This is a genomic window from Streptomyces sp. NPDC042371 (assembly GCF_056437465.1).
Genome location: NZ_JBWKAP010000002.1, coordinates 55,412 through 113,082, shown reverse-complemented (window position 1 = coordinate 113,082; position 57,671 = coordinate 55,412). Strand labels below are relative to the sequence as shown.

The window sequence follows — 57,671 nt, the reverse complement described above, 5'->3', positions numbered from 1 at the left end:
TGGGCGACCGTGTCTGGGGCGTCTTCCCTGAGGGCGGCGCCCTCGCCCGTACCGCGGTCACCGACCACCGGTCCGTCGCCCCCCTGCCGCGGGCCCTGACGTTCGCCGAGGCCGCCGCGGCGGCCACCCCGTACCTCGCCGCCTGGCACGCCCTGGTGGACGAGGGCGGACTACGGGCGGGGGAGCGGGTGCTGGTCCACGCGGCCGCCGACCCCGTCGGCCTCGCCGCGGTCCAGATCGCCCGGCACCTGGGCGCCGAGGTGTTCGCCGCAGCGCCGCAGGCCGCCCACGACGTCCTGCGCGGCCTCGGCCTCGACGGCACCCACCTCACCGGGCCCGAGCCCGGCGACATCGCGCAGAGGGTGCCGGCAGGGCTCGACCTCGTAATGGACCCGCACCGCAGCACCGGCGCCGAGGTGTCGGCCGCCCTGCTGCTCGCCGCCGGAGGACGGTTCGTGGCCGCCGACGCGCGCGCCGCGCTCACCGTCCCGGACGCCGGGCGGCGGCAGGCGGTCCTCGCCGAACTCTCCGGCCTGCTCGACTCCGGGGCGCTGCGGGCGCTGCCGGTCACGGCCCACGACATACGGTCGGCCGAGACGGCGTACCGAAGCTTGTCCGAGGGCCTGTCCGAGGCCACGGACGGCGATGTGAACCACCCCCTCGGCCGCACCGTCCTGACCGTCCCCCGCCCGATCGACCCGGACGGCACCGTCGTCGTCACCGGCGCGAGCGGCACCCTCGGACGGCTCGTCCTGCGGCGTCTGGTCGCCGAACACGGCGTGCGCAACGTCCTGTTGCTCAGCCGCAGCGGCACCGAGGCGCCCCGTGACCTCCTGGACGTCCTCGACGCCCTGGAGGTCGGGGACGACGGCATCCGGATCCGTTCCGTCGCCTGCGACGTGGCGGACCGCGAGCAACTCGCCGCGGCCCTCGCGGCGATCCCCGAGGAGCATCCGCTGACCGCGGTGGTGCACACCGCGGGCGTCCTGGACGACGGGGTCCTCGCGGCCCTCACACCGGAGCGCCTCGCCACAGTGCTGCGGCCGAAGGCGGACGCGGTGCGTGCCCTGCACGACCTGACCGCCGACGCGGACCTCGCGGCCTTCGTGGTGTTCTCCTCGGTCGCCGGAGTGTTCGGCTCGGCGGGACAGGCCAACTACGCCGCCGCCAACGCCTATCTGGACGCGTACGCCGCCCGCAGGCACGCGGCGGGCGCCCCCGCGGTCTCCGTCGCCTGGGGCATGTGGGCGCAGACCAGCTCGATGACGGCCGGTCTGGGCGCCGCCGACCTCGGCCGGATCGCCCGCACCGGGCTGCTGCCCACCTCCACCGAGGAGGGCCTTGCCGCCTTCGACCTGGCGCTGACCGCGGCCACCCCCAACCTGGTCCCGGTACGCGTCGACACCGCCGCGCTCCGGACGGCGGACACCGTGCCGCCGCTGCTGCGGGACCTGGCGCCCGCCCCGCAGCGCAGGACCGCGACGAGTGCGCCGACGGCACCCGCCGAGTCGCTGGAGAGCAGGCTGCGCGGCCTCCCGGCCGAGCAGCGCACCGCGCTCCTGCTCGATCTCGTCCTGGCGGACGTCGCCCAGGTGCTCGGGCACGGCGACCCGCGCGGCCTCTCCGCCGACGGGGCGTTCCGCGACCTCGGGTTCGACTCGCTGACCGCGGTGGAACTCCGTAACAAGATCAGCGGCCGGGTCGGCGTGAAGCTCACCGCGACCGCGGTGTTCGACCACCCGAGCCCGCGCGCCCTGGTCGACCACATCGCCGCCCGGCTCACCCCGGCCCCGGCCCCGGCACCAGCGCAGGAAGCGGCTCCGGACACCGAACAGCCCGGCTACGAAGGGATCCTGGCCGACCTGGCCAGGATCGGGACCAGGCTCAACGGGCTGCACCTCACCGGCGGCCAGCGTGCCGCCCTGGCCGAGACCGTCCGCTGCCTGACCGAACCCCCGGCGCAGGGGTACCCCGCCCCGGCCGACGACGAGCCGGACCCCGCGGACCTGGAAGCCGCCACGGCCGCGGAGGTCCTCGACTTCGTCACCAAGAACCTCGGCATCTCCATCACCGGGGAGTCCACGCCCGACACACCCGCCACACCTGCCGTATCCGGCACATCGGCCAAACCCGCCATACCCGCCATAGACCAGAGTTGAGAGTGAGTTCATGCCCACCGAAAGCGAACTGCTCCAATACCTCAAGGCGGTCTCGCAGGAACTGCACGCCACACGAGGGCGGTTGCAGACCCTCGAGGACCGTCGCAGCGAACCCGTGGCGATCGTCGGGATGAGCTGTCGGCTGCCCGGCGGGGTGTCCTCGCCGGACCACCTGTGGGACGTCGTCCTCAAGGGCGAGGACATGATCGGGAACTTCCCGGCCGACCGCGGCTGGGACGTCGAGGCCCTCTACGACCCGGAGCCCGGCAACCCCGGCAAGACCTACACCCGCTCCGGCGGATTCCTGCACGACGCGGCGGACTTCGACCCGGCGTTCTTCGGCATCACGCCCCGCGAGGCCCACGGGATGGACCCGCAGCACCGCCTCATGCTGGAGGCGTCGTGGCAGGCCCTGGAGAGTGCGGGCATCAACCCGCAGACCCTCAAGGACACCGCCACCGGCGTCTTCGCAGGGTCCTTCCACCACGACTACGACCCCGGCGGCGGCAGCGTCGGCAGCCTCGTGTCCGGACGCGTCTCCTACGCGCTGGGGTTGCAGGGCCCCGCCGTCACCGTCGACACGGCCTGCTCGTCCTCGCTGGTCGCGCTGCACCAGGCCGTGCAGTCGCTGCGCGAGGGCGAGTGCTCGCTCGCCCTGGCGGGCGGTGTGACGGTGCTGTCCACGCCCGGCGTCTTCATCGAGTTCTCCCGCCAGCGCGGCCTCGCCGCCGACGGCCGCTGCAAGTCCTACGCCACCGCCGCCGACGGCACCGGCTGGGGCGAGGGCGTCGCCGTCCTGGCCCTGGAGCGCCTGTCCGACGCGGAACGCAACGGCCACCGGGTCCTGGCGGTCGTGCGGGGCAGCGCGGTGAACCAGGACGGCGCGTCCAACGGCCAGACCGCGCCCAACGGCCCCGCCCAGCAGCGCGTGATCCAGGACGCCCTGGCCGCCGCGCAGCTCGGCTCCGCGGACGTCGACGTCGTCGAGGGCCACGGCACCGGCACGACCCTCGGCGACCCGATCGAGGCGCAGGCGCTGCTGGCCACGTACGGCCAAGGGCGGGACGTGGAACGGCCGTTGTGGCTGGGTTCCGTGAAGTCCAACATCGGGCACACGCAGGCCGCGGCAGGTGTCGCGGGCATCATCAAGATGGTGCAGGCGATGCGGCACGGCGTCATGCCCAGCACCCTCCACGTGGACGAGCCCTCGCACCACGTCGACTGGACCGAGGGCCAGGTCCGCCTCCTCACGGAGAACCGCCCGTGGCCCGAGGGCGACCGGCCCCGCCGGGCCGGGGTGTCGTCCTTCGGCTACAGCGGGACGAACGCGCACGTGATCCTGGAGGCGGCTCCTGCGCCCGAAGGGGCCGTGTCTGAGGGTGAGTTGGTCCCCTCGGGTGAGGGTTCCGCGGTGGTGCCGTGGGTGTTGTCGGCGCGGAGTGAGGCGGCTCTGGCGGAGCAGGCGGAGCGGTTGCTTGCGCGGCTCGATGAGGGCGGGGCGCTGGGTCTGCGGGACGTGGGCTTCACGTTGGCGAGTGGGCGTGCGGTGTTGGAGCACCGTGCGGTCGTACTCGGCTCGGACCTTGGTGAACTGACCTCGGCTCTGGAGGAGTTGGCGGCCGGACGTCAGGCTTCGAGCGTGGTCTCGGGGCGTGCCGGGGCGAATGCCTCCGGTGGTGCGGTGCTCGTGTTCCCGGGGCAGGGCTCGCAGTGGGTGGGCATGGCTCGGGAGCTGTTGGAGTTCTCGCCGGTGTTTGCGGCGCGGATGGCTGAGTGTGGGGCTGCGCTTGAGCCGTTTGTGGATGGCTGGGGTTTGTTGGATGTCGTCCGGGAGGGCGATGAGGAGTTGCTGCGCCGGGTGGATGTGGTGCAGCCGGTGTTGTTCGCGGTGATGGTGTCGCTGGCGGAGCTGTGGCGTTCGCTGGGGGTGCGTCCTGCCGCTGTCGTCGGGCATTCGCAGGGTGAGATCGCCGCCGCGTGTGTCGCGGGCGCGCTGAGCCTGGGTGATGCGGCGCGTGTGGTCGCTCTTCGCTCGCGGGCGATTGTGCGGCTGGCTGGGCGGGGCGGGATGGTGTCCGTTCTGGCGCCTGAGGCTCAGGTTGTGGGGCGGTTGACTGACGGTCTTCAGGTGGCTGTGGTCAATGGGCCTGAGCAGGTTGTGGTGTCGGGTTCGCCGGGCGAGCTGGATGCGTTCATGGCCGCCTGTGAGGCCGATGGTGTGCAGGTGCGGCGGATCGCGGTGGATTACGCCTCGCACTCGCCGCAGGTCGAGGACCTTCGGGATGAACTGCTTGAGGTCCTCGCGGAGATTCAGCCGAAGAGCAGCCAGGTCCCGCTGTTCTCCACGGTCACCGGTGACGTGATTGATACGGCGGTGATGGACGCGGAGTACTGGTTCACGAATCTGCGTCAGACCGTCCGGTTCGACTCCGCCCTGCACCGCCTCCTGGAAGCCGGACACCGCGTCTTCGTCGAGTCCAGCCCCCACCCCGTCCTGCTCGGCGCCGTCGCGCAGTACGCCGACCACCTTCGTACGACGGGCGTGACCGCCGTCGGAACGCTCCGCCGCAACGAGGACGAGAAGGCCCAACTGCTGCGCGCTCTGGCCGAGGTGTTCGTGGCCGGAGCCGACGTGGACTGGGCGCCGTGGCTGGCGGGCGGTGAACTCGTCGAGCTGCCGACGTACGCCTTCCAGCGCCGCCGGTACTGGCAGCCCGCCGCGGCCGCCTCCGCCGACCTCGGCTCCGCGGGCCTGGAAGCCGTGCGGCATCCGCTGCTCGGCGCGGCCGTCCGCCTCGCCGACAGCGACGACGTCGTCCTCACCGGGCGCCTGTCCCGCGCCGCACAGCCGTGGCTCTCGGACCACGCGGTCTTCGGCACGGTGATCCTGCCGGGTACCGCCTTCGTCGAGATGGCCCTGCGCGCCGCCGACGAGGTCGGCTGCGACACGGTGCGGGACCTGACGCTGACCGCGCCGCTGCGGTTGCCCGAGCAGGGCGAGGTCGACATCCAGGTGCAGATCGGCGGCGCGGACGGCGCCGGGCGCCCGCTCGACGTCTACGCCCGCCCCCGCCGCTCCGACGGCACCGGACAGTGGACCCGGCACGCGAGCGCCCTCCTGGCCGACGCCGGGTCGCCGCGCGACGGCGCGTCGGCCGACAACCCTCTGTACGGCGCCGCATGGCCGCCCGCGGGGGCCGAACGGCTGGACGCCGCCACGCACTACGACACGATGGCCGACGCAGGTCTGGAGTACGGGCCCGCCTTCCAGGGCCTGTCCGACGTGTGGCGGCTCGACGGCGAGATCCTCGCGCAGGTCGCCCTGCCCGGGCGGCAGGCGGAGGAGGCGCGGCGCTTCGGCGCGCACCCCGCCCTCCTCGACGCCGCACTGCAGGCCGCGGCCGTGGACGGCCTCGACGGCGCCACACCGCTGCCCTTCTCCTTCGGCACGGTCACGCTGCACAGCCGGGGCGCGAGCGAGGTGCGCGTACGCATCGTGCCCACCGGCGACGACACGTTCACGGTGGAGGCGGCCGATCCGTCCGGCACGCCGGTCGCGCGGATCGACTCCCTCCTCGTACGACCGGTGGCTGCCGGTGATCTCGCCACCCCGGACAACAGCACGCAGTCGCTGCTGTCCCTCACCTGGTCGCCGTACGCGCCGGGTGACGGTGACGGGGAGAAGGCCGCGGGTCCGGAGACCTCGGACGCAACGATCCTCGACGTCGCCGCCTTCACCGCTGCCGGAGACGACGACGCCGCCCGTGCGCGGGCCGTCCTCCACGACACCCTGGGCCGGATCCAGGAGTGGCTGGCGCAGGACCGGCCCGCCTCGGCGCGGCTGGTCGTGCTGACCCGTCGCGCGGTGCTCACCGGAGCCGAGGCGCCCGACACCGCGCTCGACCTCGCCCACGCCCCCGTCTGGGGTCTGGCCAGGGCCGCACGCGCCGAGAACCCCGGCCGCGTACTCCTCGTGGACACCGAAACCGACACCGACGGGCTGGACCCGCAAACACTGTCGGACGTCCTGCGCTCCAAGTCGCACGAACTCGCCGTCAGAGACGGGAAGTTGTACGTACCCGTCCTCCGCGCCCAAGACGCGCAGACGGCCCCCGGGGCCGCGCCCGCCGCCGCACTCGGCACGGGCACCGTCCTGATCACCGGCGGCACGAGCGGCCTCGGCGCGCAGGTGGCCCGGCACGCCGCCCGGCTCGGCGCCCGGCACCTCCTCCTGCTGTCCCGCCGCGGCCCCACCGGCGACGGCGTCGCCGCCCTGAGCGACGAACTCACCGCCGCGGGAGCCCGCGTCACCGTCGTCGCCTGCGACGCGGCCGACCGCGAGCAGCTGGCCCGCGTCCTGCGCCACCTGCCCCAGGAGTATCCGCTGACCGCCGTCGTCCATGCCGCGGGCGTGCTCCGCGACGCCGTCGTCGAGTCCATCGACGCGGACGGCCTTGACGCCGTGCTGCGGCCGAAGACCGACGGCGTCTGGAACCTGCACACGCTGACCGCAGGGGCGGAGCTGTCCTCCTTCGTGGTCTTCTCCTCCCTCGCGGGCGTCCTCGGCGGCGCGGGCCAGGGCAGTTACGCGGCCGCCAACGCGTTCCTCGACGCGCTGATGCAGCAGCGCCGCAGGGCCGGACTGCCCGGACTCTCCCTGGCCTGGGGCCTGTGGGCCGAGGCGACCGGCATGACCGGGCACCTCGGCGACGCCGATCTGGAGCGGATCAACCGCGGGGGCATCGCCGCACTCTCCACCGAGCAGGGGCTCGCGCTCCTGGACGCGGCGCTCACCCGGGACGCGGACGACGCGCTGCTCCTGGCGGCGGCCCTCAACGAACCCGTCCTGCGCACCACCGAACCGGCGCTGCTGCCCCCGCTCCTCGTCGGCCTGTTCCCGCCGCGCCGCCGCCTCGCGGGGTCCCGTGAGGGGCGCCGGGCGGACGCGGGCGGACGGCTCTCGCTCGACTCGCGGGACGCGGTCGTGGACCGGCTGCGGTACCGGTTCGCCGCGACGATGGGCTTCGACACCGCGGAGCTCGACACCGGCGCGGCACTCGTCGGGCAGGGCCTGGACTCCGTGATGGCCATGCAGATCCGCAGCCTGATCGAGGCGGACTTCGGCCGGTCCGTGCCGATCGCCTCGCTGTTCAACGGCGCCAGCGTGGACTCCATCGCCGACGAGCTGATCGCGGGAGCGGAAGGCGCGGAGGGAGCGGTAGGTACATCTGAGGCGGCGTCGCCGGACGAGGCCGTCGAAGAGACCGTCGGCGAAGTCGTACGCCACCCGGCCACCCGCGACGTCGTCCGGCTCCTCCGTGCCGAGCAGCACGGCACGCCGGGCGTCACGCACCACATCGGACTCGCCGTCCGGCTCACCGCGCCGACGACCCCGGAGCGGCTCGCCGAGGTCGTCTCCTCGCTCGCCGCCCGACACGCCGCGCTGCGCACCGCGATCGTCCCGGACGCCGACGGCGGCCAGGAGTTGGAGGTGCGTCGCTCGCTCGACGGCGACCTGGTGCGCTGGTCGGACGTCGCCGAGGACACCGACGTCGACGAGCGGCTGTGCGCGCTGATGGAGCCGCCGTTCGACCTGGCCACCGCCCCGCTGTGGCGCTTCGAGCTGCTCGCCCGTCCGTCCGGCGAACAGATCCTCGTGTTCGGCGCGCACCACGCCGTCTCCGACCTGGCCTCGCTCATGCTCGTGGCGCACGGCCTGGGCGCCGGACTCGCCGGTGCCGAGCCGCCCGCCACGGTCACCAACCGCGACATCGACCTGCTGCTGCGGGCCCAGGGCGGGACCGACGCGCAGTCCGGGGCCCAGTCCGGGCCCGGGGCGTCGGGCGACTGGCGTGCGGACTTCGTGGGCGCCCGCAGGCTCGACCTGGAACTGGCCGCCCCGCGCCCCGCGCAGCGGTCGTTCCGCTCGGCCATGCACCTGGCGGACCTGCCGAAGGACCTCCAGGAGCAGGTGGAGGGCCGGGCCAGGGCGCTCGGCATCACGCCCGCCGCGTTCTGGCTCGGCGCGCTCACCGCGCACCTCGCCCGGGTGCGCGACCGCGACCGGTTCGTCCTCGCGGTCCCCGTGGACACCCGCATGCACGTGTCCGCCCTCGACGCCGTCGGATACTTCGGGCTGCCGATCCCGTACGCCGCCCAGGTCGACGCCACGGACACCGCCGAGGACGTGCTGCGGCGCACCGACAGTCGGCTCAGCAGGGTCCTGGAGCGCGGCGTCACGTTCTTCGACGCGATGTCCGCCCTCGTCCAGGAAGGCCTGTACCGGCAGGACGCGCCCCTCGTCGAGGTCTACTTCAACTACATGCCGCCGCAGGCCGGAGCCGCGGAGGGGCTGCGCATCGTCCCCGCGGGCACGGGCTACTCCGACCTGGACCTGATGGTCACGGTGATGCCGGGCCTCGGGAAGGTCGGCCTCGAATACAACACCGACGTACTCGACGACGCGGCCTGCGCGTCCCTGGCCGAGGAATTCCTCGTCCTCGCCGGGCAGTTCGCGGCGGACGCGACCATGTCTGCGACCCAGCCGACCGTCACCGCCCCCACGGGCGAGACCGAAGCCCTACCTACCCCCGTCCCCGCCCCCGAGGCCAACCCCACCCCCACCCCCCAGATCGCCCTCGCCGCGACCTTCGCCCTCGGCAACCTCCCCGCCATGCTGTCCTTCGCCGTGCAGGACGCCGGAGCCGATGACGGGCCCCTCGACGTGGCGGAGGCGCCGTACCACCAGGTCCTCGCGAGCCTGCACGACCCGGGCAGCGTGTTCGTCCAGGCCTCGACGGCCGTCGGCCTCGTCCTGCTGCGGCCCGGCGACCTGACCCGGTTCACGGACGCCGGGAGCGGGCCGGAGCACGTGCTGCTCGACCAGCTCGCCGACGAGTACCCGGCCGCACTGCGCTCCCTCGCGGAGCGCACCCGCAAGCCACTCGTCGTCGCCTTCCTCCCGGAGAGCGCCGACGACGGCCGCCCCCGCGACTGGGAACGGCAGGTCACGCGGCGACTCACGGACGTGCCCGGCATCGCCGTCCTGCCCTCGGACTCGTGGACCGACGACGACTACCCGGTGGCGGACGTGTTCGACGCCCACACCGACGCCATGGCCCACCTGCCCTTCCAGGACGAGTTCCAGGCACTGGTGGCGCTGCGCCTCGCCGACGTCCTCCAGCAGGTCCGCCGCCGGGCGCCCAAGGTGATCGTCGTCGACGGCGACGAGACGCTGTGGAGCGGCATCGCCGGTGAGGTCGGCCCCGAGAACGTCGACTTCACCGGGGCCCGCGCGCTGCTCGCCGCCCGGCTGCTGCAGTGGCGGGAGGCGGGCGTCCTGCTCGCCATGGTCTCCAACAACGACGAGGAGACCGTGCACCGCATCCTCGACCGCCCCGACAGCCCGCTGCGCCGCGAGCACTTCGCCGCGATCTCCGCCGCCTGGGAACCCAAGTGGACACGGATCGTCAGGATCGCCGACGAGCTGCGGCTCGGCCTCGACAGCTTCCTCTTCCTCGACGACAACCCCGTCGAGATCGCCGGGGTCCGCGCACAGCTCCCGGAGGTGCTCTGCCTCACCTGCCCGAGCGCGGACGAGCTCGCCGACTTCGTCGCCAGGCTCTGGCCGATGGTGCCGCGGGCCGCGACGGCGGAGGACTCCGCACGGGCCGACTTCTACCGTCAGGAGCAGGTGCGCGACGAGGCCCGCGCCCAGCTCGGCTTCGCCGACTTCCTGGAGAACCTCCGGCTCGAACTCGACATCGATCCGGTGACCGAGGAGACGGCCGAGCGCACCGTCCAGCTCAGCAGGCGCACCAACCAGTTCAACCTGCGGCCCCGTCCCCTGGACCCCGCCGAACTGGCGCGGCTGCAGCAGAGCGGCGAGGTGTGGACGGCGACCGCGCGGGACCGCTTCGGCGCGTACGGGCAGATCGGCGTCCTGGCCGTCACCGTCGACGGCGACGCGCTCGAAGTCGTCGCCTGGATGATGAGCTGCCGGGTGCTCGGCCGGGGCGTCGAGGACCGGCTGCTGCAGTGGCTGGCCGACCGGGCCGAGGCCCACGGCTGCACCACGGTGCGCCTGATCGCCGACCACACGCCCCGCAACATTCCCGCCCGACGCCTGGTGTCCCGCCTGGGCGGCGGCGACGTCGAAGCGCCCCGTCTGGAGACGGCGGTGGGGCTCGCACAACTTCGGGAGTTCCGTTCCTGGGACTCCGCATCCGATCACGCAGCGGAGGACAGCAATGCCTGAGGCGGCCAGCGGCACGAGTCGCAACCGCAGTGTCAACCGGCGTCCCGAGGAGGAGGCGATCGAGCGGCGCGGCCCCGGAAGGGCCGCCGCGTCCGATCTCCTCGCGCATTTCCGGAAGCCGCCGGCCGGACCTGCCGCCGCGCAGCCGTCCGCGCCATCCGAGCCGTCCGCGCCGCCTGCCGGAACGACGACGCCAACGAATCCCACGAACCCCAATAACCCCACAGCGGCACGCCCGGGCCGAGGCGTTGCGGAGGTCGCCGCGGACATCGCGGCCCGCGCCGCCCGCTTCCTGCCCGGCGGCGCGCCCGACTCCGAGACGGACCTGTTCGACGCCGGTCTGTCCTCCGTCGACGCCGTCGAGCTCGTCGCGCTGATGGCGCGGGAGCTGGACGTACAGCTGACGCTCGACGACGTCTTCGCCGACGCCAGGCCGCGGCGCCTGGCCCAACGCTGGGCCAAGGCCCTCGGCCTGCCCACGACGGCCTCCGCGGCGGCTCCCGCGCAGACGCCCGCGCCGACGCCCGCCGTGCTCCCCGCCACCCCGGCGAGCACACCGGCCCGCCCGAACACGTCTTACACGCCGACCACCTCCATCGCCCCGGTCGTCGTCCGCGCATCGGACGACGGCGCGAACGAGGACCTGGAGGCGATCCTCGCCGACCTCGCGCTCGCCGACCGGCTGCCGTTCAGCCGCCAGGCCGACCCCGTGCCGCCCCGCCGCATCCTGCTGACCGGCGCCACCGGCTACCTCGGCAGCCACCTCCTGCTCGACCTGCTGCGGCAGGGCGACGCCCACGTGGTGTGCCTGGTGCGCGCGGCCGACGACGCGGCGGCCGAACGGCGCATCGGCGACGCCCTGGCCAGCTTCGACCAGCCGTGGACCGCCGAGGTGCGGCGCCGCGTCACCGTCCTCGCGGCCGACCTCAGGCAGCCGTGCCTGGGGCTGTCGCAGGAGGTCTGGGACGGTCTCGCCCAGGACGTCGACTCGATCGTCAACGTCGCCGCCGCCGTCGACTTCCTGCGCGGCTACCCCTCGCTGCGCCAGACCAACGTCCTCGGCCCGCTGGCCCTCGCCGAACTGGCGATGACGGGCCGCGCCAAGCCGCTGCACCACATCTCCTCGGTCGCCGTCTTCAACGAGGTCGGCATCGAGAAGATGGGCGAGGACGACCCGGTCGCGCACATCGACCGGCTCTTCGCCGGTTACGACAAGTCCAAGTGGGCCGCGGAGGCGGTGCTGCGGCGCGCCCGCGAGCACGGTCTCACCGTCACGTTCCTGCGGCCCGGCGCGATCGGCGGCCACACCCGCACCGGCGTGTACAACCCGCACGACCTCAGCACGGGACTGATCGGCGCGTTCTCCCGCTACCGGACCGTGCCCGCCTTCAAGTTCATGAACCTCGCGCCGGTGGACTGGATCAGCAAGGTGACGGCGGCCGTGGTCTTCGACCCCGCCGCGTGGGGCCAGAACTACAACGTCACCGGCCGCGCGGAGACCCTGCCCCAGCTGGTCAAGGACATGAAGCTGGCCGGGATGAACGTACGGGTGGCCAACTGGCGCGACTGGCGCGACGACCTGCTCGCGCGGCACGCCTCCGAGCCGGTGCCGGAACTCGACTTCCTGATCCGCATCCTGCGCAGCCCCACCGCCATGAAGCTCTTCGAGGCGCTGATGTTCGGCCCGGAGGCGGGCTCGGAGCGCACCGACCGCTTCGTCGCGCGCCACCGGCTCCCGGAGGCCGAACGGTACGGATCGCAGGCGCAGTTGAAGGCCTTCGAGCGGATGGCGAAGGACGGCGTCGCCCGGCTGCCCAGCCGCGAAGACCCGCCCTACCTGTCGTTCCGCGAGCGGACCAAGGGCCGGGTGGGCCCGGTCGGCGGGGAGCGCGACGCCAAGTGCAGGATGGCGCTCACCCTGTCGATCGCCAGCATGTACCAGGTCGTACGTCACCGGAAGATCGACGTCCGCGGTGAGGTGTTCTGCGAGCGGCTGCACCCGGAGCCGCTGACCGTGGAGGCGGGCGAGATCTGGGTCCGCCCCGACGAGGGCGTCCCGCTGCGGCACGGCAGCGACCACCCGCTGCTGCGCTACCGGCTGGTCCTGGTGGACCGTGACGGCGGCCGCTGGTGGCTGGAGGGCTGGAAGACGGCCCGCGCCAGCCGCGACTTCTGGAAGCAGACCAGGACCATCGAGGTCACCATCGGCCGCGAGAACGAACCGGCGACCCTGGCCGGTGTCGTCAAGGTCCCCGGCAAGAGCTACGTGCCGGACCAGATCGACGGCATCGAGGTCGACCCGAGGCTGTCGTCGCAGGAGCGGCGGCTCGCCAAGCTGGCCTGGCTCTCCTGGTTCTTCGTCCAGGTCGGCATGGGCCTCGCGGAGCCTTCCCTGCGCGCCGTCGCCGAACTCCTCGACCTGCGCAAGGACGCCATCGACCGGGACCAGGACAAGCTGCAACGCAAGATCAGGAAGCTGATGATCAAAAGGGAGCAGACCCGATGACGACGCTGAGGCCCCTCCACCACGCACTCGGCGACCGCGTCGAGGACATCCCCTTCACCGCATCCGACGGCACCCGGCTCGGCCTCACCCGGGTCGCCCCCGAGGACGGCTCCACCGACCGCCCGGTCGTCCTGGTCCTGCACGGACTGACCGCGTCGGCGGACATGTTCACGCTGCCCGAGACCCGCAACCTGGTGGACGTCCTGCTCGACTCGGGCTACGAGCCCTGGCTCCTGGACTGGCGGGGCAGCTGCCGGCTGCCCTACAACGAGGGCCGCATCCGGTACACCTTCGACGACGTGGCGCTCTACGACATCCCCGAGGCCGTGTCCCTGATCAAGGAGCGCATCGAAGGGCGCGAACTCCTCGTCGTGGCGCACTGCATCGGGGCGATGTGCCTGTCGCTGAGCATGGCGGCGGGCCTGGTGCCGGGCCTGTCCGGCGTCGTCGCGCAGGGCGTGTTCCTCACCCCGAAGATGTCCTGGAAGACGCGGGCGCGCCTGCACTTCGGCGGGGAGCTGCTGCGCTCCCGCTTCGTCAACATCCCCACCGACTTCAAGAAGGTCGGCATGTGGTCGAAGCACTCGCTGATCTTCGCCGAGGTGTCGCTGGGCGCCGAGTGCAAGGACCCCAACTGCCAGATCCTGCACAACGACTCGTGGGGCGTGGGCGGTTCGCTCTTCGAACACGACAACCTCGACGAGGTCACCCACGACCGCCTCGCCGACCTGTACGGCACGGTCCCGATGTGGATCCTGCCGCATCTGCGCAGCATCGAACTGGCCCACACGATGATGCGGTACAACGACAGCGACGGCCGCTACGACGCACTGCCGAAGAACGCCCTCGACGAGGCTGGTTCGTTCGGGACCCCGCTGATGCTCCTCTCCGGCAGCGACAACCGCTTCTGGTACGACTCGAACGAGATCTGCCACGACGTCCTCAAGCGCCGGTATCCCGAGATGGACGTCAGATACGTGGAGGTGCCGGGCTACGGCCACCTGGACGCGTTCATCGGCCGCAACGCCGCGCTGGACGTGTTCGGACACATCGTCGACTTCCTCGACGAGTGCCGCGTGTCCGCCGCCGATGAGCTCCACGCGTGAGCGGCCGGGCGCTTCGGCGCCCGGCACGCGCCTGCTCATGCCCGTCATCCTGCTCGCCATCTTCACGGTCCCGCTGTCGGTGTCCGGCACCGCGGTGTCCCTGGGCGACATCGCCGACGACCTGGGCAGTTCGTCGGTGGGCGAGCAGTGGGTCCTCAACGGGTACAACCTGACGTTCGCCTGCTCGACCCTCGTGTGGGGCTCCGTCGCCGACATCATCGGGCGCTGGCAGGCGCTGCTCTTCGGGCTCCTCACGTTCGGCGCGGGCTCCGCGCTCAGCCTCGTCGCGGGCAACTACTGGGTCCTGGACGGGGCCCGGCTGGTGGCGGGGGCGGGGGCCGGGGCCGTCTTCTCGGTGGGGTCGGCCGTCGTGTCGTCGAACTTCGAGGGCGAACAGCGCACCCGCGCCTTCGCCTTCCTCGGTTCGGTCGCCGGTCTCTCCCTGGCGTTCGGCCCGTCCCTGTGCGGACTGCTCACCCAGCTCTCCGGCTGGCGCCTCGTCTACGGCTTCCAGCTGGCCTGCCTGGTCGTCGCGTGCGCGGGCATGCCGCTGATCCGCCGGGCCGCCGCCCACGAGAAGCGGCGCGCCGCCCGCATCGACTGGGCGGGAGCGGCGCTCTTCTGCACGGCGACCACCGTCACGCTCGGCGGCCTCGCGCTCGGCTCGGCGACGGGCTGGGCCTCGCCGCCCTTCCTGCTCTGCACGGCCGTCGGCATCGGCTGTTACGGCCTCTTCGCCTGGCGGGAGTCCACCGCGCCCAACCCGCTGCTGAGCCTGGGCACCCTGCGCAGCAGGCGCTTCTCCGGCATCACGCTGGTGGTCGCGGTGGCGTCGTTCACCTTCACCAACGCGGTCGCCTATCTGCCGGTGTTCTTCCAGGGCGCGTACGGCGCCTCGGCGGGGGCCAGCGGCGCGTACCTGATGTTCCTGACGCTGCCCGTCCTCGTCGCCCCGCTGATCGCCGCCCGGATGACCGCCCGCGGCACACCGGCCCACACCATCTTCACGTGGAGCATCGGTCTGCTGGTCGCGGGTCTGGTGCTGGCGGGCGCGACCGCCGCTCCGGGGCTCGCCTGGATGGCGCTGCCGATGGTGGTCGTCGGCATCGGGTTCGGGCTGCAGGCGGGTCTCGTCGACGGCGAGGCGCTCGCGCACGTCCCGGCGGACGAGGCGGGCATGGGGGCGGGCTGGATCAACACGGTCCGCCTCGGCAGCGAGGCCATCGCGGTGTCGCTCTTCGGCTCGCTGTTCGCCAGCTTCGCGGGCGACGCCGACGACGCCTCACGCAGCGGGTTCGCCGCCATCACGATCGGCTCCACCCTGTGCGCGGCGGTGCTCGGGGTCGTCTCTGTCCTGCTCATGCGGCGGCCCGGACCGGTGGCCCCCGCGGAGGATCCCAGGGCGGCGGACCGCGTCGGCTGAGGCTCCTGTTCAATTGAAGGATGAACGAGAACGGATCGGCTCAAGTCGCCCTCGCGGCGCGGTTCGAGGAGCACAGAACCCGGCTGAACGCGGTGGCGTACCGCATGCTCGGCTCGCTGAGCGAGTCGGAGGACGCGGTGCAGGAGGCGTGGTTCCGGCTGAGCCGCACGGAGGGCGCCCCGGACGCGGAGGAGGTGCGGAACCTGGGCGGCTGGCTGACCACCGTCGTCGGCCGCATCTGCCTCGACCTGCTGCGCACCCGGCAGTCCCGGCGCGAGGACTCCCTCGACGCGTCCGTGCGGGCCTTCGGCGAGACCCACATCCCGGACCCGGTCGTGACCCGCGCCGACGCGGCCGACCCCGAGCAGGAGGTGCTGCTCGCCGACTCGGTGGGCCTCGCGCTCCTCGTCGTACTCGAAACGCTGGCGCCCGCCGAGCGGTTGGCGTTCGTGCTGCACGACATGTTCGCCGTGCCCTTCGAGGAGATCGCGCCCATCGTGGAGCGTTCGGCGGCCACGACCCGGCAGCTGGCCAGCCGGGCCCGCCGCCGCGTGCAGGGCTCCACGCCCGTGGCGGAGACCGACGTCGCCAGGCAGCGCGAGGTCGTCGAGGCCTGGATGGCCGCCACGCGCGCCGGTGACTTCGACGCGCTCCTCGAACTCCTCGACCCGGACGTCGTGCTGCGCGCGGACACCGGCGAGCTGTCGTCCGGGCTCTCCAAGGTGGTGCGCGGCGCCGCGGAAGTGGCCGGACAGGCAGCGATGTTCGCGCGGGTCGCCGCGGACCAGCACCTGGTGTTCCTCAACGGCATGCCGGGCCTGGTCGCGCTCCCCGGCGGCGAGGCGGTCTCGCTCGGGTCCTTCACGGTCGTGGACGGCCGGATCGTGGAGATCAACATCATCGCGGACCGCGAGCGGCTGCAGGTCCTGACGCGTCCGCTGCGGGACGCCTGAGGCCTCTGCGCACCTCAGCGGGTTGTAGTGGCGGCGGTCCCCTCCCGTCCGCCGCCACTCGTCCTGCGCACCACCCGCAGCAGGTACTCCTTGCGGTGCAGCGGATCGTGATCGGTCCGCTCACGCGTCGGTACGGCGCCGCCGCGCACCCGCTCGTAGTGGTCGAAGGCGGACTCCAACTCGCCCTCGCCGCGGGTCAGTCCGGGCAGCTGCTGCTCCAGCGCGTGCACCTGCTGCGCGGGGATGTCCCCTTCCAGGTGGTACGACGCCCCGCTCGTCGTCGGCGTGTGCGGGACGGCGCGCAGCCGGGCGAGGACGGGCAGGACCGCCCCGACCGTGTCGGCCGGTACGTCGAGCCGGAACCGGTGCATCGGCTCGTGCACCGCCGTGCCCGCCGCCCGCAGCGCGTCCATCAGGACCAGCGGCGTCAGGTTCCGGAAGTCCCCCGCGGTGCTCGACATGCTCTTGTCGAACGTGCCGTGGGCGTGGCTCTGCCGCGGCCAGTAGCCGCAGTGCGTCATCGTCACCGTGCAGTCGGGGATGCGCCAGCCGTGGACCCCCTGGTGGAGCGTCTCCCTGACCGTGTCCTCGACGGCCCGGAAGAACGCGTACGGCATCGAGCCGAGCTCTACCCCGAGGCGGAACTCCACCCCGGCGCCCACCGGCGCGGGCGCCACCCGCAGCCCCACCGTGGCCAGGAACGGATTGGGGTCCTTGTCGATGATCTCGTACGCCGAACCGGTCCCGACGACCCGCTCCACACAGATCGTCGTGGTCTCCCGGAAGGAGACGTCGAGCCCGAAGTCCTCGGCGAGCGTCGCCTGGACGACCTCCTTCTGTACCTCTCCGTAGAGCGAGACCGAGACCTCCTGGCGGACGGCGTCCTGCCGCAGGCCGATCAGCGGGTCCTGCTCGGCGAGCTGGGTCAGCGCGAGGTGCAGGGCGCCGCGGTCGGCGGCGCGCACCGGGGTGACGACCGTCTCCAGGGTGGGCGGCGCGAAGAAGCGCGCGCCGTACTCGACTCCCTCACGGGGTACGCCGATCACGTCCCCGATCCGTACGTCCCCGAGCCCGCGCAGCTTGCCGATCTGCCCCGCGCGGACCTCCGTGCGCGGTACGTCCGTGCCCGCCTCGAAGACGCCGACGCCCGTGACCTTGGCCTCGCGGGCCGCCCCGCCCCCGCCGTCGCCGATGTCCAGGCGGTCGCGCGTGCGGACGGTGCCGGAGAACATGCGGACGTACGCGATCTTCTCCCCGGCCGCGCCCCGCTCCACCTTGAACACGCTGCCGGACACCGGCCCTTCGGCGTCCCCGGCGACGGCGGGCAGCAACTCGCGGATCCCGTCCGTCAGTTCACGCACCCCCACACCGGTGGCCGCCGACCCGAAGAACACCGGGTGCACGAGGGCGCCCCGGGTCTGCCGGGCCAGTTCCGTGCGCAGCCGGTCGTACGAGAGGGACGCCGGGTCGTCGACGTACGCGGCCAGGAGCGTGTCGTCGTGCCCGGCGAGCAGCTCGGTCAGCCGGGCGGTGAAGCCGCCGGACCCGGCGCTGCGGGCGGTGAACGGGACGAAGCGCGCCTCGCGCGTGCCGATGCCGGAGACCGTGCCCATCGGGACGACGTCCGGGGTGAGCCGCTCGGCGATGTGCCGCAGCACGCCGTCGTAACGGGCGCCGCCGCGGTCCGTCTTGTTCACGAAGATCAGCGTGGGGATGCGCAGCCGCCGCAGCGTCCGCAGCAGGACGCGGGTCTGCGCCTGCACGCCCTCCACGGCGGAGACCACGAGCACGGCGCCGTCGAGCACGCTGAGGACCCGCTCCACCTCGGCGATGAAGTCCGGGTGGCCGGGGGTGTCGATCAGATTGACCGTCGTGCCGTCGACGGCGAAGGAGACGACCGCGGATTTGATGGTGATGCCGCGCTGCCGCTCCAGGGCGAGCGAATCGGTCTGCGTGTTTCCGTCGTCGACGCGGCCGACCTCGTCGATGACACCCGCGGCATGCAGGAGCCGCTCGGTCAGGCTGGTCTTACCGGCATCGATGTGGGCCAGAATGCCCAGGTTCAGTGTGCGCGGAAGGCGCGGGGCAGATGAATGCACGTACCGTCATGTCCTTTGGGGAAGTGGGAATTCCTTTCGCGTGGGACATGCACGAACGCCGCATTTCCTGCTCCTTCGCAGACTCCACCGGGCTCGCCCCGGCTGCCGCAAGTCCAGCAGCGCGGGGCGGGGCGGGGCAACTGATTAAGAGCCTGTGTCATCACCCCGGCCGGGTGGGGTGATGACACAGGCTCTAAGTACGCACCTCGCGGGACCGGCTCAGCGCGAGACCCATACCGGTGGGGCCGGGGCGGGAGCGGGCGCGGGGAAGGACGCGGGGTCGGAGACCGCGGTGATCCGGCGCCGTGCCGCGAGGCGCAGCACGATCGCCGCGTACCCGAGCAGCATCACCACGTCGACGCCCACCGACATCCAGTCCATGTCCGCGGCCGTCTCGTCGGAGGCGAGGGCCCCGGCGATCGCGGCCGAGACGCCCATCGCCAGCAGGTTGTTGACCACGTGCAGCCCGATCGCCGCCTCAAGGCCGCCGGTACGGACCGTCAGCACACCCGCCACCAGGCCGAACACCACGAGGTCCGCGAAGCCCCACGGCGTGCCCCAGCCGTGGGCCGAGGCGAACAGCAGCGCCTGCGGCACGATCGCCACCCACGGCGAACGGCACCAGGCGCCGACCGCCTGGGTGAGCCAGCCCCGGAACGCGTACTCCTCCGCCGACGCCTGGAACGGCACGAGCACGCACACCAGCGCGAGGCCGAGCAGGAAGTCGGGCCACCCGGCCCACTCCGTGCCGCCCGCGGTGCTCTCCGCGCCGCCGCCCGCCGACTCGGGCAGCAGCAGCATGATCCCCAGCGACGCGACGACCAGCGGCAGCGCGACCACGAGACAGCGCCCCAGCCAGCGCCACCGCAGCCGCCCCGTCACCGAGGAGAGCGTGCCCGCCGGACGCCGCTGGGCCCAGTGCGCGGCCGCGAACACCACCGGCGTGAGCACCGCGAGCGACAGCAGCGCCACCCCCGTCTCCCCGATGCCGCCCCAGACGCGGAAGCCGTCCTTGCCGACGGGCCGGTTCAGGAGCGCGCCCGCGATCTCACCGGCCAGCAGCACCACGAGCGTCGCGGCGACGGCGCCCGCCAGCAGCAGCGCGGTTCCGGCCAGCGGACGCCACCAGCGGTGCCGTCCGGTGACCAGGGCGAGGCGGTGGTAGGGGAGCGGCGGGACGGGGGAGGGGGGAGCGGGACGGGCGGGGTAGGCGGGGTACGCGGGGGAGGGTGTCGCGGTCATGCCCACCAGCATTCCTGCCGCGCCCGGCCGAAGCGTCGGCCGCCCGCACGATCACGCTCTCCAACCACGGATAGAGAGCCCCTCCGTATCATCGAGCCCGATATGGAGCGAATACGTAACTGGCTGCTGCCCGTCCTGCTGGCGGTCCAGCAACTGGCCTACTGGCCGGGGCGCACCCTGCGCGAGGACGATCCGGTGGGCCCGGGCCAGCTGATGGCGGCGCTCGCCGCCGCGGTCGTGGTCACCGCGGCGCTCGGCGTACGCCGCCGACGCCCCGTCGCCGCGGCGCTCACCGTCGAGGCCGTCCTGCTCGCCTGCCTGCCCCTGCCGGAGGACGCGACGCTCCTGCACGCGCTGAGCCTGCTGGTCGCCCTGTACTCGGTCGCGGTGCGCAGCCCCGGGCGGACGGCCGCCGTCGTCGCGACCGGCCTTGCGCTCTGCGAGGCGGGCCGCTCGGCGGTGCTGTTCGACTCGGCCACCGAGGCGGTCGGTGAGGGCGCGGTCAACTGCGTGCTCTTCCTGGTCGTCGTGGGCCTCGGCCGCAGCCGCCGTCGCTGGCTCGCCGGACGGCGGTCCGCCGCGCGGGAGCTTGCGCGGGCCGAGTCCGAGCGCGCCCGCGCCGCCGTCACCGAGCGCGAGCGCCTCGCCCGCGAACTGCACGACGTGAGCGCCCACCACCTCACCTCGGTCGTGGTCACCGCGGACGCCGCACTGCGGCTCGGCGACCGCAAGCCGGAACTGGCCGCGCAGGCGCTGGAGTTCGCTGCGGACACCGGCCGCGAGACCGCGGCGGCACTCCACCGGCTTGTGGCGCTGATGCGGACCGCGGCGGCGGACGACGAGAGCGCCCTGGAGGACCGCGTCACCGAACTGGCCGCGGGCTTCGCACGCCTGGGCCTGCGCCCCGCCGTGACCGTGGCACCGGAGGCGGCACGGCTGGCGGGCCCGGTGGCCGAAGCGGCCTTCGGCATCATCCGCGAGGCCCTCACGAACGCGCTGCGCTACGCCCCCGGTGCGACGGTACGCATCCACATCCTGTCCAAGGCTCCCGACGACACCGTCCACGTCACGGTCGAGGACGACGGGGCGGCGGGCGGGACGCCGGGTGGCGGGCTCGCGGGGCGGCAGCGGCTCGGGTCGGGGCGGGGGACCGCGGGGATGCGGGAGCGGGCCGGTGCGCTCGGCGGCACGCTCGTGGCCGGGGCGCGGCAGGACGGGCCCGGGTGGTCGGTGCGGGCCGGGCTGCCGGGCGCCACAGGGGTGCTGGGCCACCGGGCCGTACGCCACCGTGCCCTGAGCCACCGTGCCCTGCGCGGCCTGGACCTGTCCGACGGGGCGGTCGCCGTCGCCGTCGCCACGCTCCCGGTCTTCGCGGTCCTCGTCGAGGAACCCACCGCCGTCGCCCTGGCCTGCGGCCCCGCCGTCGCGCACGCGCTCCCGCTGCTGTGGCGGCGCCGGGCACCCTGGGCGGTGCTCTGCGCGGTCCTCGTCACCGCCTGGTTCGCGCCGCTCGGCCTCGCGTTCGGGCTGCTGTCGCCCGATGTGGCCCTGTGCCTGGCGGCGGCGGGCGGTATCGCGGAGTGCGTCGCCGTGTACGCCGTGGGGGCGTTCGCGGGCCCCGCGGGGGTCACCTGGCCCGCGATGGGCGTGGCGGCCACCGGGCTGTGCCTGTCCACCCTGGCCCTCGCGTCGGCCGACGGCATCGCGGACCTGGAGAAGGACGGCGGCTTTGGGCTCATGCTCTTCCTGGTGGCCGTCGTCGGCGGGGTGTTCCTGCTGCCGATGGCCGCGCTCTGGGGCCTCGGCGCGGGCGTACGGACGCGGCGCGAACGCGTCAGGGCCTGGGAGGACCACGCGCTGACGGCCACGGTGTGGTCGGCGGTCGCCGAGGCGCACGAGGAGCGCCGCCGCATCGCCGTGGAACTGCGCGGCGAAGTCCTGCGGCACGCCGACGCGGTGGTCGCGCGGGCCGAGGCGGGTGACCTGAGCGGCGTGGCGGACGCGGCGAGGGCGGGCCTGTCGGCGATGCGCGACCTGCTGGCCGCGCTGCGCGAGGTGACGGCCCCGGGCGACGTAGCCGCAGATGCCGTAGCCGCAGATGACGCAGACGCAGACGAACCACGGCCGCTCCCACAGCCGGTGGCGCCCTAGCCGAGGAGGCACCCCATCACCACCGAGCACGCCACCGATCATCACCCCACCGGCGATACCCCCGTCCGAGTGATGGTCGTCGACGACCAGGCCGTGGTCCGCGCGGGATTCGCGGCGATCGTCGACGCGGAACCGGACCTCCGGGTGGTGGCCGAGGCCGAGGACGGCGCCCGTGCCGTGCGGCTGGCGTCCGATCTCGCCCCGGACGTCGTCCTGATGGACATCCGCATGCCGGGCATGGACGGCCTGACGGCGACCCGGCTGCTCACCGCGGCGCCCGGCGTGACCGCACCCCCGCGCGTGCTGGTCCTGACCACCTTCGACCAGGACGCCTACGTCCACGACGCCCTGCGCGCCGGAGCCTCCGGTTTCCTCCTGAAGGACGCGCTGCCCGAGGAACTCCTCGCGGGCATCCGCATCGTCGCCTCCGGCGAGGCGATGCTGGCCCCCACGGTCACGCGCCGCCTCATCGACGCCTTCGCGGGCACGGCCCCCGCCCCGGACCCCGCGCTCCTGGAGTCCCTCACGCCCCGTGAGCGCGAGGTCCTGACCCTGGTGGCCGCGGGCCACACGAACGCGGAGATCGCCGGGGCGCTCGGCGTCACGACCGGCACGGTGAAGTCGCACGTCAACGCCCTGCTGGGCAAGCTGGGCCTGCGCGACCGCGTCCAGGCCACGATCCTCGCGTACGACCTGGGCCTGGCCAGGCCACGGAGCCTGTGAAACGACGACAGCACCCGGCTCCGCGCGGATGCCGGGTGCTGTCGGTGGAACGCGTGACGCGGGGCGTCAGGCCTTCTTGGTCTCCCAGAAGATCTTGTCGATCTGGGCGATGTAGTCCAGCGCCTTCTGGCCCGTGGCCGGGTCGGTCGAGCCCTTCGCGGCCGAGAGGGCCTTCAGGGTGTCGTTGACCAGCTGGTGCAGCTCCGGGTACTTCTCGAAGTGCGGGGGCTTGAAGTAGTCGCTCCACAGCACCGAGACGTGGTGCTTGGCGAGCTCGGCACGCTGCTCCTTGATGACCACGGCGCGCGCCTGGAAGTGCGCGTCGTCGTTGGCGGCCATCTTCTCCTGCACGGCCTTCACCGACTCCGCCTCGATGCGGGCCTGGGCCGGGTCGTACACGCCGCAGGGCAGGTCGCAGTGCGCGCTGACCTTCACCTTGGGGGCAAACAGGCGGGTGAGCATGTTGCTGTCCTCCTCGTGATCGTCTTCTCAGGTGGGACATTACTCCGTGAGTGACGGGTTTTCGCGAGTGCCCCCATGGGCTTAGGACAAAAGTCCAGGGTCAGACTGGGACTCGTGGAGGATAGGACCGGGGAGGTGCCGGTGATGCCGGAGCTGTCGCAGGAGAGCGAGCAGGGAAGGGCCGTCCTGCCGTGGGGTGCCGCGGAGGTGACGGGCCCTTCGATGGTGCCGACGCTGCACCACGGGGACCGGCTGCTCGTGCACTGGGGGGCCCGGGTGCGCCCCGGTGACGTGGTGGTCCTGCGCCACCCCTTCCAGCAGGACCTGTTGGTGGTCAAGCGGGCCAAGGAGCGGCGCGGGGGCGGCTGGTGGGTGCTCGGCGACAACGCGTTCGCGGGCGGCGACAGCACGGACTACGGAGTGGTTCCCGAGGAACTCGTCCTCGGGAAGGTCCGGTTCCGCTACCGGCCGCCCGCGCCGGGCCGCCGCTCGCCGTTCGCGCTGGCGCGCTGGGCGCTGGGCGCGGTGCGCCCGGTGCTTGCGGAACGCTCCGTCTCCAGGCGCTTGCGGGCGCGGTAGGCGGCGACGTTGGCCCGGGTCGCGCAGCGGTCCGAGCAGTAGCGCCGGGAGCGGTTCGTGGATGTGTCCAGATAGGCGTTCCTGCACGGCGTCGCCTCGCACAGGCCGAGGCGGTCCACGCCGTGCTCGGTGAGGTGGAAGGCGAGGCCCATCGCGGCGATCGCGGCGTACCCGGCCGTCGCGTTCGAGGGGTGGTCCGCCAGGTGCAGGTGCCACAGCGGGCGGCCGTCGTCGTCCCGGTGGTCGTGGCCCGAGATCTGCGGGCTGACGGGGAACTCCAGGAGCAGTGAGTTCAGCAGGTCGACCGCGAGCGTCTCGTCGCCGCCGTCGGCCGCCTCGAAGACCGCCCGCAGCCTGGCCCGCACGGACCGGAAGCGCGTGACGTCGGAGTCCGTGGCGCGGCGGGCCATCTGCGTGCTCGGCCCGAACAGCTCCCTGATCGCCTCGACGGTCGTCAGCGCGTCCTTGTTGCGGCCCGGTTCCTCGCTGTTGACCAGGCGTACGGCGTAGTCCGAGTAATAGGCCAGTTCCACTTGTAGTCCTTACGAGGGCGGGCTATGGTCATCTCGTCGGCCGGTAATGGCCGCTTGCGGTACCAGGGTATTACGTAGTGGAGGGGTTCTGATGACGGAAACGGGGACCGGCACCGAGGCCGAAGCCGCGCTCGGCACCGACTGGCGCGCCTGGCAGGACAGCTGGGACCGGCAGCAGCAGTGGTACCTGCCCGACCGCGAGGAGCGATTCCGGATCATGCTCGACATGGTCGAGGCCGTGGTCGGAACCGCACCGCGCGTCCTGGATCTGGCATGCGGTACGGGAAGTATTACGGACCGGCTGCTCAAGAGGTTCCCGGACGCGACCAGCGTCGGCGTCGACCTCGACCCCGCGCTGCTCACCATCGCCGAGGGCACCTTCGCCGGGGACGACCGGGTCACCTTCGTCACCGCGGACCTGAAGGACCCCGACTGGACCGCCGCGCTGCCGCACGACTCGTACGACGCCGTGCTGACCGCCACCGCGCTGCACTGGCTCTTCAGCGAGCCGCTCGCCACGCTCTACGGCCAGGTCGCCACAGTCGTCAGGGACGGCGGCGTCTTCATGAACGCCGACCACATGCCCGACCCCGCGACCCCGCGCATCAACGCCGCCGAGAGCGCCCACCGCCACCGGCAGATGGACCGCGCCAAGGCCGAGGGCGTCCTGGACTGGAAGGAGTGGTGGCAGCTCGCCGCTGAGGACCCGGTCCTCGCCGCGCCCACCGCCAAGCGGTTCGAGATCTACGGCGAGCACGCGGACGGCGACATGCCCTCGGCCGAGTGGCACGCCCGCGCCCTGCGCGAGGCCGGGTTCGCGGAGGCCCGCCCGGTGTGGGGCTCGCCCTCGGACGCGGTGATCCTGGGTCTGAAGTAGGGCGCCGCGCACCCGGGCAGAGCGCGCCGAAGGGGCCGGTACGGAATCCGTACCGGCCCCTTCGGCAATCGACGCACCAAGCGCTACAGGACCTTCGACAGGAACGACTGCGTCCGCTCGTGCCGCGGGTTCGTCAGCACCTCGCGCGGGTGGCCCGACTCGACCACCACGCCCTCGTCCATGAAGACGAGGCTGTCGCCGACCTCGCGGGCGAAGCCCATCTCGTGCGTGACGACGATCATCGTCATGCCGGACTCCGCGAGGTCGCGCATCACGTCGAGGACGTCACCGACCAGCTCGGGGTCGAGCGCCGACGTCGGCTCGTCGAACAGCATCAGCTTCGGGTCCATCGCCAGCGCGCGGGCGATCGCCACGCGCTGCTGCTGGCCGCCGGAGAGCTGCGAGGGGTAGTTGCCCGCCTTGTCGGCGAGGCCGACGCGCTCAAGGAGCTGACCGGCGCGCTCCCGCGCCTGGGCCTTGGCGATGCCCTTGACCTGGACCGGCGCCTCCATGACGTTCTCCAGCGCCGTCATGTGCGGGAACAGGTTGAAGCGCTGGAAGACCATGCCGATGTCCCGGCGCTTCAGGGCGACTTCGCTGTCCTTGAGCTCGTACAGCTTGTCCCCCTTCTGCCGGTAGCCGACCAGCTCCCCGTCGACGTACAGCCGCCCGGCGTTGATCTTCTCCAGGTGGTTGATACAGCGCAGGAAGGTCGACTTGCCGGACCCGGAAGGGCCGATCAGGCAGAAGACCTCACCCGACTTGACCTCGAGGTCGATGCCCTTGAGCACCTCGACACTGCCGAAGGACTTGTGCACGCCCTCGGACTTCACCATGGCGGTCATCAGCGGACACCTCCCGCGCGGTTGCCCAGCGACAACATATTGGCCTTGATCTTCTGGAAGGGGGTGTCCGGCAGGGTGCGGGACGAGCCTCGGGAGTAGTACCGCTCCAGGTAGTACTGCCCGACGCTGAGGATCGACGTCATGATCAGGTACCAGCAGGCGGCGAGCAGCAGCGTCTCGACGGTGGCGCCGGACGAGGTACCGATGTCCTGGGCGTACTTGAGGAGCTCGTAGTACTGGACGGCGGCGACCAGCGACGTCGTCTTCAGCATGTTGATGAACTCGTTGCCCGTCGGCGGCACGACGACGCGCATCGCCTGCGGCAGCACGACCCGGCGCAGCGTCTTGCCGTGGCTCATGCCGAGCGCGTGCGACGCCTCGGTCTGGCCCTCGTCGACCGAGAGCAGACCGGCGCGGCAGATCTCCGCCATGTACGCGGCCTCGTTGAGGCCAAGACCCAGCAGCGCCGTCAGGAACGGCGTCATGAAGTCCGACCACTCGTCCTTGTAGATCGGACCGAGGTTGATGTAGTCGAAGACGAAGCCGAGGTTGAACCAGACGAAGAGCTGGACCAGGACCGGCGTGCCGCGGAAGAACCAGATGTAGAACCAGGCGATCGACGAGGTCACCGGGTTCTTCGACAGGCGCATGATCGAGAGGAGCACACCGCCGACGACGCCGATGAGCATCGAGAGGAAGGTGAGGATCAGCGTCTCGCGGACACCCTTGAGGATGCGCTCGTCGAAGAAGTTGTCGGGGATCGCGCCCCAGTTGATGTCGCCCTGCGAGAAGGCGTAGACGATCGCGGCGAGCACGCCGATCGTCAGGACCGCGGCGATGTAGCGGCCGAAGTGCCGGACCGGGATGGCCTTGATGGCCTCCGCCGGGCGGGCCGTGGGGACGTCGTCCTCCGGGCCCTTCTTGGAGATGTCGGGGGTCACGTGAGTGGCCTTTCAGCGACTGGGAGGGAAGGGGGAGGGGGTCACTTGCCGCCGTTGATCACGGCTTCCTTGACCGCGCCTTCCTCGACGCCCCACTTCTTGGTGATCTTTTCGTAGTCGCCGTTCTTGATGATCGCGTCGAGGGCCGCCTTGATCGCGTCACGCAGCTCGGGGTTCTTCTTGGAGACGGCGATGCCGTACGGCGCCGCCTCGACCTGCTCGCCGACCAGCTGGAAGTCCTTGCCGCCGCCCGAGGTCTTCACCGCGTACGCGGCCACGGGGAAGTCGGACGAACCCGCGTCGGCGCCGCCGGAGCGCAGTCGGGTCTGGGCCTGCTGGTCGTTGTCGAACTGCTCGATCGCGATCTTCTTGCCGCCCTTGCACTTCTTCGACTCGGCCTTGGCCAGGTCGTGCGAGACGGTGCCGCGCTGGACGACGATCTTCTTGCCGCAGAGGTCCGCCCAGGTCTTGATCCCCTGGTCGTCGCCCTTCTTGGTGTAGATCGAGACGCCCGCCGTGAAGTAGTCGACGAAGTCGACGCCGGTGCCGACCTTCTTGCCGTTCTCCTCGTCGATGCCTTCCTGACGGTTCTTGGTGTCCGTCATGGCCGACATCGCGACCTGGTAGCGCTTGGAGCGCAGGCCGCCGAGGAGGGTGTCGAAGGTGCCGTTCTCGAACTCGAACTCCACGCCGAGTTGCTTGCCCAGCGCCTCGCCCAGGTCGGGGTCGATACCGACGGTGTTGCCGGACTTGTCCTTGAACTCGACCGGCGGGTAGGCGATGTCGGACCCGACCTTGATGACGCCCTGGGCGCGGATGTCATCGGGCAGCTTGTCGGCGAGCGGGGCGTTGCTGACCGAGTCGCTCTCCTTGTCGTTGGTCTGGTCGCCGCAGCCGGAAAGCAGCAGCGAGCCGACGACCGCGATCGTGCCGACCGCGGCAATCCGGGACTTCGCGGACTTGCCTGCGGTCTTACGACAAATGGAGCTGGCGGTCATGGTGGGTCCTCCGGCGGATGAGGGAGTTGCCGATGGGTCGGGCACACACCTTCGGGTGTCGCGACCTCGTGTGATGACGGCATCTTGCCATTCGGACCGTCCGATTCTGGGTGCCGGAGATGTCAAAATCGGATAACGGGCGAGCCTCGAATCGCACCATCCCGGTACGGCAAGGGCGTAAAGGGGTCGGAGCGAATCGTCGTCAACCGAGGGATTTCCGGTGAATCTCGCGATGTGGACCGTTCGGTTCCTGAATGCGCCATGAAATGCGCTATCCGGAGAATACGGACATCCGGTTGTTCGGGGAAGATCCACGAACGGTTCGGGCGGCGCCGAATGGATCTCTTTCCCTCCGCTTTCCCCCAGTGACACTCGTCCCGCCCTCCAGGGACTTCTGCTGAGCATGCTGCAACCAATGTCACTCGCCCGTGCCCACCGCCTTCGGGTACAAAGGTTGGCTACACCCCTCATCCGGGGCCCAGGGCGCGTGTGCGGCGCGCCCGCGTGTCCGTACCTCCCCCCGCCGACAGGTGGGGCACGGACGCGGTGCCCGCCCACTTCTCAACCGGGAGTGGACACCCTCAACTGATGAATAAGACTTAAGGGGTCAGACAAGTGGCAGCGGAGATCATCAATCCTCGCAGCGACAGCAGTACGGATCACGAGGGCCCCGCGGGTGCGGCCGAGCCCTTCGATCCGGCGTTTGCGCTGCACCGTGGCGGCAAGATGGCCGTGCAGGCCACCGTGCCGGTCCGCGACAAGGACGACCTGTCCCTGGCGTACACGCCCGGCGTCGCGAAAGTGTGCAGCGCGATCGCCGAGCAGCCGGAGCTCGTCCACGACTACACGTGGAAGTCGAACGTCGTCGCCGTGGTGACCGACGGGACCGCCGTGCTCGGTCTCGGGGACATCGGGCCCGAGGCCTCCCTCCCCGTGATGGAGGGCAAGGCCATTCTGTTCAAGCAGTTCGGCGGCGTGGACGCGGTGCCGATCGCGCTCGCGACGACGGACGCCGACGAGATCGTCGAGACGGTGGTGCGCCTCGCCCCGTCGTTCGGCGGCGTCAACCTGGAGGACATCTCGGCGCCGCGGTGCTTCGAGATCGAGCGCAAGCTCCAGGAGCGGCTCGACATCCCCGTCTTCCACGACGACCAGCACGGCACCGCCGTCGTGACGCTGGCCGCGCTGCGGAACGCGGCGAAGCTGACCGGGCGCACGCTCGGTGAGCTGCGGGCCGTCATCTCCGGTGCCGGTGCGGCCGGGGTCGCCATCGCCAAGTTCCTCCTCGAGGCGGGGCTCGGCGACGTGGCGGTCGCGGACCGCAAGGGCATCGTGAGCCGGGACCGGGACGACCTCACCCCGGTCAAGCGGGAGCTCGCCGAGCTGACCAACAAGGCCGGGATCAGCGGCTCGCTGGAGGCCGCGCTCGACGGCGCCGACGTGTTCATCGGCGTCTCCGGCGGCACCGTCCCGGAGCCGGCCGTCGCCTCCATGGCGCCGAACGCGTTCGTGTTCGCCATGGCCAACCCGAACCCCGAGGTCCACCCCGACATCGCGCACAAGTACGCGGCCGTGGTGGCGACCGGGCGCTCGGACTACCCGAACCAGATCAACAACGTGCTCGCCTTCCCCGGCATCTTCGCGGGCGCGCTGCAGGTGCGGGCCTCCCGCATCACCGAGGGCATGAAGATCGCCGCCGCCGACGCCCTCGCGGACGTCGTCGGGGACGAGCTCTCCGCGGAGTACGTGATCCCCTCACCGTTCGACGAGCGGGTCGCCCCGGCCGTGACGGCGGCGGTCGCCGCCGCCGCCCGCGCGGAGGGTGTCGCCCGGAGCTGATCCGGGCCCACACGGGCCGATCCGGGCCCATGCGAACCGACGCGCCCCCTGCCGTGCACACCGTGCGGCAGGGGGCGCGGTGCGTGTGGTGCGTGCGCGCGGTGCGTGTCACAGCCGTCCCTGGTTCCGCCGGGGTACCGGTCGCGCCTAGGGTCGCCTCATGTTCGCTGCCTACGCTGCCCGTATCGACCGTGACCAGCCGCTCGACGGCCTTGAGTTGGGGGAGCGGCCCGCCCCAGAGGCGCGCTCCGGCTGGTCGACCGTGAACGTCAAGGCTGCCTCCCTCAACCACCACGACCTGTGGTCGCTGCGCGGGGTCGGCCTCGGCGAGGACAAGCTGCCCATGATCCTCGGCTGCGATGCCGCCGGGATCGACGAGGACGGGAACGAGGTGGTGCTCCACTCCGTCATCGGGCAGTCGGGGCACGGCGTCGGGCCGCGTGAGGGCCGCTCCATCCTCACGGAGAAGTACCAGGGCACCTTCGCCGAGCGCGTGGCCGTCCCCACCTGGAACGTGCTGCCCAAGCCGAAGGAGCTGTCCTTCGCGGAGGCGGCCTGCCTGCCGACCGCATGGCTGACCGCGTACCGCATGCTGTTCACCAACGCCGGTGTACGGCCCGGTGACTCGGTCCTCGTGCAGGGCGCGGGCGGCGGTGTCGCCACGGCCGCGATCGTGCTCGGCAAGGCGGCGGGCCTGCGGGTCTTCGCGACCAGCCGGGACGAGGCCAAGCGGAAGCGGGCGCTGGAGCTGGGCGCGGTGGAGGCGGTCGAGGCGGGCGCGCGGCTCCCGCAGCGGGTGGACGCGGTCATCGAGACGGTGGGCGCGGCGACCTGGTCCCACTCGGTGAAGTCGCTGAAGCCCGGCGGCTCGCTGGTCATCTCCGGGGCGACCAGCGGTGACCGCCCCTCGCACGCGGAGCTCACCCGCATCTTCTTCCTGGAGCTGAAGATCGTCGGCTCGACCATGGGCACCAAGGACGAGCTGGAGGACCTGCTGGCCTTCTGTGCGGCCACGGGCGTGCGGCCCGTGGTCGACGAGATCCTGCCCCTGGACCGGGCCCGGGAGGGCTTCGAGCGCCTGGAGTCCGGCGAGCAGTTCGGCAAGATCGTGCTGGAGGTCTGACCTTCGCGCGTCGGCGTCGGCTCCCCGGGGCCCGGGCTCAGCTCCTCGGGGCCCGGGCTCAGCTCCCCTGGGCCGGGGCGCGCAGGGCCGCGCCGATGTGCGCCGCCGCCTGGGAGAGATGGCGGCGCGCCTCACGGAGCTGGGCTTCCGTCACTCCGTTGTCCCGGGCCGCGTCGCGGATGTCGTCGCGGAAGCGGTCCAGGAGGCGGTCCAGGTCGCGGCCGGGGTCACCGGTGGCGTCCTCGTGGGCCCAGTCCGGCGCGTAGTCCACGGGGAGGTCCTCGCGGGCGGGGCTGAAGGCGGGCTCGTCGGTGGCGGTGGCGGTGGCGGTGGCGGTGGCCGTTCCGGTGTCCGCGGCCGGTGTGGCGGCTCCGGTGTCCGGTCCCGTGCTGGTCCCGGGGGCGGCGGCGGTGTTCTCGGGGCGGGTGCCGAAGCCCGTGCCGAAGTCCTTCCCGAACCGCGTGCCGAACTCGCCGAACTCCTTGGCCAGTTCGGAGAGGCCCTCCCGCAGGCCCGTCGGCCAGTCACCGCGCGTGAAGTGGTCCTGCACCTGGTCCTGCACGCGCTTGACGATGCGCTGGGCCTCCGCCTGGGCCTGCCGGGCCTGGGCGTTCGCCTGGTCAGTTGCGTCCTTGGCCTGGCGGCGGGCGCGCTGGGCCTCCTCGCGGGCCCGGCGGCTCTCGTCCTTCGCACGCCTGGCCTGCTCCTTCCAGCCCTGCTTGGCGCGCTTGAACTCCTCCTTCGTCTGGTGCCAGTTCTCCGAACCGTCCGGGGCCAGGGCCTCCTTGGCGGCGGCCCGCATCTCGCGGCGCAGCTCGCCCGCGGCGCCCTGCACTCCGTCGCGGATCTCGGCGGCGAGCTCGGCGACCGACTCGCGGATCTCCAGCTCGAGGTCGGCCAGCTCGCCGCTGCGTCCGGCCAGCTCGGCGCGGCCCGCTTCCGTGATGGCGTAGACCTTGCGGCCGCCCTCGGTGGTGTGGGTGACCAGGCCCTCGGCCTCCAGCTTGGCGAGGCGGGGGTAGACGGTGCCCGCGGAGGGTGCGTACAGCCCGTGGAAGCGCTCTTCCAGGAGCCTGATCACCTCGTAGCCGTGGCGGGGGGCCTCGTCGAGCAGCTTGAGCAGGTACAGGCGCAGGCGGCCGTGGGCGAACACGGGGGGCATTTCAGAGCACCTTCTTGTCGGTCGGGTCGGCGTCAGCCGGGGGGACGTCCAGGGGGACCTCGGGGATTCCGGGGGCCTTGTCGGCCTCGGCGGCGCTGTCGGCCCTGTCGGCCCCGTCGTCATAGAGGGGATCCTCCTCCATCTGCGGCCTGCGCAGGAGCGCGATGGATCCGGAGACCGTCGTCGCCCTGAGCCGTCCGCGGCCCGCGCCAAGGCGTCCCGTGATCCGCTTGGCGCCCCACTGGCCCCCGACCCGCAGGTCCTCGAAGGCGTTCGACACCGATCCGCTCGCCGTGTCCACCTCGACCTCCGCGTCCGCCGGATGCGGGAGCCGGATCGCGATCTCGCCCGAGACGCTCGTCAGGGCGAGCTCGGTTGGGGCGGCCGTCGGATCGAGGTCCACGATCATCGAGCCGCTGACGGAGTCGGCCCGCACACAGGGGCCCGCGGCCTCGACGACCGTGAGGCCGCCGGACACGGAGCTGAAGCGGAGGTCGCCGGTGACGCCCTGTGCCTCGACGTTCCCGGAGACCGTGTCCGCGCGGACCGTGCCCGCGAGGCCGAGCAGTGTCGTGTCGCCGGTGACGCCCTTCACCTCCGTGCGTCCCTCGACGCCGGAGACCACGGCGCCCGCGCCGACGACGCCCACCTCGACGCGGGTCGTGGCGGGCACGGCGAGGGAGACGACCGCGCTGCGGCGCCAGCCCTTGCGGTCGAGCCACTTGAGGAAGCCCTTCCAGGGCAGGTCCTCATAGGCGACGGTGAGCGTGCCGTCCTCCTGGGTCACCCGCAGGGGCGGCCCGTCGATCTCGGTGACCTCCAGACGGGCGGAACCCTCGTCCGTGCCCACCACGTTCACCGTTCCGTTGACTATGCGGACGTGGAGCGCGGTCACGGGGGCGTCGAACGTGAGCTTCACGGGCTCGGCGACGGACCACTCCGACATGAGCTGACCTCCTGGGCGGGCCGGGTGGGACGCGCCATATCGCGTCCTCTCTCATTCACGATATATCGCGGATCCAGGAAGTCAAGAAGTCCGCCGAGAAGGTGGATTATGAGCCGATTGGGCAGATCTGTCCTAGCGTGGGGCTCATGTCGTCCGATGCTTCCTCCGGTGCGCTGCTGCTCTGCCGGGCCGAGCCCGATGTCGTCGAGATCGCGGTCCAACTGCTCCGCGAGCGGATGCTCCTCGCGGAGGCCGGTCCCGGCTGGAGCGTGCTGGTGCCCGAGAGCAAGCCGTGGCTGCACGGCGGGGAGCCCGTCGACCGGGTGCTGACCGGGTGGGCCACCGCGCTCGCCGTCGGCTCGGCATGGCCCGTGCTCGCGCTCTGGTGGGACGGTGACCGCTCCGGCTACACCCTCGCGGCGGGGTTCCGGCGGACGGTCGGATACGAATGGCTCGCGAACGGGACGCCTCTCGGCGAGGACGAGGCGATGCGCACGTTCGCCGCCCGGCTCGGCCTCGACCCCGTACTGGACATGCAGTCCCTGGAGGCGCTGGCCCGCCCCGACACGGAGGCGGACGCGCGCGCCAGGATGCTCGGACTCCTCGCCGTCCTCACCCGCACGGGCCTCACCCTGCCGCCCGGCCTGAGCCCCGGCGAACCGGCGGACCGCCTGCGCGAGGTGGCCCGCATCCAGCAGGGCGTGCGGTCGGTCGAGTGGCCCGGATGGCGGGACGCGGTCCGCGCGGAGTTCGAAGCGGTCGACAAGGGCCCGCTCGGCCCTTGGGTGCGCGGCCCCAGAGCAAGGGCCCTGGCCGCGGCCCAGCTCGCCGCGGGCCTGCCCCTGGCGGCGTGGGCGCTGCGGCGGCGCAGCGCGGGCTGGGGTGCGGCGGCGGCGCTGCTCGTGGTGCAGGGGGCGGCGGGGCTTGCGTACGACCGGGTGCGGGGCGTCTGAGGTCAGCGGGGGCGTACCGCGTCAAGGACGAGGGCCAGGAGTCGGCCCGGCTGGGCAGGGTCCGCTCCGGTGCGTGTCGTCGACAGGGCGATGCCCACCACCAGCTGGATCAGGTCGGCCGCCGTGAGGTCGCGTCGCGCGGCGCCCGCGTGTTGGGCTCGCGCAAGGAGGCGGCGGGCCGAGTCCTGGATGCGCCGGTGGCAGTCGTCCGGGTGCAGGGCGTCCGGGTCCGCCGCCCCCTCCACCAGCAGCGCGCTGCCAAGGCCCTGGTTCACGCGTGCATGGGCGAGGAAGGCGTGCAGCCACTCGGTCAGCGCCTGGCCGGGGGAGTCGGCGGCGAGCAGGGTCTCCGCGTGGCCGCACAGGGTGTCGATGCGGTCCTGCAGTACCGCGGTCACGAGCGCGGGACGGTTGGGGAAGTGGCGGTAGAGCGTGCCGGGGCCCACGCCCGCGCGGCGCGCGATCTCGTTGAGCGAGGCCTCGGGGCCCGACTCGTCGAACGCCGCGCGTGCGGTGGCGACGATCCGCTCCCGGTTGCGCCGTGCGTCCGCGCGGGGGCGGCGGCCTGCGGAGGGCTCGGTGTCCTCGGGATTCCTCACCGGCCCATCTTCGCTCCCTGCCCGTCCGGGGGCTAGCCATGCGGAGAGGTTCTCCGTATCGTGGTCGCCGATTAAGCGGAGAGCCTCTCCGGAAATGTGGGAGGCCGTGCAGGCAGGGGTGGGTACATGAGGGGCGATTCGGTGCGGGACGGACTGGGGGCGGCCGGGGTGTGGACCCTCGCCTTCGAGGGGCATCCGGCGGGGCGCGTGCGCGAGGCCGCCGCGGAGATCGAGGAGCTGGGGTACGGCGCACTCTGGTACGGCGAGGCCTTCGGGCGGGACACCGTCGGCCAGGCCTGGCTGCTGCTGTCCGCGACGCGACGCATGGTCGTCGCCTCCGGCATCGCCAACATCGCCTTCCGGGAACCGCTCACCCTGGCCGCCGCGGAGCGCACCCTGGGCGAAGCCTTCCCGGGGCGTTACGTGCTCGGCCTCGGCGGCCACCGGGTCGACGACACCGTCTCCGAGATCGACGGCTACCCCGTCCCCACCCGCGGCAAGGCGCTGTCGACGATGCGCAGGTACCTGGACTCCATGGACGCGGCCCCGGCCCACGGTCCAGTGCCGGACCCCGCCCCGCACCGCGTCGTCGCCGCGCTCGGGCCGAAGATGCTGGCGCTGGCCGCCGAGCGGACCTGGGGCGCCCACCCCTACTTCGTGCCCGTCGCACACACCGCGCTCGCCCGCGGAATCATGGGGCCGGACGCGTTCCTCGGCGTCGAGCAGGCCGTCGTCCTCGACACGGACATCGAACGGGCGCGTGAGGTCGCCACGCGGCACGTGGCGGATTACGTCACGAGAGCACCTCACCAGGCGGCGAACATGCGGCGCATGGGATTCGGCGACGAGGATCTCGCGGGCGGACGCCCGAGCCGCCGCCTGGTCGACGCGATCGTCGCCTACGGAGACGTCGACGTGCTCCACGCACGCGTGCGCGAACATCTCGACGCGGGCGCCGACCACGTCTGCGTACAGGTACTGACCGCCGATCCCGGCGACCTGCCCCTGCCGCAGTGGCGGGAGCTGGCCCCCGCCCTGCTCGGCAGGTGACGGTGACTACTCGTCCTCGTCCTCGTCGTCCAGCCGCGCCAGCCACGTCGCCAGGCGCTCGACCGGGACCTCGAAGTCGGGGTTGAGGTCCACGAACGTACGGAGCTGCTCGGCGAGCCACTCGAAAGTGACCTCTTCCTCGCCGCGCCGCTTCTCCAGCTCCTCGATGCCACGGTCGGTGAAGTACAACTCAAGCTCCTGAAGACGGTCCGTGGGGGCGGCTGCTCCCGCTTCATCGTATTCGGTGCGCGGACGCCTCCGACCTGGCCGGTTTCGTGCGCCGTTCGGGGGTCGCCTGCAACCATGCGGGCCACTAACCTCGTCGCAGATCAAGTGACGAGGGCGAAGGGTGAGTTCAGCGGAGAGCGGGGGGACCGTGGCGGGACACGTCCAGCAGATCGAACTGCCCGGCGGGAAGATCGTGCACGCGCGCATCGGTGCGTCCGGCGCCCACGGTGAGGACGACGAGGACGTCGGCGTGTTCGACACCGCCGTCGCCAGGGTCGAGGAGCTCGGGGAGCTGATCCGCGGGGTCGGCGCCTCCGTGCTCGACGCGGCCGCCGCAGCCAGGCCCGACGAGGCCAGCGTCACCTTCGGCGTGGAGCTCAGCGCCAAACCCGGCAAGGTGATCGCCGTGCTCGCCGAGGGCGAGGCCAAGGCGTCGGTGCAGGTCACGCTCACCTGGCAGTGGGAGCGCCGGGACAGCGGGGCCGACCCGGCCGCCCCCGTCCCTGATGCGACTTCGGGCCCCCGCCCCGACGGACAGCACACCACACCCCCGCATGTCTGAGCCCGCCCCCCGCCTCGACGCCCTCGCGCAGGCCGCCACCGTCCACCTCCTGGCGGCGGACGGCGCCGACGGCACGGACGGCCGGGACGGGGGCGAAAGCACCATGTGGGGCAGCGGGTTCTTCGTCGCGCCCGGCTGGGTGCTGACCTGCGCCCACGTCCTGCGGCCCCATCTCGCCAGGGACCGCGAGCGGACGTTCGCCGTGCGCGGCACCGACCTCAACGACGGCATCCCCGTCGCCGCCCGCATGGCGCACTGGCTCATCGGCGACCACGAGCGGTCCGTGGTGCCGCCCGAGGAGGACCTCGCCCTGGTCCGGCTCCTCGACGACACCGTCGAGCACGAGTGCGTGTGGCTCGCCGAACGTGCCGTACGCCCGTTCGGCGACGTCGTCGCGTACGGCTACCGGCCCGATGAGAACGAGGGCAGCGCGGGCGCCAAGCCCTGGAGCGCCGACGCCGAGATCAACGTCCGCGACGACGGCGCGGGCCTGCGCTTCGCGCCCGACATCGCCTTCCCCAAAGGGGTCTCGGGCGGCCCGCTGCTCGACCCGCGTACCGGCGCCGTCGTCGGCCTGATCAAGTCGCGGCGCAGGGAGCGCGACGGCGGCATGGCCGTCGCGACGCTCGCGCTGCGCCAGTTCGGCGAGGCCTACCGCACGGTGACCGCCGCCCACGACCGCTGGCACGGCACGGCCCCGCGCGTCATCACCGGCGACAACTGGATCGACGAACAGCAGCACCTGCTGGGCGCGGAGCGGCGGCCGGGGCCCGACCAGTGGTCCCCCAGGGACCGCCGCAGGGCGCTGGCCCTGCTCGCCCGGCTGCCCGACCCGGGCGCCGCGCCGTCCGTCGCCAAGATCGTGCGCAAGGTACGGGGACGCAAGCCGCCCGGCGCCGCGCCCGCGCTGCTCACCTGGCGCGACGGCCACGGGCTGCTGTACGACAGCGCCCTGCCCGAGGACGCGCTGACGTTCCTGCACTACCTGCGGCTCGTCGCCGCGTACGTGCGCAGCCGCGGCGGCGACGCCGAACGGCTGGAGGAGTGGGTCGCCGAGCGGCTCAGGGAGGACGACCGCACGCATCTGCACGCCCTGGTCACCGAGGCCCGGCTGCCCGACGGGCTGCTCCCCGGGCCCGAGGGTCCGGACCGCGCGGCCGTGCCCTACCCCGGCCCCGGCGAGGGCCCCACGGTCACCGTGCTGCTCGACCCGGTCATCAGCGTGACGCCCGCCCGCTTCCACTGGCAGATCTGGGTCACCCACGGCGACCACGCGGACGAGGAGACGTACGAAGGGGACTTCGGGCGCTGTGACATGGAGATGGCCGCCGAGGACTACTCGGGGGAAGGCTTCCTGCCCAGGGAGCTCGTCCAGGCCCTGCGCGCGCCCCTGAACAGGACCCTGCACCGGCTGGACGGCGAGGGCCCGCCCGTGCCGCTCGAATTCGCCCTGCCCGCCGAGCACTTCGACACCCAGGTGCACCGCTGGCAGTTCGACGACATCGCGAAGCTCTACGCCACCGAGCGGCTCGGCACCCAGCGCCGCGTCGTCCTGCGCGATCTCGCGCGCCGGGCGGATCCGGACAACCCCGACTGGCACGACCGGTGGCGGTCGGTGGCCGCCGCCCACGAGCTGGCACCCGCCCGCGTCCCCGAGCGGGACAGCAGGCCGCACGTCCGGCACTTCCAGAAGCTGCCGCACACCGCGATCCCCGTGATGTGCCGCCCCGCGGGGCGCGGCGTGGGGCGCGACGCCATGAAACTGGCCCTCGGCAGCGGGCACGGCGTCGTCCTGTGGCACATCGAGGGGCACGCCACCCGCGGCTGCCAGGACACCTGCGAGGACCTGCACGCAGGCGTGGCACAACTGCTCGGCAGGCTCGGCTCGGTGGCCGAACTCCCGGACCGCATCCGGCACATCAGGCAGGACATCAGCAGCGGCAGGGACGACCGGCACTGGGCGGAACCCCTCGCACTCCTGTACGACGACCCGCGGCGGCCGCTGCCGCCCGAGGACACGATGCCGGCGGACTCGCCGTGAGGGCGGTCCGCGCGGTCGTACTCCGCCGCCCAACTCCCTGGCCGGAAAGCACTGTTCAACCGCCCGTGCGTGGGTACATTCCCAACGGCCCGTTGTGGGCGCACGCCGCCCCCGTCGGCCAGGCCGTGGTCAGTCGTTCCAGCCACCGACCGTCGACGAGGAGCACGCAGTGAGCGGATGGTTCATCTACGAAGGCGTCGGGGGTCCGGATCCGGACAAGATCCGTCGGCTGCCGGGACCGCCGCCCTGGCGCGCCTTCGACGCCGCACCGGTGCCCTACGACGTCCCTGACGTCGACTCCGCGACGCGCCGCAGGCTCGGCGACGCGGACGTCCCCATGTCCGTGCAGGGCGCCGAGACCCTCGAACTCATCAACGCCGCGCTCTATCTGCGCCGCCCCCTCCTCGTCACCGGCGAACCCGGCTCCGGCAAGAGCACCCTCGCGCACTCCCTCGCGTACGAACTGGGGCTCGGCCGCGTCCTGCAATGGGCCATCGTCAGCCGCAGCGAGCTCAAGGACGGGCTCTACACGTACGACGCGATCGGCCGCCTCCAGGACAACCAGCTGGGCCGCGACCACTCCGAGGACATCGGCCGCTATCTGCGGCTCGGCCCGCTCGGTACCGCACTCATCGCCTCCGACCGGCCGCGCGTGCTGCTCATCGACGAGCTCGACAAGAGCGACATCGACCTGCCCAACGACCTCCTGAACGTCCTGGAGGAGGGCGAGTTCGGCATCCCCGAGCTGGAGCGGATCGCCGACCGGCCGGGACAGGAGACCGTGCAGGTCCTCACCGACGACGGCCGCCGCGTGCCCGTCACCCGCGGCCGGGTGCGCTGCCGGGCCTTTCCCGTCGTCGTCCTGACCAGCAACCGCGAGCGCGAGTTCCCGGGACCGCTGCTGCGCCGCTGTGTCCCCCTCGACCTCGAACCGCCCCGCGACCAGCGGCTCGCCGCGATGGTCCTCGCGCACTTCGGGACGGGGGCGTACGACACGAACATCGACCTCGTCGACCAGTTCACGGACGCCGAGGCGGACGGTGCGCTGCGCCCCACCGACCAGCTCCTGAACGCGATCTTCCTCGCCCAGCATGCCGCGCGGCAGCAACCCGAGCGGCGCGAGGAGATCGCCGGGCTGCTCATGCGGCCCCTGGACCGCGGGCCCCGGTGACGCCGTGACCGCCGCCCCGCACCGCGCCGACGCCGTGAGCGATGCGCTCGCGGCGCTCGTCGCGCGGCTGCGGGACGCCGAACTCTCCCCGTCCATCCCGGAGCTCGCGGACTCGCTGTGGCTCGCCGCTCAGCTCGCGGCGCGCGACGAGGGGACGGACGGGGACGGCCGGGCCGAACCGGAGCGGCCCCGGCCCACCGGGTCCGTCGGCACGTCGCAAGAAGCCGCGCCGCACCCCGCACCCGCCCCGCCCGCCCCCGCACCGCGCAAGCCGCCCGCGCTCGCGCCCCGGGCCCGCCTCGTCGTGCCCGTCCAGGACGGCGGCGGCCCCGAACGGCCGGGCGGCGTCCCCGTGCAGGTGCCCGCCGCCGCCGTGCTGCCCGACCCGCTCGCCCTGCAGCGCGCGCTGCGGCCCCTGCAGCGGTACCGGCCGCCGGTGCGTCCCGTGCCCCGCGACCTCGACGAACCGGCCACGGCAGAGCGGGCCGCCGACACCGGCCTCGTCGTCCCCGTGCTGCGGCACGCCCGGCGGCGCGAGGCCCGGCTCCTGCTCGTGATGGACCTGTCGACCTCGACGGTCGTGTGGGAGCAGGCACTCGGCGAATTACGCCACGTGTGCGAGCGGTCCGGGGCGTTCCGCGAGGTGCAGGTGCAGTTCCTCCACGAGGGCGACGACGGGCTCCCCGGATACGCGGCGACGGCCCGCCCGGGCGCCGCCCTCCAGAACCCCGGACGCCTGAGCGACCCCACGGGCAGTCGGCTCACCCTCGTCCTCAGCGACTGCGCGGGGCCGATGTGGCGTGCCGGGCGGATGCAGCGGCTCCTGTACCGGTGGGGCTCGCTCGCGCCGGTCGCCGTGGTGCAGCCGCTGCCCCAGCGGATGTGGCGGCGTACGCACCTGCCCGCCGGTCGCGGCCGTCTGCACCGGTGGGAAGGGCCCGCCGGGCACCTGGAGTTCGAACCGGCGGGCGCCGGTCCCGCCGCCCGGCAGCGGCGGCACATCCCCGTGCCGGTGCTCGCCCTGCGGCGGTCCTCCGTCGAGGGCTGGGCCCGGCTGGTGTCGGGCGCGACCGGTCAGTCCCTGGAGGCGGCGGCGGGCCTCGCCGAGGCCGAGCACGGGCCGTCATCGGCGCCCGTGCGGGCCCGGCAGGAGGTCGGCGGGGCGGAGCGGGTGCGGGCGTTCCGGCGCTCCGCGTCGCCCGCGGCCTGGCAGCTCGCCGTGTATCTGTCGGCGGTGCCGACGATCCTGCCGGTGATGCAGCTCGTGCAGCGCGCCATGCTGGCGGGCAGCGGGCCCGAGGTCCTCGCGGAGGTGCTCCTCGGCGGGCTCCTGAAGCGCAGCGAGCGGACCGACGACCCCGAGGTGCTCGCCTACCAGTTCCTGGACGGCGTCGAGGAGGAGCTCATCGGGCACCTCGCGCAGGACGACGCGCGGCTGCTGCAGAAGCACTGTTCGGACTACCTGGAGCGGCGGTTCGGCCGCAGCGTGCACAACTTCCCCGCCACGGCGGTCGCGCTCCTCGGTGACGCGGGCGAGCCCGTGCAGCCCGCGAGCCCCCGCGCCGAGGCCGACCACCCCGGGCTCCGGGCGTTCGCCGAGGTGTCGGGCGAGGTCCTGCGACGTTTCCTGCCGAAGGACCTCGCGGGAGACGGGCAGGCCCCCGAGGGCGGCGACGCGGCCGCGCTGCGGGCGGCGGCCCGGGCGGCCCGCGAGCGGTACGCGCGGCAGCGGCAGGCGCGTGAACTCGACCGCGCGGTGGACCTGCTGGAGGCGGCGGTCGCGGCGTCGCACGGCGGTCCCGGGCGCGACGGCATCCTCGCCGAGCTGGGCGAGACGCTGTTCCTGCGGTGGACGGCGCGGCGGAGCGTCGCGGACCTGCGCGAGGGGCTGCGGGCCGCGGTGACGGTCGCGGAACGGCCGCCGCAGACGCGGCTGCTGCTCGGCGCGGTGCTCATGGAGATCGCCGAGGAGGTCGAGCGCTCGGGCACGGCGGCGGCCGCGCTGCCGGACGAGGTGCGGGCGCGGGCGGCCCGCCTCGCGGGCGAGGCGCCCCGTGGCCCCCGCGGGACGCGCGGCGCGCTCTGGGCCGAGTACCTCCTCCTGAACGACGCGGTGACCGAACTCCTCCCGATCCCCGCCCACATCGGCGACGACAACGCCCACCCGGGCTGGCCCGCCCAGCGCGCCCTGGCAGAGGTACTGGGGCGCTTGGCGGTGGTGGCGGCCCGCTTGGTCGAGGCGGGGGTGCGGGTCGAGGGCGGCGGGGGCGGGGGAGCGGGCCGTGGGGCGAGGGCCGGTGGTGGGGCGGGCTCGGGGGCGCGTCCTGGGACGGGTGCGGGGCCGGGGGTGAGCGGCAGTGGTGCGGGGGCGGACGTGGGCGGGCAGTCGGGGCAGGGTGCCGGTCGGGACCGGAACCGCGGCTCGGAGTACGGGAGTGGTGCGGGGGCGGACTTGGGCGGGCAGTCGGGGCCGGGTGCCGGTCAGGGCCGGGACCGTGGTGCGGGGGCGGACTTGGGCGGGCGGTCTGGGCCGGGTGCCGGTCAAGGCCGGGGTCGTGGTTCGGAGTACGGGAGTGGTGCGGGGGCGGATCCGGGTGGGCGGCCGGGAGTGGGGCCGGATGCGGGGGCGGGCGTCTCCCCGGGTTCGGAAACTGCTGCGGGGCGAAGCCCGGTCCGGGGGACGAGTCCGGGCGGCGGTATGGGTGAGGGCGTACCCGCACTGCCTCCGGGATCCGGGCTTCCACCCGAACCGGCGCCGGAGCCTGCACCGCCGTCCGGGCTGACGGCAGAATCCGAGCCCTCGGAGGGAGCGCCGCCGAGGCCCGGGAGTGCGGGCTCCGGGGCCGTGCCCCGGTCCCGGCGCGGCGCGTCCGGCGGGCAGAGCGGTGGGGCCTTCGGGGGGCGTGTCGTGCAGGGCGGGCCCGGGCGGGGCGGGCTCGCGGACACCTTCGGGGGCGCGTCCGGCGGCGCGCCGCGCGTCGACTTCAGCGACGGGGTGTTCCGCGGCCCGGTCAGGAGCGGCGCCACGGGCACCCCGGCCCGCGCGGCCCACCTCGACCTCGGCGACGCCGCCTTCTACGGCAGCACGCTGGGCGGGCCCCGCCACGGCGCGGGCGGCCCCCGCCCCCAGGACGTCTACGTCGACTTCATGCGCCGCGCCGTCGACACCACCGGCGTCCTGACGACGGGCCCGGACCCGGCCGACGGACTCCTGCTCCGGGGGCGGCTGCGCAAGCGGCTCGCACGGCACTGCACGGGGCGCGGCGAGATCGCGCGGGACGGCGTCGACCGGAGCGCGCCGGACGGCACCGCCATCGCCGCCGACGCCTGCGACGACCTCCAGGAGGCCCTCGCGCGGGGCATGTTCGCCGCCGACGAGCGCAGCCTCGCCTGGCTCGACCTCGCGGAGGCCCTGCAGCTCGCCTGGTGCCACGACGCCGACGAGGGCGGGCAGCTGCTGATCCGCACCGCCCTGGAGGAGGCGCTCGAAGCGGCCGACGGGGACCACGACCTGACCCTCGCCTGCCATGTGCGCGGCGCCGACGTGCACTGGGCGCGCCATCTGGCCACCGGCCTGGCCGACCACCGCCAACTGGCCATCGAGGGCTGGGCGAAGGCCCTGCCCCTGACCTCGCGGGACGACCCGAGCCAGGTCGTGCTGATGTCGCGGCTCGGCGCGGCCCTGGCCCAGCGCGGTGTCGCCACAGGATCCGCCGCGGACACCGACGCCGCCGTGCGCCATCTGCGTGAGGCGGTCGAGGCGACGCCCTCGCTCGACCCGGGCAGGGACGAGCGCCGGATGCACCTCGCCGCCGCGTACATCGCGCGGTTCCAAGTGCAGCAGGTGCTCGCCGACCTCCACGAGGCCGAGTGGCTCCTCGGCGCCGTCGCGCGCAGCGTCACCGACGGCGTGCTCGCCGCGTACTGCTGGCTGCGGCGCGGCGAGGTGGCCGCGCAGATCTACGCGCGCACCGACCTCCTGGTCCAGCTCCACTGGGCGGCCGAGTACTACCGCAGGTCGGCCGAGGCGGCCGTGGCCGCAGGTGAACCGTCGCTCGCCGCAGAGGCGTACCAGTCGCATGCCGAGGCGCTGGAGGAACTCGACGACCCCGAGCGGGCGTTGACGGAGTACCGCAAGGCCGGGCAGCTGCTGCCCGAGTACGGCCCGGACGCGGCGGCGTACGTGAGGGCTGACGAGATCCGCGACGCCATCACCCGCCTAGAGACCCTGCTGGGCGGAGCGTGACCGCCCCCGCCGCGGAGAGCGGCATACCCCTGTCCGACCGGCAGCCCCTGCCCGACCTCCCCCCGCTCGCCGCCCTCACGCCCCACGCGGACCACCCCGGCCACCCCGTCTACGCCGCCCTGCTCGCCGACCTCGCGGAGCGCGCCGCCGCCAAAGGACCGGTCGTCGCCCGGTACGAGGACGCCCCGTGAACCGCCCGGCCGGACCCGCCCCCGCCGGGCCGCACCCCGCCCCCGTCTGGCCCCACGCCACCCTCGACACATCCGCCCACCACCCCGTCCCCTTCCACCAGTTCGTCCTGAAAGTCCACGGCCGCTGCAACCTGGACTGCGCGTACTGCTACATCTACCGCTCCCCGGACACCAGTTGGCGCGACCGCCCGGCCCGCGCGAGCGCCACCGTCATGCGCAGGACCGCCGCCCGCATCGCCGAGCACGTCACCCGGCACCGGCTGCCGCGGATCCGGGTGGAACTGCACGGCGGCGAACCGCTCCTGACGGGTCCGGACGCGGTCGTCTCGTACGTCCGAGAGGTACGCGCCGCCGTCCCCGCCGCCTGCGAGGTGACCGCCACCGTCCAGACCAACGGCACCCTCCTCACCCGCCCCACCCTCGACCGCCTGACCGCCGCCGGTGTCCGCGTCGGCCTCAGCCTCGATGGCGGACGGGCCGACCTCAACGCCCGCAGGACCGACCACGCGGGCCGCCCCTCCTGGCCCGCGGCAGAAGCGGCCGCAAGGCTCCTCGCCGCGCACCCGGCCCCGTACGCCGGAATCCTGTGCACCATCGACGTCACCACCGACCCCCTGGACGTCTACGAGTCGCTGCTCGAACTGCGCCCGCCGGGCGTCGACTTCCTGCTGCCGCACGCCCACTGGGGCGCGCCGCCGCCCGGCACCGCGCGCGAGGAGCGCCCCGGCAGACACCGGCCGCGCCCCACCCCCTACGGCGACTGGCTCGCCGCCGTCTTCGACGCCTGGTGGGACGCGGGACGGCTGCGCACCCGCGTCCGGCTCTTCCGGGAGATCGCGGCCCTGCTGCTCGGCCTGCCGAGCACCGCGGAGGCCGTCGGCCTGTCACCGCTCGCGGCGGTCGTCGTCGACACGGACGGCGCGATCGAACAGGTCGACTCGCTGAAGTCCGCCTACCCGGGCGCCCCCGCCACCGGCCTCGACGTCTTCCGGCACGGCTTCGACGAAGCCCTGCGCCACCCCGGCATCGCCGCCCGCCAACTCGGCCTGGAGGGACGGGCCGCGGAGTGCCGGAGCTGCCCCGTCGTCCGGGTCTGCGGCGGCGGCAACTACGTCCACCGCTACGCACCGGGCAGCGGATTCCTGCACCCCAGCGTCTACTGCGCCGACCTGGAACGCCTCGTCCGGCACATGGCGGACCGCCTTGCCACCGTCACATCCGGATCAGAGGCGTCAACTCGGCTACTCTGACGCCTCTTTGGCGCACAATTGACTTCCCTGTGCACGCACGTGCCAGCATCGCCACCACTCCACCGGACAAGGAGGCCGCGCATGACCGGACCGCAGGACGCCGAGCGCCCCCACGTCACCGTGGTCTTCGCGGGCCAGAGCGAGTCCTGGGCCAAGTGGATCGAGCACCAGATCCGCGCCGCGGGCCGCGGCACCACCCTGGTGCGCTGGAACCCGCTGCAGCGCCCGCCCACCGCCGACGCCCTCACCGACCTCCTCGAAGCCCCCGGCCGCATCCTGCTGCTCATCGACGACTGGTACGAGAAGCTCGGCACCGGACGCTTCGAGGCATGGGCCGCCGCCCTGCGCCAGGTGCTGCCCGCGCACCGCGAACGGATCGCCGCCGTCAGCATCACCGCCAAGGCGCTGCCCGACGCGGTCATCGCGCTGGCCCCCGTCGAACTGCGCGGCCTGCGCCCCGAGGCCGCCCGCAGCCGCGTCCTGGAGTGCGCGGGCATCGCCGCCCCGATGACCCTCGTCGCCCTGGCGCCCGGCCCCCGGTTCCCCGACGACCTGCCCGAGGTGTGGAACGCCCAGCGCCGCAACCGCCGCTTCACGGGCCGCACCCGGCTCCTGGAGACGATCCACGACACGTTCGCGGCGGCCGGCACCGACGGCTGCTCGCTCGCCCTGCACGGCCCCGGCGGCATGGGCAAGACCCAGCTCGCCCTGGAGTACGTCCACCGGTTCGCGGGCGACTACGACATCGTGTGGTGGGTCACCGCAGCGGGCCGCATCACACCCCGTGAGCAGTTCGCGGCCCTCGCGCCCCGGCTCGGCATCGAGGTGTCCGGGCAGCTCGACACGGTCATCGACGCCGTGCGGCGCGAGCTGACCCGCACGCCACGCCCCTGGCTGCTCGTCCTGGACGGCGCGGAGGCACCCGACAAGGTGCGCGACCTCATCCCGGAGGGGCGCGGCCACGTCCTGGTGACCACGCTCAGCGCCGACTGGGCCGCGCACACCGAGGCGGCCGTGCCGATCCCGCCCTTCGAGCGCACCGAGAGCGTCGCCTTCGTCGGCCGCAGGGCCGCCCGGCTCGCCGAGGAGGACGCCGAGCGCCTCGCCGAGGCCGTCGAGGACATGCCGCTGCTCCTCGACCAGATGGCGGCCTGGCTCGACGTCACCCCGACCGCCGACGTGCCCGGCTACATCAAGGACATCCGCGGCGGCAGGCCCGACCGCTTCGGCGTCGTGGAGTCCCGCGACTACCCCGAGTCCTTCCAGGTCGCCTGGGCCAAGACCCTCAACACCCTGCGCGAGGGCGCCGCGACGGCCTGGCAGCTCCTGAACCTCCTCGCCTGCTTCTCCCCGGACGTCGTGCCGGTCCGGCTCCTGCAGACCGCGCGCCGCGGTGACCTGCCGCGCCCCCTCGCCGAGCTGGTGTCGGAGCCGAGCAGCTGGAACACCGCCCTGCGCAGGCTCTCCGAGATCACCTCCATGCGCGTCGAGTACGAGCCGGGGCGGATGGACATCCAGCGCGTCAGCACCCTGCGCATGCACCGCCTCTTCCACCGCTACGTCGTGGGCATCCAGTCCCCGCACGACCGCAAGCGCTACTCCGAGGCCGCCCGCAAGATCCTGGTCACCGCCGACCCGCGCGACCCCGGCTCCCGCGCCAACTGGGCGCGGTACGCCGACCTGATCCCGCACCTGGAGCCGTCCGGCGCCCTCGCCTCCACCGACGACGACGTACGCGAACTGGTCCTCAACTGCATCGAGTACCTGCGCATGCGCGGCGAGGAGAACGACGGCTGGTGGTTCAGCAGGGAAGCCGTGCGGCACTGGCGCGCCGCCTCAGGACCCACCGACCGTGCCGTCCTCGTCGCCGTCCACCAGCAGGCCAACATGTTGCGCAGCCTCGGCCGCAGCGCCGAGGCCGAGGCCGTGGGCCGCGACATCCTGGACCGCCTCACCGCCACCGGGAGCGCCCGACCCATCGAGGTGATCCGCGCCAAGGACGGCCTTGCGGGCACCCTCCTGGCGATGGGCCGCTACGACGAGGCGCGCGGGCTCTTCGAGGAGGCCGCGAGCCAGGCGTCGGCCGAGCTGGGCGGCGAGAGCGTGCCCCGCACCCTCAGCCTGCGCAGCAACCTCGCCGTCGCCCTCGGCCTCCAGGGGCACTACGGCGGCGCCCTCGCCCTGCACCGCAGGATCCTGGAGGACCGCGTCCAGCTCCTGGGCGGCAAGAACCCGCTGACGCTGCACTCCGCGCTGCGCACCGCCTGGATGCTGCGCCTCCTCGGAAACTACGCGGAGGCGCGGCAGATCCAGGGCCACAACTCCCGGCTGCACGCGCAGGTCCTCGACCACCGCCACAGCCAGACGCTGTACGCCGAGCACAACCTCGCCCTGTGCGACCGGCGCTCCGGCGACCTGGCGTCCGCGCGGGAGGGGATGGGCCGGGTGCACGAGAAGGTGCTGCTCAGGCGCGGCGAGGGCCACCCCGACTCGCTGATGGTCTCCTGCGACTACGCGATGCTCCTGCGCCAGCTGGGCCGCGCCGCGGAGGCCCGCGAGCTGGCCGGGCGCACCGCGGAGGCGTACGCGCACCAGCTCGGGCAGGCTCATCCGTACGCCGTGGGCGCCCGGGACAACGTGGCGGGGCTGCTGCGGGACGCGGGCGAGACGGAGGCGGCGCTCGCCCTGTCCGGGCGGGTCCGCGTGGAGATGGAGCGGGCGGTGGGGCCCTGGCACCCATGGGCGCTCGGCTGCACCCTCAACGGGGCCATCACGCTCCTCCTGGCGGGCGACACCGACGGTGCGACGGCCATCGCCGGGTCCGCCGCCAAGCGGTCCGCCCACACCCTCGGCGAGTCCCACGTCCTCACCCGCGACCTCCGGTCGGTCCTCACCCTGGGCCCCGGCCTGCTCACGGGCGGCGTCCCGCACTGGGACTTCGAGCCCCAGCCGATCTGACGGACCCCGCACACGCCGGTGGGCCCGGCCCCGAGTCGGAAGACTCGGGGCCGGGCCCACCGGCACGTACAACCTCCGGGGCTAGGCCTCGAAGACCTCGCTGATCAGCTGCTCCTGCTCGGCCTGGTGACGCTTGGCCGAACCGACCGCCGGGGACGAGCCGTGCGGCCGCGAGATGCGGCGCAGGCGCTCGCCGTGCGGGATGTCCGCGCCGACGGCCAGGTCCAGGTGGTCGATGAGGTTGAGGGCGATGAAGGGCCATGCGCCCTGGTTCGCCGGCTCCTCCTGCGCCCACAGGTACTTCTCGGCGTTGGGGTACTTGGCGATCTCGGCCTGGAGCTCCGCACCCGGGAGGGGGTACAGGCGCTCGATGCGGATGATCGCCGTATCCGTGGCGCCGCGCTTCTGCCGCTCGGCCTCCAGGTCGTAGTACAGCTTGCCCGCGCAGAAGACGACCTTGCGGACCGCCGACGCCTCGACGTGGCTGTCACCGATGACCGGGCGGAAGCCGCCCGTCGTGAACTCCTCCGTCTTCGAGGCCGCCGCCTTGAGGCGCAGCATCGACTTCGGGGTGAAGACCACCAGCGGCTTGTGGTGCGGGTTGTGCACCTGCCACCGCAGGAGGTGGAAGTAGTTCGACGGGAGGGTCGGCATGGCGACCGTCATGTTCTTCTGCGCACAGAGCTGCAGGAACCGCTCGATGCGGGCCGAGGAGTGGTCCGGGCCCTGGCCCTCGTAACCGTGCGGCAGGAGCAGCGTGACACCGGAGTGCTGGTTCCACTTCTGCTCGGCGGCGGAGATGTACTCGTCCACCACCGTCTGCGCGCCGTTGACGAAGTCGCCGAACTGCGCCTCCCACATCACCAGCGACTCGGGGCGGGCCAGCGAGTAGCCGTACTCGAAGCCCATCACCGCGTACTCGGAGAGCAGCGAGTCGTAGACGTTGTAGCGCGCCTGGTCCTCGGAGAGGTACATCAGCGGCGTGAAGTCCTCGCCCGTCGCGCGGTCGATGAGGACCGCGTGGCGCTGGCCGAACGTGCCGCGGCGGGAGTCCTGGCCCGACAGGCGGACCGGGGTGCCCTCCAGGAGCAGCGAGCCGATGGCGAGGGTCTCGCCCATGCCCCAGTCGATCGTGCCCTCTTCGACCATCGTCGCGCGGCGCTGCAGCTGCGGCAGCAGACGCGGGTGGACGGTGACCCGGTCGGGGATGTTGACCTGGGACTCGGCGATCCGCTTGACGACCTCCTGGGAGATCGCGGTCTCGACGTGCACCGGGAACTCGGCCTGCGGCGAGGGCACCTCGGCCTGCGCGGGCTGCGCGACGGCCTCGCGGACCTCGGTGAAGACCTTCTCCAGCTGGCCCTGGAAGTCCTGCAGGGCCTGCTCGGCCTCTTCCAGGGTGATGTCGCCGCGACCGATGAGGGACTCGGTGTAGAGCTTGCGCACCGAGCGCTTCTTGTCGATCAGGTCGTACATCAGCGGCTGCGTGAACGCCGGGTTGTCCGACTCGTTGTGACCACGGCGGCGGTAGCAGATGAGGTCGATGACCACGTCCTTGTTGAACGCCTGGCGGAACTCGAAGGCGAGGCGCGCGATGCGCACGACGGCCTCGGGGTCGTCGCCGTTCACGTGGAAGATCGGCGCCTCGATCATGCGGGCCACGTCGGTGGCGTACATGGAGGAGCGCGACGACTCCGGGGCGGCGGTGAAGCCGACCTGGTTGTTGATGACGATGTGGACCGTGCCGCCGGTGCGGTAGCCGCGCAGCTGCGACATGTTCAGCGTCTCGGCGACCACGCCCTGGCCCGCGAAGGCGGCGTCACCGTGCAGGGCGACGGGCAGGACCGTGAAGTCCGTGCCGCCCTTGTTGATGACGTCCTGCTTGGCGCGGGCGATGCCCTCGATGATCGGGTCGACCGTCTCCAGGTGGGACGGGTTCGCGGCGAGCGAGACCTTGATCTGCTCGCCGTCCAGACCGGTGAAGGTGCCCTCGGCGCCCAGGTGGTACTTCACGTCGCCGGAGCCGTGCATGGACTTGGGGTCCATGTTGCCCTCGAACTCGCGGAAGATCTGGGCGTACGACTTGCCGACGATGTTGGCCAGGACGTTCAGGCGGCCGCGGTGGGCCATGCCGATGACGACCTCGTCCAGACGCGACTCGGCGGCGCTGTCGATGACGGCGTCGAGCAGCGGGATGACCGACTCGCCGCCCTCCAGGGAGAAGCGCTTCTGGCCGACGTACTTCGTCTGCAGGAAGGTCTCGAAGGCCTCGGCGGAGTTCAGCCTGCGCAGGATGCGCAGCTGCTCCTCGCGCTCGGGCTTGGTGGCGTGGGTCCGCTCGATGCGGTCCTGCAGCCACTTGCGCTGCTTCGGGTCCTGGATGTGCATGAACTCGACGCCGGTGGTGCGGCAGTACGAGTCGCGCAGCACGCCGAGGACGTCGCGCAGCTTCATCATCGACTTGCCGGCGAAGCCGCCGACCGCGAACTCCCGCTCCAGGTCCCACAGGGTGAGGCCGTGCTCGGTGATGTCCAGGTCGGGGTGCTTGCGCTGCTTGTACTCCAGCGGGTCCGTGTCGGCCATGACGTGGCCGCGGACGCGGTAGGAGTGGATCAGCTCGAAGACGCGGGCGGCCTTCGTGACGTCGTCGTCGTGCGAGGCGTCGATGTCCTTGAGCCAGCGGACCGGCTCGTAGGGGATGCGGAGCGCCTTGAAGATCTCGTCGTAGAACTCGTTCTCACCGAGGAGGAGGTTCGCGACGATGCGCAGGAACTCGCCGGAGGCGGCGCCCTGGATCACCCGGTGGTCGTAGGTCGACGTGAGCGTCATGACCTTCGAGATACCGAGCTTGTTCAGGGTGTCCTGGGAGGTGCCCTGGAACTCCGCGGGGTAGTCCATGGAGCCGACGCCCATGATGACCGACTGGCCGGGCATCAGACGCGGGACCGAGTGGACGGTGCCGAGGCCGCCGGGGTTGGTCAGGGAGACCGTCACGCCGGTGAAGTCGTCCATGCCCAGCTTGCCGTCGCGGGCGCGCCGGACGATGTCCTCGTAGGCCTGCCAGAACTCGAAGAAGTTCAGGGTCTCGGCCTTCTTGATGCCCGCGACGACCAGCTGGCGGTCGCCGTTGGGCTTCACCAGGTCGATGGCGAGGCCGAAGTTGATGTGCTCCGGCTTGACCAGGGTGGGCTTGCCGTCCTTCTCCACGAAGGAGTAGTTCATCGACGGCATGGCCTTGATGGCCTGCACCATCGCGTACCCGATGAGGTGCGTGAAGGAGATCTTCCCGCCGCGGGCGCGCTTGAGGTGGTTGTTGATGACGATGCGGTTGTCGAAGAGCAGCTTCACCGGGACCGCGCGGACCGACGTCGCCGTCGGGACCTCGATCGAGGCGTTCATGTTCTTCGCGACGGCGGCCGAGGGGCCGCGCAGCGTCACGTACTCGGGACCGGCCGGGGCCTCCTTCGCGGGCTCCGCCTTGGCGGCGGGCTTCGCGGCGGCGGGCTTGGCCGCGGGGGCCGGAGCGGCGGCCGCGGGCTTCGCGGCGGGCGCGGCCGGTGCCTGGGGAGCGGCGGGGGCGGCCTGGGCCGCGGGCTTCGCCGGGGAGGCGGGCGCGGCAGGTGCGGCGGGAGCACTGGTGGCCGCGGCCCCCGCGGCCGCGTCACCCGCCGGCTTCGCCGGGGCGGCGGCTACGGAGGCGGCCACGCCTGGCTTGTAGTCGGCGAAGAAGTCCCACCAGGCTCGGTCGACCGAATTCGGGTCCTGGAGGTACTGCTGATAGATCTCGTCGACGAGCCACTCATTGGGACCGAAGGCAGCAGCAGGGTCCTTGCCCTGACCGTCTTGGTCGGTCGAGATGCTCGAGCTACTGGGGGACTGTGACGACACGGCGGTAACCGCCCTCTTCCGCTTCACAAGGTGATGGACAGCGGGAATTAAGGCTACGCCTCCAACGGCGCGAGGTGCAGACCGGGCCCGGCATCCGTCGCGTAAGTCACACTGGATCGGTGGTTTCGGCGCTGTAAATGGCGGGAAACAAGCGAGGTTCTGCAACGCCAGATGGCCGCGCGGGTACGTCGGTACGACGTCTACGCGCGGCGGCGGCCCCCGGGTGCCCGGAACAGGCCCCCGTGAATCGCTTGCACTCGAACCCTACGTCAACTTCACGCTTCGGGCAGGCCCGGGAGAGTGACCTGGATCCGGCAGCCGCGAGGGGATTCGGCCACCCCGATGTGTCCGCCGTGCAGATCGACCGCCCAGCGCGCGATGGCCAGGCCGAGGCCCGTGCCGCCGTCGTTGCCGGAGCCCTGCACGGGGGCGCCCGCGTGGCTGCCGCGGTTGAAGCGCTCGAAGACGCGGTGCCACTCGGACTCCGGGATGCCGGGGCCCTCGTCGAGCACCTCCAGGTCCAGGGACTCGGGGTAGGGGCCGCGCCGGGCCCGCACCGTCACGCGTCCGTGCGGCGGGCTGTGCTTGACCGCGTTGTCGATCAGGTTCGCCACGACCTGGTGGAGCCGCTCCGCGTCCGCGTGGGCCGTCAGTTCGGGGGGCGAGACGTCGAGGTGCAGATGGACGTCCGTCCGCGTGTGGCTGCCGGAGCCGGATGCGATGCCCGCGCGCGCGGAGGCCACCATGTTGGCCTCTTTCAGGACGCCCGACAGATAGGGCCACACCTCGAAGCGGCGGGCCTTGAGGGGCACGACGCCGTTGTCCAGGCGGGAGAGGTCCAGGAGCGTCTCGACGAGGCGTCCCAGGCGCTCGGTCTGCTTCAGGGCCGTGCGCATCGTCTCGGGATCCGCGGCGGACACGCCGTCGACGACGTTCTCCAGGACGGCGCGGAGGGCCGCGATGGGGGTGCGCAGCTCGTGCGAGACGTTGGCGACGAGCTCCTTGCGCTGGGTGTCCTGCGCCTCCAGGTCGTCCGCCATGGCGTTGATCGTGGAGGCCACGTCGCCCAGCTCGTCGCGCCGGTCGGCGCCGCGCGCCCGGCGCGTGTAGTCGCCGTGCGAGACCGCGCGGGCCACCGCGTTCATCTCGTCCAGCGGGGCGGTGAGGCTGTGCGCCACGAACTGTGTGATGAGGAGCGTGGCGATCACCGAGAAGACCGTGATGAAGCGCAGCTCGGTCTCCGTCTTCATGGCCACGAGGAGCAGGCCCGTGGTGATGAACACCGACACGACCACGAGAGCGCCGAGCTTGGTCTTGATGGAGAACGGCCGCAGTCCTCCGAAGGGCCCGTGCATCACGACACCCGCCTCCGTCTCACGGGGTGGGGGTCTCCAGGGCGTATCCCACGCCGTGCACGGTGCGGATCCGCTCGGCCCCGATCTTCCGGCGCAGCGCCTTGATGTGGCTGTCGACGGTGCGGGTGCCGGACGCGTCGGCCCAGTCCCACACCTCGGCGAGCAGCTGCTCGCGCGAGAGGACGGCGCGCGGGGTGTTGGCCAGGCAGACCAGCAGGTCGAACTCGGTGGGCGTCAGGTGGACGTCCTCGCTGCGCACCCGCACCCGCCGCTGGGCGTGGTCGATCTCCAGCTCGCCCAGGCGCAGGATGCCGCTGCGCGGCGTCGTCGCGGCGAGGGCGGCCCGCTCGACCCGCCGCAGCAGGACGTGCACGCGGGCGGCGAGCTCGCGCATCGAGAACGGCTTGGTCATGTAGTCGTCCGCGCCGACGCCGAGCCCGACCAGCATGTCCGTCTCGTCGTCACGCGCGGTGAGCATGAGGACCGGGACGGGGCGCTGGGCCTGCACCCGGCGGCACACCTCAAGGCCGTCGAAGCCCGGCAGCATGATGTCGAGAATCAGCAGGTCGGGCTGCCACGCCTGGGCGGTGTCGACCGCCGAAGGGCCGTCTCCGGCCGTTTGCACGACGAAACCCTCGGCACGCAGCCGGGCCGCGATGGCGTCGACGATCGTCGGGTCGTCCTCGACCACCAGCACCCGGCGCTGGGCGCCCGGCATCGCCGTGGCGCCGTTGTGGGAGGTGTGTGTCTGCTCCATCGCCCGCCCCTGACACTGATCGCTTGTGTTCGGTCAGCAGAGTACGGGTCGCGAAGGCACCTCGGCTACGCAGCCCGGACGCCGAGGTGGACCACGTCAGGGACGCCTCGGGCAACGGGGATCTCTTCGGTTCGTACCCGCTGGAATCCGGCATTCCGTAGAGCGTCGTCGAAAGCGGACGAGGGTTGGGCGGACCACACGGCGAGCACTCCGCCGGGGTTCAGACGCGCTTTGCAGGCGGCCAGACCGGCAGGCGAGTAAAGGGAGTTGTTGCCCTCCGTCACCGTCCAGTCGGGGCCGTTGTCGATGTCGAGACAGAGCGCGTCGTACGTCTCCGTGGCGCCCGATACGTAGGCGACGAGGTCCGTGTGAAGAATCTGCGCACGTGTGTCGCCGAGCGCGGATCCGGAGAGCTCGGCGAGCGGTCCCTCGCGGTGCCAGTCGATGATCGCCTGCTCGCGCTCGACCACGGCGATGCGCCCCCACCTGGGGTCCTGGGCCGCGTGCGCCAGGGAGAAGCCGACGCCGAGGCCGCCGATCAGGAGGGCGGGGTCCTTGCGGTCGTCGAGGGCGTCGCGGGCCGCGTCGACCAGGAGGCGCTCGGAGCGGCCGTCGGAGGTGTCCATCAGGAAGCAGCCGTTGGCGATGATCTGCAGCAGCTCACCGTGGCGCCGCAGGACGACCTCGCCGTAAGGGCCCTCGCGCCGGTCGAGCACGACGGGGGCGGTGGTGTGGGTGTGCATGGCCCACAGCGTATTTCCGTGCGTCGGTCCGCGGGAGGAAATAGAAGCGCCCTCCGACGCGTCCACGGCCGCCCGCGGACCTGCGACGCAGGAGTCGCCCCGCGGGTTGCCGTGTGAGACGCACCTCACGTGGCGCCCGTCATAGACAACGCCGGAAAAAAGGGCAAAGGGTGGAGTGGGACGGAAGGAGCGCCTCACCCGTGAACCAGAGCGTGCAGCCCGCCGAGGCCGCGCCCGACGCCGAGACGCCGGGCACCCTGAACGGAATACCGCGGCAGTCGACGCGCAGGCCACCCCGGACGGGGGAGTGCGGCAGACCGGCCTCGGCGGAGAGCGCCGCCGGTGCGTCCGTCCGGCGGTTCCGCCCTTGGCGGATCCTGCCGACGCCCACCGGCACGCCCTTCACCTTCGGGTACGCCGTGGTGCTCGCCGCCACCTCGCTCCTGACGCAGTACGCGGACCCGGACCTCGTCGACTCGCTCCTCCGCGGGTCGAGCACCGACGTGGCGCACCTGACGCAGAGCCCCCTCCTCGTCCTGCTCGCCAGCGCCCTGTGGATCGCGGGCGGCATCACGTCCCCGTACGCGATCGTCTTCCTGCTGGTGCTCACCGCGCTGGAGCGCCGCATCGGCGGCCTGCGCACCGCGGGTGTCTTCCTCCTCGGGCACGTCGTCGCCACGCTCGCGACGGAGGTCCCGGTCGGCTTCTCCGTCCTCGCGGGCCATCTGCCCGACAGCTCGCTGCACCGGCTCGACTACGGCATCAGCTTCGGGGTCGCCGCGAGCGTCGGCGCACTGGCGGGACTCCTCACGCCGTGGCTGCGCTGGACCGTCCTCGTCTGCTTCGGCGGAATGCTGGTCGACGACCTGATCGCGTTCACCGACCCGATGACGAACTGGGGCCACCTGCTCGCCCTGGGCATCGGCGTCCTCACCTGGCCCCTGCTCAGGCGCTGCCGCCCGGCAGTCTGACCGGCCCGGCCGACCGCATCCCCACTTCGGCAGCGCGTGGTCTTCCCTGCGATCGCTCACAGCGAACACGCCCCGGGGAACATCTCGTGACTCACAAGCATTGAGTCGGTACAGCTCAACTTGAATGCCGAAAGGGAGATCATGGCTACTGAGTCCACCTCGTACACTTCGCTCACTCTGCCTGTGCTGCCGCTCGACGACGAGGTGGTCCTGCCCGGCATGGTGGTCCCGTTCGACCTGTCCGACGCCGATGTGCGAGCGGCGGTGGAGGCCGCACAGGCCGCCGCCCGCTCCACCGGGGACAGCAAGCCGAAGGTGCTGCTTGTTCCGCGCATCGACGGGACGTACGCGGCGACCGGCGTCCTCGGCACCGTCGAGCAGGTCGGCCGCCTCTCCGACGGCGACCCCGGCGCCCTCATCCGCGGCCGGAGCCGCGTGCGCATCGGCGCGGGCACGACCGGCCCCGGTGCCGCGCTCTGGGTGGAGGGACTCAAGGTCGACGAGACCGTGCCCGAGCCGCTGCCGGGCGCCGTCACCGACCTGGTCAAGGAGTACAAGGCGCTCGCCACCAGCTGGCTGAAGAAGCGCGGTGCCTGGCAGGTCGTCGACCGCGTCACCCAGATCGACGACGTCTCCGCACTCGCCGACAACTCCGGATACTCCCCGTTCCTCACCACCCAGCAGAAGATCGAGCTCCTGGAGACCGAGGACGCGGTCGCCCGCCTCAAGCTCGCCACCGAGCAGCTGCGCGAGCACCTCGCCGAGCAGGACGTCGCCGAGTCCATCGCCAAGGACGTGCAGGAGGGCGTGGACAAGCAGCAGCGCGAGTTCCTGCTGCGGCGCCAGCTCGACGCGGTCCGCAAGGAGCTCCGCGAGATCAACGGTGACAGCAAGGACGCAGCTGAGGAGTCCGACGACTACCGCGCCCGCGTCGAGGCCGCCGACCTCCCCGAGAAGGTCCGCGAGGCCGCCCTCAAGGAGGTCGACAAGCTGGAGCGCTCCAGCGACCAGTCGCCCGAGGGCTCCTGGATCAGGACCTGGCTGGACACCGTCCTCGAACTGCCGTGGAGCGAGCGCACCGAGGACGAGTACGACATCAAGGGCGCCCAGGAGATCCTCGACGCCGAGCACTCCGGGCTGCAGGACGTGAAGGAGCGCATCACCGAGTACCTCGCGGTGCGCAAGCGACGCTCCGACCGCGGCCTCGGCGTCGTCGGCGGCCGCCGCGGCGGCGCGGTGCTCGCCCTGGTGGGCCCGCCCGGCGTCGGCAAGACGAGCCTCGGCGAGTCCGTCGCGCACGCCATGGGCCGCAAGTTCGTGCGGGTCGCGCTCGGCGGCGTACGCGACGAGGCGGAGATCCGCGGCCACCGTCGTACGTACGTGGGGGCGCTGCCCGGACGGATCGTGCGGGCCATCAAGGAGGCCGGGTCGATGAACCCGGTGGTGCTCCTCGACGAGATCGACAAGGTGGGCTCGGACTTCCGGGGCGACCCGGCCGCCGCCCTCCTCGAAGTCCTCGACCCGGCGCAGAACCACACCTTCCGGGACCACTACCTGGAGGTGGAGCTGGACCTCAGCGACGTCGTCTTCCTCGCCACCGCCAACGTCCTCGAAGCCATCCCCGAGGCCCTGCTCGACCGCATGGAGCTCGTCAGGCTCGACGGGTACACCGAGGACGAGAAGGTCGTCATCGCCCGCGACCACCTGCTCCCGCGCCAGCTGGAGCGGGCGGGCCTGGACGAGGACGAGGTGGTCCTCGACGAGAGCGCGCTGCGCAAGCTCGC

37 protein-coding genes and 1 pseudogene (2 of these 38 running past the window's edge) are annotated in these 57,671 nt (G+C 72.7%); 23 read left to right on the top strand and 15 right to left on the bottom strand.

The window, feature by feature from the left end; genetic code table 11:
• From AC068B_RS06245 to AC068B_RS06220, 6 genes and pseudogenes are all read left to right on the top strand, one after another.
• Nucleotides 1–2,159: the final stretch of an SDR family NAD(P)-dependent oxidoreductase gene (locus AC068B_RS06245; RefSeq protein WP_478669417.1), read on the top strand. It extends 17,803 nt beyond the left edge of the window; 2,159 of the gene's 19,962 nt are visible here — the last part of the coding sequence; the start codon falls outside the window, past its left edge; it ends in the stop codon at nt 2,157–2,159.
• Nucleotides 2,160–2,268: 109 nt separating this feature from the next.
• A pseudogene (locus AC068B_RS06240) lies at nt 2,269–10,416 on the top strand (HAD-IIIC family phosphatase); the annotation flags it as partial.
• The gene (locus AC068B_RS06235) at nt 10,409–12,922 is read left to right on the top strand and encodes a thioester reductase domain-containing protein (protein WP_478669415.1); all 2,514 of its coding nucleotides are present in this window, start codon (nt 10,409–10,411) and stop codon (nt 12,920–12,922) included. The pseudogene AC068B_RS06240 and the gene AC068B_RS06235, both read left to right, overlap by 8 nt.
• Nucleotides 12,919–14,028: an alpha/beta hydrolase gene (locus AC068B_RS06230; RefSeq protein ID WP_478669414.1), complete on the top strand. Its 1,110-nt coding sequence runs from the start codon at nt 12,919–12,921 to the stop codon at nt 14,026–14,028. Before AC068B_RS06235 ends, AC068B_RS06230 begins: the two co-directional genes overlap by 4 nt.
• Nucleotides 14,012–15,451, top strand: a complete 1,440-nt coding sequence (locus tag AC068B_RS06225; RefSeq protein ID WP_478669413.1) for an MFS transporter — start codon at nt 14,012–14,014, stop codon at nt 15,449–15,451. The genes AC068B_RS06230 and AC068B_RS06225 overlap by 17 nt, the downstream gene beginning before the upstream one ends.
• A gap of 20 nt (nt 15,452–15,471) precedes the next feature.
• The gene (locus tag AC068B_RS06220; protein ID WP_478669412.1) at nt 15,472–16,404 is read left to right on the top strand and encodes a sigma-70 family RNA polymerase sigma factor; all 933 of its coding nucleotides are present in this window, start codon (nt 15,472–15,474) and stop codon (nt 16,402–16,404) included.
• 14 nt (nt 16,405–16,418) lie between these two features.
• On the opposite strand, the gene AC068B_RS06215 is transcribed toward AC068B_RS06220, so the two are convergent.
• Both AC068B_RS06215 and AC068B_RS06210 read right to left on the bottom strand, forming a co-directional pair.
• Nucleotides 16,419–18,503, bottom strand: a complete 2,085-nt coding sequence (locus tag AC068B_RS06215) for a GTP-binding protein (RefSeq protein ID WP_478669411.1) — start codon at nt 18,501–18,503, stop codon at nt 16,419–16,421.
• Nucleotides 18,504–18,722: 219 nt separating this feature from the next.
• Entirely contained in the window at nt 18,723–19,745 is a 1,023-nt protein-coding gene (locus tag AC068B_RS06210) for a lysostaphin resistance A-like protein (protein WP_478669410.1), read from the bottom strand.
• Between the two features lie 102 nt (nt 19,746–19,847).
• Between AC068B_RS06210 and AC068B_RS06205 the strand changes: the two genes are divergently transcribed.
• Nucleotides 19,848–21,896: a DUF7134 domain-containing protein gene (locus tag AC068B_RS06205; protein WP_478669408.1), complete on the top strand. Its 2,049-nt coding sequence runs from the start codon at nt 19,848–19,850 to the stop codon at nt 21,894–21,896.
• Nucleotides 21,897–21,968: 72 nt separating this feature from the next.
• The gene (locus AC068B_RS06200) at nt 21,969–22,619 is read left to right on the top strand and encodes a response regulator (protein WP_478669407.1); all 651 of its coding nucleotides are present in this window, start codon (nt 21,969–21,971) and stop codon (nt 22,617–22,619) included.
• Between the two features lie 66 nt (nt 22,620–22,685).
• Here the strand turns inward: AC068B_RS06200 and sodN are convergent, their stop codons facing one another.
• Entirely contained in the window at nt 22,686–23,081 is a 396-nt protein-coding gene (sodN, locus tag AC068B_RS06195) for a superoxide dismutase, Ni (RefSeq protein WP_055564736.1), read from the bottom strand.
• Nucleotides 23,082–23,225: 144 nt separating this feature from the next.
• Here sodN and sodX point away from each other — a divergent pair, with 144 nt between their 5' ends.
• On the top strand, nt 23,226–23,660 hold the full coding sequence (gene sodX, locus AC068B_RS06190; protein WP_478670238.1) for a nickel-type superoxide dismutase maturation protease: 435 nt from the start codon (nt 23,226–23,228) through the stop codon (nt 23,658–23,660).
• Here the strand turns inward: sodX and AC068B_RS06185 are convergent.
• The gene (locus tag AC068B_RS06185) at nt 23,543–24,193 is read right to left on the bottom strand and encodes a CGNR zinc finger domain-containing protein (RefSeq protein WP_478669405.1); all 651 of its coding nucleotides are present in this window, start codon (nt 24,191–24,193) and stop codon (nt 23,543–23,545) included. The genes sodX and AC068B_RS06185 overlap by 118 nt on opposite strands.
• A gap of 91 nt (nt 24,194–24,284) precedes the next feature.
• Between AC068B_RS06185 and AC068B_RS06180 the strand changes: the two genes are divergently transcribed.
• On the top strand, nt 24,285–25,070 hold the full coding sequence (locus tag AC068B_RS06180; RefSeq protein ID WP_478669404.1) for a methyltransferase domain-containing protein: 786 nt from the start codon (nt 24,285–24,287) through the stop codon (nt 25,068–25,070).
• An 83-nt stretch (nt 25,071–25,153) separates the two neighbouring features.
• Here the strand turns inward: AC068B_RS06180 and AC068B_RS06175 are convergent, their stop codons facing one another.
• Genes AC068B_RS06175 through AC068B_RS06165 form a run of 3 tightly spaced genes read right to left on the bottom strand, consistent with a single transcriptional unit; the run spans nt 25,154 to nt 27,854 of the window.
• A complete protein-coding gene (locus AC068B_RS06175) occupies nt 25,154–25,915 on the bottom strand; it encodes an amino acid ABC transporter ATP-binding protein (RefSeq protein WP_478669402.1) in 762 nt (253 codons plus the stop codon).
• Nucleotides 25,915–26,856, bottom strand: a complete 942-nt coding sequence (locus AC068B_RS06170; RefSeq protein ID WP_356256315.1) for an amino acid ABC transporter permease — start codon at nt 26,854–26,856, stop codon at nt 25,915–25,917. The genes AC068B_RS06175 and AC068B_RS06170 overlap by 1 nt, the downstream gene beginning before the upstream one ends.
• 41 nt (nt 26,857–26,897) lie before the next feature.
• Nucleotides 26,898–27,854, bottom strand: a complete 957-nt coding sequence (locus AC068B_RS06165; protein ID WP_478669401.1) for an ABC transporter substrate-binding protein — start codon at nt 27,852–27,854, stop codon at nt 26,898–26,900.
• A gap of 615 nt (nt 27,855–28,469) precedes the next feature.
• Between AC068B_RS06165 and AC068B_RS06160 the strand changes: the two genes are divergently transcribed.
• Both AC068B_RS06160 and AC068B_RS06155 read left to right on the top strand, forming a co-directional pair.
• Nucleotides 28,470–29,693: an NAD(P)-dependent malic enzyme gene (locus AC068B_RS06160; protein WP_478669399.1), complete on the top strand. Its 1,224-nt coding sequence runs from the start codon at nt 28,470–28,472 to the stop codon at nt 29,691–29,693.
• Between the two features lie 160 nt (nt 29,694–29,853).
• Nucleotides 29,854–30,816 (top strand): zinc-binding dehydrogenase, encoded by a 963-nt coding sequence (locus AC068B_RS06155; protein ID WP_478669398.1) that lies wholly within the window; start codon nt 29,854–29,856, stop codon nt 30,814–30,816.
• A 58-nt stretch (nt 30,817–30,874) separates the two neighbouring features.
• On the opposite strand, the gene AC068B_RS06150 is transcribed toward AC068B_RS06155, so the two are convergent.
• Together AC068B_RS06150 and AC068B_RS06145 are read right to left on the bottom strand one after the other, a co-directional pair.
• Complete coding sequence (locus AC068B_RS06150) at nt 30,875–31,978, bottom strand: helix-turn-helix transcriptional regulator (protein ID WP_478669397.1); 1,104 nt, start codon at nt 31,976–31,978, stop codon at nt 30,875–30,877.
• A gap of 1 nt (nt 31,979) precedes the next feature.
• Nucleotides 31,980–32,924 (bottom strand): DUF4097 family beta strand repeat-containing protein, encoded by a 945-nt coding sequence (locus tag AC068B_RS06145; RefSeq protein ID WP_478669395.1) that lies wholly within the window; start codon nt 32,922–32,924, stop codon nt 31,980–31,982.
• Nucleotides 32,925–33,070: 146 nt separating this feature from the next.
• On the opposite strand from AC068B_RS06145, the gene AC068B_RS06140 reads away from it, so the two are divergent.
• Entirely contained in the window at nt 33,071–33,877 is an 807-nt protein-coding gene (locus AC068B_RS06140) for a hypothetical protein (protein ID WP_478669394.1), read from the top strand.
• Nucleotides 33,878–33,879: 2 nt separating this feature from the next.
• Here the strand turns inward: AC068B_RS06140 and AC068B_RS06135 are convergent, their stop codons facing one another.
• Nucleotides 33,880–34,476 carry a TetR/AcrR family transcriptional regulator gene (locus AC068B_RS06135; RefSeq protein ID WP_478669392.1) on the bottom strand — a complete coding sequence of 199 codons (597 nt, stop codon included), beginning with the start codon at nt 34,474–34,476 and terminating at the stop codon, nt 33,880–33,882.
• 126 nt (nt 34,477–34,602) lie between these two features.
• On the opposite strand from AC068B_RS06135, the gene AC068B_RS06130 reads away from it, so the two are divergent.
• Nucleotides 34,603–35,526: a TIGR03620 family F420-dependent LLM class oxidoreductase gene (locus tag AC068B_RS06130; protein WP_478669391.1), complete on the top strand. Its 924-nt coding sequence runs from the start codon at nt 34,603–34,605 to the stop codon at nt 35,524–35,526.
• A gap of 6 nt (nt 35,527–35,532) precedes the next feature.
• On the opposite strand, the gene AC068B_RS06125 is transcribed toward AC068B_RS06130, so the two are convergent.
• Nucleotides 35,533–35,715 (bottom strand): DUF6104 family protein, encoded by a 183-nt coding sequence (locus AC068B_RS06125; RefSeq protein ID WP_003961784.1) that lies wholly within the window; start codon nt 35,713–35,715, stop codon nt 35,533–35,535.
• 187 nt (nt 35,716–35,902) lie between these two features.
• Between AC068B_RS06125 and AC068B_RS06120 the strand changes: the two genes are divergently transcribed.
• From AC068B_RS06120 to fxsT, 7 genes are all read left to right on the top strand, one after another.
• The gene (locus AC068B_RS06120) at nt 35,903–36,316 is read left to right on the top strand and encodes a CU044_2847 family protein (RefSeq protein ID WP_478669390.1); all 414 of its coding nucleotides are present in this window, start codon (nt 35,903–35,905) and stop codon (nt 36,314–36,316) included.
• Nucleotides 36,309–38,357: a VMAP-C domain-containing protein gene (locus AC068B_RS06115; protein WP_478669388.1), complete on the top strand. Its 2,049-nt coding sequence runs from the start codon at nt 36,309–36,311 to the stop codon at nt 38,355–38,357. The genes AC068B_RS06120 and AC068B_RS06115 overlap by 8 nt, the downstream gene beginning before the upstream one ends.
• 169 nt (nt 38,358–38,526) lie before the next feature.
• Entirely contained in the window at nt 38,527–39,528 is a 1,002-nt protein-coding gene (locus tag AC068B_RS06110) for an AAA family ATPase (protein ID WP_356256341.1), read from the top strand.
• Between the two features lie 4 nt (nt 39,529–39,532).
• A complete protein-coding gene (locus AC068B_RS06105; protein ID WP_478669387.1) occupies nt 39,533–43,774 on the top strand; it encodes an SAV_2336 N-terminal domain-related protein in 4,242 nt (1,413 codons plus the stop codon).
• Nucleotides 43,771–43,965 (top strand): hypothetical protein, encoded by a 195-nt coding sequence (locus AC068B_RS06100; RefSeq protein ID WP_478669385.1) that lies wholly within the window; start codon nt 43,771–43,773, stop codon nt 43,963–43,965. The genes AC068B_RS06105 and AC068B_RS06100 overlap by 4 nt, the downstream gene beginning before the upstream one ends.
• Nucleotides 43,962–45,215, top strand: a complete 1,254-nt coding sequence (locus tag AC068B_RS06095) for an FxsB family cyclophane-forming radical SAM/SPASM peptide maturase (RefSeq protein WP_478669384.1) — start codon at nt 43,962–43,964, stop codon at nt 45,213–45,215. Before AC068B_RS06100 ends, AC068B_RS06095 begins: the two co-directional genes overlap by 4 nt.
• Before the next feature lie 81 nt (nt 45,216–45,296).
• The gene (gene fxsT / locus AC068B_RS06090; RefSeq protein ID WP_478669382.1) at nt 45,297–48,173 is read left to right on the top strand and encodes an FxSxx-COOH system tetratricopeptide repeat protein; all 2,877 of its coding nucleotides are present in this window, start codon (nt 45,297–45,299) and stop codon (nt 48,171–48,173) included.
• Nucleotides 48,174–48,254: 81 nt separating this feature from the next.
• Here the strand turns inward: fxsT and AC068B_RS06085 are convergent, their stop codons facing one another.
• From AC068B_RS06085 to AC068B_RS06070, 4 genes are all read right to left on the bottom strand, one after another.
• The gene (locus AC068B_RS06085) at nt 48,255–52,061 is read right to left on the bottom strand and encodes a multifunctional oxoglutarate decarboxylase/oxoglutarate dehydrogenase thiamine pyrophosphate-binding subunit/dihydrolipoyllysine-residue succinyltransferase subunit (RefSeq protein ID WP_478669381.1); all 3,807 of its coding nucleotides are present in this window, start codon (nt 52,059–52,061) and stop codon (nt 48,255–48,257) included.
• Between the two features lie 275 nt (nt 52,062–52,336).
• A complete protein-coding gene (locus AC068B_RS06080; RefSeq protein WP_478670235.1) occupies nt 52,337–53,416 on the bottom strand; it encodes a HAMP domain-containing sensor histidine kinase in 1,080 nt (359 codons plus the stop codon).
• Nucleotides 53,417–53,435: 19 nt separating this feature from the next.
• Entirely contained in the window at nt 53,436–54,173 is a 738-nt protein-coding gene (locus AC068B_RS06075) for a response regulator transcription factor (RefSeq protein ID WP_055568825.1), read from the bottom strand.
• 65 nt (nt 54,174–54,238) lie between these two features.
• Nucleotides 54,239–54,916 carry a spermidine synthase family protein gene (locus AC068B_RS06070; protein ID WP_468556949.1) on the bottom strand — a complete coding sequence of 226 codons (678 nt, stop codon included), beginning with the start codon at nt 54,914–54,916 and terminating at the stop codon, nt 54,239–54,241.
• A 200-nt stretch (nt 54,917–55,116) separates the two neighbouring features.
• On the opposite strand from AC068B_RS06070, the gene AC068B_RS06065 reads away from it, so the two are divergent.
• Both AC068B_RS06065 and lon read left to right on the top strand, forming a co-directional pair.
• Nucleotides 55,117–55,887 carry a rhomboid-like protein gene (locus tag AC068B_RS06065; RefSeq protein WP_478669379.1) on the top strand — a complete coding sequence of 257 codons (771 nt, stop codon included), beginning with the start codon at nt 55,117–55,119 and terminating at the stop codon, nt 55,885–55,887.
• 141 nt (nt 55,888–56,028) lie between these two features.
• Nucleotides 56,029–57,671: the 5' portion of an endopeptidase La gene (lon, locus tag AC068B_RS06060; RefSeq protein ID WP_478669378.1), read on the top strand. 778 nt of this gene lie beyond the right edge of the window; 1,643 of the gene's 2,421 nt are visible here — the first part of the coding sequence; its start codon is at nt 56,029–56,031; the stop codon falls past the right edge of the window.

What these genes read in the sequence shown, in the direction of transcription:
- sodN (WP_055564736.1), bottom strand. Translation starts at nt 23,081, where the DNA reads ATGCTCACCCGCCTGTTTGCCCCCAAGGTGAAGGTCAGCGCGCACTGC.
- AC068B_RS06230 (WP_478669414.1), top strand. Translation starts at nt 12,919, where the DNA reads ATGACGACGCTGAGGCCCCTCCACCACGCACTCGGCGACCGCGTCGAG.
- AC068B_RS06155 (WP_478669398.1), top strand. Translation starts at nt 29,854, where the DNA reads ATGTTCGCTGCCTACGCTGCCCGTATCGACCGTGACCAGCCGCTCGAC.
- AC068B_RS06235 (WP_478669415.1), top strand. Translation starts at nt 10,409, where the DNA reads ATGCCTGAGGCGGCCAGCGGCACGAGTCGCAACCGCAGTGTCAACCGG.
- AC068B_RS06220 (WP_478669412.1), top strand. Translation starts at nt 15,472, where the DNA reads ATGAACGAGAACGGATCGGCTCAAGTCGCCCTCGCGGCGCGGTTCGAG.
- AC068B_RS06140 (WP_478669394.1), top strand. Translation starts at nt 33,071, where the DNA reads ATGTCGTCCGATGCTTCCTCCGGTGCGCTGCTGCTCTGCCGGGCCGAG.
- AC068B_RS06205 (WP_478669408.1), top strand. Translation starts at nt 19,848, where the DNA reads ATGGAGCGAATACGTAACTGGCTGCTGCCCGTCCTGCTGGCGGTCCAG.
- AC068B_RS06200 (WP_478669407.1), top strand. Translation starts at nt 21,969, where the DNA reads ATGGTCGTCGACGACCAGGCCGTGGTCCGCGCGGGATTCGCGGCGATC.
- AC068B_RS06075 (WP_055568825.1), bottom strand. Translation starts at nt 54,173, where the DNA reads ATGGAGCAGACACACACCTCCCACAACGGCGCCACGGCGATGCCGGGC.
- AC068B_RS06145 (WP_478669395.1), bottom strand. Translation starts at nt 32,924, where the DNA reads ATGTCGGAGTGGTCCGTCGCCGAGCCCGTGAAGCTCACGTTCGACGCC.
- AC068B_RS06115 (WP_478669388.1), top strand. Translation starts at nt 36,309, where the DNA reads ATGTCTGAGCCCGCCCCCCGCCTCGACGCCCTCGCGCAGGCCGCCACC.
- AC068B_RS06080 (WP_478670235.1), bottom strand. Translation starts at nt 53,416, where the DNA reads ATGCACGGGCCCTTCGGAGGACTGCGGCCGTTCTCCATCAAGACCAAG.
- AC068B_RS06225 (WP_478669413.1), top strand. Translation starts at nt 14,012, where the DNA reads ATGAGCTCCACGCGTGAGCGGCCGGGCGCTTCGGCGCCCGGCACGCGC.
- AC068B_RS06130 (WP_478669391.1), top strand. Translation starts at nt 34,603, where the DNA reads ATGAGGGGCGATTCGGTGCGGGACGGACTGGGGGCGGCCGGGGTGTGG.
- AC068B_RS06070 (WP_468556949.1), bottom strand. Translation starts at nt 54,916, where the DNA reads ATGCACACCCACACCACCGCCCCCGTCGTGCTCGACCGGCGCGAGGGC.
- sodX (WP_478670238.1), top strand. Translation starts at nt 23,226, where the DNA reads ATGCCGGAGCTGTCGCAGGAGAGCGAGCAGGGAAGGGCCGTCCTGCCG.
- AC068B_RS06210 (WP_478669410.1), bottom strand. Translation starts at nt 19,745, where the DNA reads ATGACCGCGACACCCTCCCCCGCGTACCCCGCCTACCCCGCCCGTCCC.
- fxsT (WP_478669382.1), top strand. Translation starts at nt 45,297, where the DNA reads ATGACCGGACCGCAGGACGCCGAGCGCCCCCACGTCACCGTGGTCTTC.
- AC068B_RS06180 (WP_478669404.1), top strand. Translation starts at nt 24,285, where the DNA reads ATGACGGAAACGGGGACCGGCACCGAGGCCGAAGCCGCGCTCGGCACC.
- AC068B_RS06165 (WP_478669401.1), bottom strand. Translation starts at nt 27,854, where the DNA reads ATGACCGCCAGCTCCATTTGTCGTAAGACCGCAGGCAAGTCCGCGAAG.
- AC068B_RS06150 (WP_478669397.1), bottom strand. Translation starts at nt 31,978, where the DNA reads ATGCCCCCCGTGTTCGCCCACGGCCGCCTGCGCCTGTACCTGCTCAAG.
- AC068B_RS06175 (WP_478669402.1), bottom strand. Translation starts at nt 25,915, where the DNA reads ATGACCGCCATGGTGAAGTCCGAGGGCGTGCACAAGTCCTTCGGCAGT.